Source organism: Neobacillus sp. 19 (assembly GCF_049463095.1).
In the GTDB taxonomy this organism is placed as follows: Bacteria; Bacillota; Bacilli; order Bacillales; family Cytobacillaceae; genus Neobacillus.
Genome location: NZ_JBMPZU010000070.1, coordinates 57,672 through 115,342 on the forward strand (window position 1 = coordinate 57,672; position 57,671 = coordinate 115,342).

The 57,671-nt window shown below is 41.1% G+C and carries 48 protein-coding genes and 3 pseudogenes (1 of these 51 only partly in view); 47 read left to right on the forward strand and 4 right to left on the reverse strand.

The window, feature by feature from the left end; genetic code table 11:
• From ACO1D1_RS22320 to ACO1D1_RS22445, 26 genes and pseudogenes are all read left to right on the forward strand, one after another.
• Nucleotides 1-296, forward strand: partial view of a CehA/McbA family metallohydrolase gene (locus ACO1D1_RS22320; RefSeq protein ID WP_423337160.1) — the end only. It extends 1,180 nt beyond the left edge of the window; only the last 296 of its 1,476 coding nucleotides appear in the window; its start codon lies beyond the left edge, outside the window; the stop codon is at nucleotides 294-296.
• Between the two features lie 17 nt (nucleotides 297-313).
• On the forward strand, nucleotides 314-1,306 hold the full coding sequence (locus ACO1D1_RS22325; protein WP_423337161.1) for an ABC transporter permease: 993 nt from the start codon (nucleotides 314-316) through the stop codon (nucleotides 1,304-1,306).
• Nucleotides 1,307-1,331: 25 nt separating this feature from the next.
• Nucleotides 1,332-3,029 (forward strand): extracellular solute-binding protein, encoded by a 1,698-nt coding sequence (locus ACO1D1_RS22330; protein ID WP_423337162.1) that lies wholly within the window; start codon nucleotides 1,332-1,334, stop codon nucleotides 3,027-3,029.
• A gap of 111 nt (nucleotides 3,030-3,140) precedes the next feature.
• Nucleotides 3,141-4,037 carry a carbohydrate ABC transporter permease gene (locus ACO1D1_RS22335; protein ID WP_149871828.1) on the forward strand — a complete coding sequence of 299 codons (897 nt, stop codon included), beginning with the start codon at nucleotides 3,141-3,143 and terminating at the stop codon, nucleotides 4,035-4,037.
• 21 nt (nucleotides 4,038-4,058) lie between these two features.
• Complete coding sequence (locus ACO1D1_RS22340; protein WP_423337163.1) at nucleotides 4,059-5,870, forward strand: LamG-like jellyroll fold domain-containing protein; 1,812 nt, start codon at nucleotides 4,059-4,061, stop codon at nucleotides 5,868-5,870.
• 21 nt (nucleotides 5,871-5,891) lie between these two features.
• Nucleotides 5,892-7,556: an S-layer protein gene (locus ACO1D1_RS22345; RefSeq protein ID WP_423337164.1), complete on the forward strand. Its 1,665-nt coding sequence runs from the start codon at nucleotides 5,892-5,894 to the stop codon at nucleotides 7,554-7,556.
• A gap of 291 nt (nucleotides 7,557-7,847) precedes the next feature.
• The gene (locus tag ACO1D1_RS22350; protein WP_423337165.1) at nucleotides 7,848-8,651 is read left to right on the forward strand and encodes a DeoR/GlpR family DNA-binding transcription regulator; all 804 of its coding nucleotides are present in this window, start codon (nucleotides 7,848-7,850) and stop codon (nucleotides 8,649-8,651) included.
• Nucleotides 8,641-9,666 (forward strand): histidinol phosphate phosphatase domain-containing protein, encoded by a 1,026-nt coding sequence (locus ACO1D1_RS22355; protein WP_423337166.1) that lies wholly within the window; start codon nucleotides 8,641-8,643, stop codon nucleotides 9,664-9,666. Before ACO1D1_RS22350 ends, ACO1D1_RS22355 begins: the two co-directional genes overlap by 11 nt.
• A gap of 66 nt (nucleotides 9,667-9,732) precedes the next feature.
• Entirely contained in the window at nucleotides 9,733-10,251 is a 519-nt protein-coding gene (locus tag ACO1D1_RS22360; RefSeq protein WP_423337167.1) for an MgtC/SapB family protein, read from the forward strand.
• A gap of 195 nt (nucleotides 10,252-10,446) precedes the next feature.
• Complete coding sequence (locus tag ACO1D1_RS22365; RefSeq protein WP_423337168.1) at nucleotides 10,447-11,211, forward strand: endonuclease/exonuclease/phosphatase family protein; 765 nt, start codon at nucleotides 10,447-10,449, stop codon at nucleotides 11,209-11,211.
• A 14-nt stretch (nucleotides 11,212-11,225) separates the two neighbouring features.
• Nucleotides 11,226-12,116: a metallophosphoesterase family protein gene (locus ACO1D1_RS22370; RefSeq protein ID WP_423337169.1), complete on the forward strand. Its 891-nt coding sequence runs from the start codon at nucleotides 11,226-11,228 to the stop codon at nucleotides 12,114-12,116.
• A 25-nt stretch (nucleotides 12,117-12,141) separates the two neighbouring features.
• Nucleotides 12,142-13,410 carry a glycoside hydrolase family 125 protein gene (locus ACO1D1_RS22375; protein WP_423337170.1) on the forward strand — a complete coding sequence of 423 codons (1,269 nt, stop codon included), beginning with the start codon at nucleotides 12,142-12,144 and terminating at the stop codon, nucleotides 13,408-13,410.
• Between the two features lie 188 nt (nucleotides 13,411-13,598).
• Complete coding sequence (locus tag ACO1D1_RS22380) at nucleotides 13,599-14,867, forward strand: ABC transporter substrate-binding protein (protein WP_423337171.1); 1,269 nt, start codon at nucleotides 13,599-13,601, stop codon at nucleotides 14,865-14,867.
• Between the two features lie 64 nt (nucleotides 14,868-14,931).
• The gene (locus ACO1D1_RS22385; RefSeq protein ID WP_423337172.1) at nucleotides 14,932-15,876 is read left to right on the forward strand and encodes a carbohydrate ABC transporter permease; all 945 of its coding nucleotides are present in this window, start codon (nucleotides 14,932-14,934) and stop codon (nucleotides 15,874-15,876) included.
• Nucleotides 15,876-16,703 (forward strand): carbohydrate ABC transporter permease, encoded by an 828-nt coding sequence (locus ACO1D1_RS22390; RefSeq protein ID WP_149871820.1) that lies wholly within the window; start codon nucleotides 15,876-15,878, stop codon nucleotides 16,701-16,703. Before ACO1D1_RS22385 ends, ACO1D1_RS22390 begins: the two co-directional genes overlap by 1 nt.
• A 19-nt stretch (nucleotides 16,704-16,722) precedes the next feature.
• Nucleotides 16,723-17,322, forward strand: a complete 600-nt coding sequence (locus tag ACO1D1_RS22395) for a DUF624 domain-containing protein (RefSeq protein ID WP_423337173.1) — start codon at nucleotides 16,723-16,725, stop codon at nucleotides 17,320-17,322.
• Between the two features lie 51 nt (nucleotides 17,323-17,373).
• Entirely contained in the window at nucleotides 17,374-20,487 is a 3,114-nt protein-coding gene (locus ACO1D1_RS22400) for an alpha-mannosidase (protein ID WP_423337174.1), read from the forward strand.
• A 102-nt stretch (nucleotides 20,488-20,589) separates the two neighbouring features.
• Entirely contained in the window at nucleotides 20,590-22,623 is a 2,034-nt protein-coding gene (locus ACO1D1_RS22405; RefSeq protein WP_423337175.1) for a BglG family transcription antiterminator, read from the forward strand.
• Nucleotides 22,624-22,635: 12 nt separating this feature from the next.
• Nucleotides 22,636-22,965: a PTS lactose/cellobiose transporter subunit IIA gene (locus tag ACO1D1_RS22410; RefSeq protein WP_149871816.1), complete on the forward strand. Its 330-nt coding sequence runs from the start codon at nucleotides 22,636-22,638 to the stop codon at nucleotides 22,963-22,965.
• Complete coding sequence (locus ACO1D1_RS22415; protein WP_423337176.1) at nucleotides 22,955-23,293, forward strand: PTS sugar transporter subunit IIB; 339 nt, start codon at nucleotides 22,955-22,957, stop codon at nucleotides 23,291-23,293. The genes ACO1D1_RS22410 and ACO1D1_RS22415 overlap by 11 nt, the downstream gene beginning before the upstream one ends.
• 16 nt (nucleotides 23,294-23,309) lie before the next feature.
• Nucleotides 23,310-24,617: a PTS sugar transporter subunit IIC gene (locus ACO1D1_RS22420; RefSeq protein ID WP_423337177.1), complete on the forward strand. Its 1,308-nt coding sequence runs from the start codon at nucleotides 23,310-23,312 to the stop codon at nucleotides 24,615-24,617.
• A gap of 21 nt (nucleotides 24,618-24,638) precedes the next feature.
• Nucleotides 24,639-25,604 (forward strand): aldo/keto reductase, encoded by a 966-nt coding sequence (locus tag ACO1D1_RS22425; RefSeq protein ID WP_423337178.1) that lies wholly within the window; start codon nucleotides 24,639-24,641, stop codon nucleotides 25,602-25,604.
• A gap of 29 nt (nucleotides 25,605-25,633) precedes the next feature.
• Entirely contained in the window at nucleotides 25,634-26,383 is a 750-nt protein-coding gene (locus ACO1D1_RS22430) for a sugar phosphate isomerase/epimerase family protein (protein ID WP_423337241.1), read from the forward strand.
• Nucleotides 26,384-26,395: 12 nt separating this feature from the next.
• Complete coding sequence (locus tag ACO1D1_RS22435; RefSeq protein ID WP_423337179.1) at nucleotides 26,396-28,051, forward strand: DUF4091 domain-containing protein; 1,656 nt, start codon at nucleotides 26,396-26,398, stop codon at nucleotides 28,049-28,051.
• Nucleotides 28,052-28,131: 80 nt separating this feature from the next.
• A pseudogene (locus ACO1D1_RS22440) lies at nucleotides 28,132-31,244 on the forward strand (glycoside hydrolase family 2 TIM barrel-domain containing protein).
• A gap of 202 nt (nucleotides 31,245-31,446) precedes the next feature.
• Nucleotides 31,447-32,301, forward strand: coding sequence for an ROK family protein (locus tag ACO1D1_RS22445; RefSeq protein ID WP_423337180.1), 855 nt, complete (start codon nucleotides 31,447-31,449; stop codon nucleotides 32,299-32,301).
• A gap of 24 nt (nucleotides 32,302-32,325) precedes the next feature.
• Here the strand turns inward: ACO1D1_RS22445 and ACO1D1_RS22450 are convergent, their stop codons facing one another.
• Together ACO1D1_RS22450 and ACO1D1_RS22455 are read right to left on the reverse strand one after the other, a co-directional pair.
• Nucleotides 32,326-33,108 (reverse strand): DeoR/GlpR family DNA-binding transcription regulator, encoded by a 783-nt coding sequence (locus ACO1D1_RS22450; RefSeq protein ID WP_423337181.1) that lies wholly within the window; start codon nucleotides 33,106-33,108, stop codon nucleotides 32,326-32,328.
• Nucleotides 33,109-33,310: 202 nt separating this feature from the next.
• Entirely contained in the window at nucleotides 33,311-34,471 is a 1,161-nt protein-coding gene (locus ACO1D1_RS22455) for a M20 metallopeptidase family protein (protein ID WP_423337182.1), read from the reverse strand.
• 220 nt (nucleotides 34,472-34,691) lie between these two features.
• On the opposite strand from ACO1D1_RS22455, the gene ACO1D1_RS22460 reads away from it, so the two are divergent.
• Nucleotides 34,692-35,552, forward strand: a complete 861-nt coding sequence (locus ACO1D1_RS22460; protein ID WP_423337183.1) for a GGDEF domain-containing protein — start codon at nucleotides 34,692-34,694, stop codon at nucleotides 35,550-35,552.
• A 143-nt stretch (nucleotides 35,553-35,695) separates the two neighbouring features.
• Here the strand turns inward: ACO1D1_RS22460 and ACO1D1_RS22465 are convergent, their stop codons facing one another.
• Entirely contained in the window at nucleotides 35,696-36,319 is a 624-nt protein-coding gene (locus ACO1D1_RS22465; RefSeq protein WP_149872812.1) for a GntR family transcriptional regulator, read from the reverse strand.
• A gap of 270 nt (nucleotides 36,320-36,589) precedes the next feature.
• Between ACO1D1_RS22465 and garR the strand changes: the two genes are divergently transcribed.
• From garR to ACO1D1_RS22480, 3 genes are all read left to right on the forward strand, one after another.
• Nucleotides 36,590-37,489, forward strand: coding sequence for a 2-hydroxy-3-oxopropionate reductase (gene garR / locus ACO1D1_RS22470; protein WP_423337184.1), 900 nt, complete (start codon nucleotides 36,590-36,592; stop codon nucleotides 37,487-37,489).
• A complete protein-coding gene (locus tag ACO1D1_RS22475) occupies nucleotides 37,486-38,928 on the forward strand; it encodes a four-carbon acid sugar kinase family protein (RefSeq protein WP_423337185.1) in 1,443 nt (480 codons plus the stop codon). Before garR ends, ACO1D1_RS22475 begins: the two co-directional genes overlap by 4 nt.
• A 157-nt stretch (nucleotides 38,929-39,085) precedes the next feature.
• Nucleotides 39,086-40,405 carry a gluconate:H+ symporter gene (locus ACO1D1_RS22480; protein ID WP_149871804.1) on the forward strand — a complete coding sequence of 440 codons (1,320 nt, stop codon included), beginning with the start codon at nucleotides 39,086-39,088 and terminating at the stop codon, nucleotides 40,403-40,405.
• 181 nt (nucleotides 40,406-40,586) lie between these two features.
• Here ACO1D1_RS22480 and ACO1D1_RS22485 read toward each other — a convergent pair whose 3' ends face one another.
• On the reverse strand, nucleotides 40,587-40,754 hold the full coding sequence (locus tag ACO1D1_RS22485; RefSeq protein WP_423337186.1) for a hypothetical protein: 168 nt from the start codon (nucleotides 40,752-40,754) through the stop codon (nucleotides 40,587-40,589).
• Between the two features lie 299 nt (nucleotides 40,755-41,053).
• Between ACO1D1_RS22485 and ACO1D1_RS22490 the strand changes: the two genes are divergently transcribed.
• From ACO1D1_RS22490 to mdh, 17 genes and pseudogenes are all read left to right on the forward strand, one after another.
• Complete coding sequence (locus tag ACO1D1_RS22490; protein WP_423337187.1) at nucleotides 41,054-42,487, forward strand: sensor histidine kinase; 1,434 nt, start codon at nucleotides 41,054-41,056, stop codon at nucleotides 42,485-42,487.
• On the forward strand, nucleotides 42,484-43,056 hold the full coding sequence (locus tag ACO1D1_RS22495) for an ANTAR domain-containing response regulator (protein WP_423337188.1): 573 nt from the start codon (nucleotides 42,484-42,486) through the stop codon (nucleotides 43,054-43,056). Before ACO1D1_RS22490 ends, ACO1D1_RS22495 begins: the two co-directional genes overlap by 4 nt.
• A 159-nt stretch (nucleotides 43,057-43,215) precedes the next feature.
• Nucleotides 43,216-44,475 (forward strand): ethanolamine utilization protein EutH, encoded by a 1,260-nt coding sequence (eutH, locus tag ACO1D1_RS22500; RefSeq protein ID WP_423337189.1) that lies wholly within the window; start codon nucleotides 43,216-43,218, stop codon nucleotides 44,473-44,475.
• A gap of 63 nt (nucleotides 44,476-44,538) precedes the next feature.
• Entirely contained in the window at nucleotides 44,539-45,897 is a 1,359-nt protein-coding gene (locus ACO1D1_RS22505; RefSeq protein WP_423337190.1) for an ethanolamine ammonia-lyase subunit EutB, read from the forward strand.
• An 18-nt stretch (nucleotides 45,898-45,915) separates the two neighbouring features.
• A complete protein-coding gene (gene eutC, locus ACO1D1_RS22510; protein ID WP_423337191.1) occupies nucleotides 45,916-46,779 on the forward strand; it encodes an ethanolamine ammonia-lyase subunit EutC in 864 nt (287 codons plus the stop codon).
• A 71-nt stretch (nucleotides 46,780-46,850) separates the two neighbouring features.
• Nucleotides 46,851-47,192, forward strand: a complete 342-nt coding sequence (eutS, locus tag ACO1D1_RS22515; RefSeq protein ID WP_149871798.1) for an ethanolamine utilization microcompartment protein EutS — start codon at nucleotides 46,851-46,853, stop codon at nucleotides 47,190-47,192.
• Between the two features lie 15 nt (nucleotides 47,193-47,207).
• Nucleotides 47,208-47,708 (forward strand): EutP/PduV family microcompartment system protein, encoded by a 501-nt coding sequence (locus tag ACO1D1_RS22520; protein WP_423337192.1) that lies wholly within the window; start codon nucleotides 47,208-47,210, stop codon nucleotides 47,706-47,708.
• 361 nt (nucleotides 47,709-48,069) lie between these two features.
• Entirely contained in the window at nucleotides 48,070-49,518 is a 1,449-nt protein-coding gene (locus ACO1D1_RS22525; protein ID WP_423337242.1) for an ethanolamine ammonia-lyase reactivating factor EutA, read from the forward strand.
• An 18-nt stretch (nucleotides 49,519-49,536) separates the two neighbouring features.
• The gene (locus tag ACO1D1_RS22530) at nucleotides 49,537-50,913 is read left to right on the forward strand and encodes an ethanolamine ammonia-lyase subunit EutB (protein WP_423337193.1); all 1,377 of its coding nucleotides are present in this window, start codon (nucleotides 49,537-49,539) and stop codon (nucleotides 50,911-50,913) included.
• Nucleotide 50,914: 1 nt separating this feature from the next.
• Nucleotides 50,915-51,943, forward strand: coding sequence for an ethanolamine ammonia-lyase subunit EutC (gene eutC / locus ACO1D1_RS22535; protein WP_423337194.1), 1,029 nt, complete (start codon nucleotides 50,915-50,917; stop codon nucleotides 51,941-51,943).
• A 12-nt stretch (nucleotides 51,944-51,955) separates the two neighbouring features.
• Nucleotides 51,956-52,609, forward strand: coding sequence for an ethanolamine utilization microcompartment protein EutL (gene eutL, locus ACO1D1_RS22540; RefSeq protein WP_149871794.1), 654 nt, complete (start codon nucleotides 51,956-51,958; stop codon nucleotides 52,607-52,609).
• Nucleotides 52,610-52,813: 204 nt separating this feature from the next.
• Nucleotides 52,814-54,334 (forward strand): acetaldehyde dehydrogenase (acetylating), encoded by a 1,521-nt coding sequence (locus tag ACO1D1_RS22545; RefSeq protein WP_423337195.1) that lies wholly within the window; start codon nucleotides 52,814-52,816, stop codon nucleotides 54,332-54,334.
• A 16-nt stretch (nucleotides 54,335-54,350) separates the two neighbouring features.
• Nucleotides 54,351-54,644, forward strand: coding sequence for a BMC domain-containing protein (locus ACO1D1_RS22550; RefSeq protein WP_149871792.1), 294 nt, complete (start codon nucleotides 54,351-54,353; stop codon nucleotides 54,642-54,644).
• Between the two features lie 32 nt (nucleotides 54,645-54,676).
• A pseudogene (locus ACO1D1_RS22555) lies at nucleotides 54,677-55,312 on the forward strand (phosphate propanoyltransferase); the annotation flags it as partial.
• A gap of 243 nt (nucleotides 55,313-55,555) precedes the next feature.
• On the forward strand, nucleotides 55,556-55,828 hold the full coding sequence (locus ACO1D1_RS22560; RefSeq protein WP_149871790.1) for a EutN/CcmL family microcompartment protein: 273 nt from the start codon (nucleotides 55,556-55,558) through the stop codon (nucleotides 55,826-55,828).
• Nucleotides 55,829-55,839: 11 nt separating this feature from the next.
• Nucleotides 55,840-56,233, forward strand: a pseudogene (locus tag ACO1D1_RS22565) (BMC domain-containing protein).
• A 48-nt stretch (nucleotides 56,234-56,281) separates the two neighbouring features.
• A complete protein-coding gene (gene mdh / locus ACO1D1_RS22570) occupies nucleotides 56,282-57,232 on the forward strand; it encodes a malate dehydrogenase (RefSeq protein ID WP_423337196.1) in 951 nt (316 codons plus the stop codon).
• The last annotated feature ends 439 nt before the right edge of the window (nucleotides 57,233-57,671 follow it).

Consider the following 57,671-nt stretch of genomic DNA (forward strand, 5'->3'; position numbering starts at 1 on the left):
ACATTTCGCTTTCACCGCAAATTGACCTGACGATTAATGGTCAGTGGACAATTGGCGACAGGATTCATTTTAACGAGTTTAATACTCTGATGATGAAGGTCCATCTAACAGATACAGAGGATGTACATGCAGTGAAAATCGAATCAAATTTAGGAGATTTATATGAAGGTCACCATAAAGTGATTCATCAACTAGAGAAAAGTGAAGTTAAAGATTTGATTTGGCTGCGAATATCTGTTTTTGATCAACATCTCAATCGAATTTTAATAACAAATCCTGTTTACTTTACCGATTAGAAAGGAGGAGGTACCACATGGAGATTACGACAAACAAAAATATAGGACCGGGTGCTGGGGTGAATAAAAGCAAAAGGAAAAAGAAGAACACTGTAAAGCCAATGAAGTTCACCTGGAAAAATATTTGGAAGCACCGGGCTATGTATATTATGCTTCTGCCTTGTATAACGTTTTTCATCATCTTTTCTTATATGCCGATGGCTGGGATGGTACTGGCATTTAAAGAGTTTCGTTTTGATACGGGAATCTTTGGTGGCCCTTGGGTTGGGTTTAAATATTTTGAACGTTTTTTCCAGGATCCCCAAAGTTGGAATTATGTTAAAAATACGCTCATTATCAGCGGAATGAAGTTAATACTAGCCATGCCATTTCCGATTATATTAGCTCTTTTATTTAATGAACTAAAAAGCAATAAACTTAGAAGTTTCTTTCAAAGTATTTCTTACTTGCCGCATTTTTTATCATGGGTGGTAGTTGTCGGGATTATCCAAAGTATATTAGCGCCAAATACAGGATTACTAAACGAATTAATTTCCTTTATGGGAGGTGATGGAAGTACCTATTTCTTAATGGAGGAAAAGAATTTTCACTCGATTATGTTTTGGAGTTATGTGTGGAAGGATATTGGCTGGAGTTCGATTATCTACTTTGCGGCCATTGCCGGTATTGATCCCGCTCTTTACGAAGCGGCGGCCATTGATGGAGCAAACAGGTTAAGACAAATTTGGCATATCACCCTAACTGGAATCAGGCCTACTATCTTAATTCTATTTATTCTATCGTTAGGGAATATTCTATCTGCAGGGTTTGATCAGATTTATTTATTGAAAACACCAGGAAATGCAGAGGTTGCTGAAATTATTGATACGTATGTTATACGTACTGGTCTTCAAAGCGGTCAATTTGGTTATGCGACAGCCGTTGGGATGATGCAGGGGATTGTTGGCTTGGTTGTGGTGCTTATTGTGAACCGATTTGCAAATAAAAAATTTAATACCTCATTATGGTAAAAAAATTATAGGGGGAGAAATTTATATGAAGAGAGTTTCATTTAAATTTTTGACGTTGATTTTGATAGGCATTTTAATGCTTACTGCATGTACAGATTCGAAGAAGAGCTCCAGCGAAAGCCGTGAAAAACCAAAGGAAGCTCCAAAAACATGGATCGCAGATCGCACGATTAAAGGACTGGTATTTATGAGTGATGGTGACGTTTCTGCTGGAATGAATCCGGAAATTGCTAAAGAGTTAAAGAAAAGAACCGGGATTACATTAGAATTGCAAGGGATTACTGTGGATGACTCAACAGAAGCCTTGACTGCAGGACTTGCGTCGGGCGATTTACCGGACTTTGTTGCCTTTTATTTGGATCACAGCGGACGTCCTGAAATGCAAATTTTATTAAAAGCTGCACGGGAAGGAATGTTCCATGATTTAACACCTATGTTGAAAGATTCAAAGGTTTATAGCAAGTATTTCGAAGAAGGGTACTTACCAGCTGACACGAAAAACAATATTATGTTTAGACCTGAATTTAAAGGTGCTTCTTATTTCGTTCATATGGCCATTGACCGTGAACCTGGCACAGTATCTCGTAAATATGTTGGCGGTCCATATATCTTAAAGGATATTGTTGACAAATTAGGTATTAATCCTGCAGAAATCGATACGCATGAAAAATTACGTGCGCTGGCAGAGCAGATTAAAGCAGCTAACTTTAAAGATGTTAACGGCAAACCAATCACCCCAATTGGTCCTACAGTATGGGGTGGAGCAGATAGAGACTTCATATTTAATGACCTTATCTGGACAGGTACAAAAGGTGAGAAATTCTTAAAAGATAAAGACGGACAGATTAAGCACGAATCGCAAACAGATTACGGTTTAGAACGTGTTAAGTTTGTGCAAGGATTATTAAAAGACGGTCTGCTTCATCCAGAGTTCTTTACAATGGCTGAAAACAAAGCCAAGGAAGGCGTTGTTAATAAATCCTTTGGGATTGTTTCCGATATGCATAACTTTGTAGTAGAAAACTCTGATATGAAATATGTCCCGCTTGGACCCATCGATACCGTCCAAGGAGACTATCAAATGGAATTACCTTATAAATCCGGATATGCGGGATGGTCCATTCCAACTACAACAGATCATCCGGAAGATATTGTGAAGCTGGCAGATTATTTAGCAAGCCGTGAAGGTAAATTGCTCGCTCAATATGGTCTTGAAGGAAGAGACTATACACTTGATGAAAAAGGTAATCCAGTTGTTAAAAAAGAAGTCCTTGAATTAAAAGAAAAAAATCCAGAAAAAGCTCAGAAGCTAGGCTTTAGAGGTGTTCGTTCTTACTGGGCTGAGCATCTTGGCTTTACAGATATCGACAATATGGCAGACTTTGGTGAATTCGAATATGGTGAAAGAGTTTCCGGTGAAGATACAGCAGCCGCGGATAAAATTATCAAGCTATGGAATTATGACGAGAAGTTAAAGAATGCAAAAATAGTTGACGGATCGACCCCAAAATCATTTATTTTTGAATTTGAAAACGGTGAGAATCTCAACATTGCTTTAGACACTTACAATGAAAATTTATTACGTGCTTACTATAGTAAATCAGAAAGTGAAGCAAAGAAAATTCTAAGCGATTCTAAGAAGCTTTTAGAAAAAGCAGGCTTAAACGATTATATCAAATTGATTGAGAAGAAAGAAAAAGAAGGTACCACCATTAGGTATTAATTGAAAAGCGCTGGCGTTCTGATGTAAGCGCCAGCGCTTGGCAGCATGAACAGGCTTCCTTTCTATTTAGAAAGAGAGGAGGCCTATTTTTCTAAATTGGGAGGGATATCCATGTATCGCAAGAGCCGAAAGTCATGGAGCATTTATCAGATTATTACCATTTTGCTGGTGGCATTACTTTGCTTATCTATTATTCTCCCTTTTATAAATATTTTGGCGCTATCATTCAATGAAGGAACAGATGCACAAAAAGGCGGAATCTATTTTTTTCCCAGAGAATTTAGCTTTGAGAATTATTTAGAGGTGATTAAACAATCAACTGTTTTAAATGCATTATGGATCAGTGTGTTTAGGACAGTAGTTGGTACGGCTATAAGTGTGTTGTTAACGGCGATGGCCGCCTATGCGCTCACTACAAGGACGTTACCAGGAAGAAAGGTTATTACCTTTTTTATTTTTTTCACGATGTTATTTAGCGGTGGTATTATTCCGTATTATTTGGTTCTAACAGAGCTGCATTTAACTAATAGTATATGGGTTTATATTATTCCGAGTCTTTATAGTGTGTGGAATATTTTGATCATGAGGACGTTTTTCAGTCAACTTCCGGAAAGTATCATGGAAGCAGCCCGCATTGATGGCTGTACTGAATTTCAAATATTTTTCCGAATTGTTCTTCCAATGAGTAGACCAGTTATCGCCACAATTGGACTATTTAATGCCGTGGGCCATTGGAATGATTGGTTTTCCGGCGCCTTCTATGTTCGGGATCCCCAATTAAAACCATTAGCTACACTTTTACAAGAAATGCTGACGAAGCAGCAAGCAATCGCCGATGCCCTATTAAGAAATTCAGGCGCCTATGCAGCGTTGGAAAAGATAACGGTAACAGGTGATTCATTGAAAATGGCTACTATTATTATTGTTGTAGCACCAATTATTATTATCTATCCGTTTATCCAAAAACATTTTACAAAAGGGGTCAATATTGGTTCGGTGAAAGAATAAGATTGGGAGGAGATTTAGAGTATGGCAATGAAAAAAGCACTAATAGGTTTATCTATTCTTTGTATGATGGTTCCAAGCATGACCACAAATGCAGAGGCTAAAGCTCATGGAGCTAAAAAAGAATCTAAAAGCAGTATTATGGCAGATTGGAAATTTTCAAAGGACTATGTGAAAAGCGGTGCAATCGAAACTGGTGATATCATTATTCAAGACGCTAGTAAAAATGGAAATGACCTAGAATTAGTGACAGTTGGGGACTTATCTTCACCTGAATTAGAAGGAATGATGAAATGGTCAGAAGATGATTATGATCATCTAGCAAATGTAGATAGCCTACAATTCTCTAATTCTAAAAAAGCTTCAGCAGGAAGATATTTCAAAACGATTAAAGATGCACCGATTAATTCTGAGGAATTTAAAGATGGATTTACCATCGAGGCTATTTTTAAATTACCAAGCAATTTTACTAGTAATTTACATAGCTGGATGGGGATTTTAACAAGGCAAGGGCAGGCTGCAGACATAAATAAACTGGATGGCGAGAAAGAAATCTTGTCTACCTTATCCGTATCCAATGATAAAGAAATTCAATGGACAAGCCATCCGACTAATTTGAACTATAATGAAACGAACTGGTCGCGGTCGTTAAATACAGATGAATGGTATCATTTGGCGGTCGTGAATGATGGGGAAACATCGACTTTAACTGTAAATGGTGTAAGTGATTACGGGAAGTCGATAAAGGTCAAAGGAATTGCCACTGTAGAAGGAAAGGGCTGGAATATAGGTGCTTCTGAGTGGGGAAATGAATTAGATGCCTTATTCGCAGGTAACATTCAAGAAATACGAGTAGCTAATAAGGCGTTGGACGAAAAAGATTGGCTTATTCCAGATGCTCGTGATGCTCAACCTGTTGAAGGAACAAATGATAATATCCCACTTTTAACAAATAAGAAGAATTATAATTTTCTTTTTGTTCCGGACACACAAAAATACTCGAATATGAATCCAGAGATTTTTGATAGCCAAATGAAATGGATTGCAAAAAACAACAAGAAAAACAATATTGCGATGAACGCATTTGTTGGGGACATTGTCGATAGTAATGCCGAGGAACAATGGAAAAATTCCCTTCAATCTATTTCCTATTTAGATAAGAGTAATATTCCTTATGTAATGACGGCGGGAAATCATGATTATGCAAGCGGAGATCCTTACCTGACCTATTATGGACCGCAGCGTTTTGCCGATAAAAACTACTATCAAGGTTCGTCTCCTTCAGGATACGGCTCTTATGCGCTAGTAAAGGCGGGCAGCTATGAATACCTGTTTTTAATGGTGGATATGAAGAATCTTCAAACAGATTTAGAATGGTCAAAATCAATTTTAAATCAACACAAAAATAATCCAACCATCATTGTCTCTCATGATGTGATTTATCCGGAGACGGTAGATAATAAAGCCGTTGCGGTGGAATCAAGCAGGGGGAAAATCATTTGGAATGAACTTGTCAATGAAAATAATCAAGTATTTATGACAGTAAACGGCCATTATTTTGGGATTACCCATCAGGTTAAACAAAATGCAGCCGGAAACGATGTCATACAAATGTTGGTCAACTATCAGTATGACTATCGAGGCGGAAATGGCTGGCTGAGACTTGTAGAATTTGATGAAGCGAAGAACAAACTGTTTTTCCGTACCTACTCACCATTTGTAGAGGAAATGTCAAAGAAAGAAAAAACGTATATTGACTTCAAATATTTAACAAATGAATATAACTTATTTGATTTAGATCTTAATTTTAAAAAGAGATTTAACATAAATAAATGATGAATAGGGGGATTAATAATCATGAGGAATAAACTAAAGACTTTTCTTTGTAGTTCGATTGCTGTGTTCACTCTGTCACAGGGAATAATGACCGTATCAGCAAAGTCAATAGATTCTCACAAGGAAGCCGGCAGATGGATGTCCGGGGATTACCATATCCATACCATTCAATCAAGTGATGCATCAGAGCCGTTTATGAAACTGGAAAATATATTGAATGCTGCCTTCCGTGAGGATATTAACCTAATGCCTGCTGAAACAGTGGTAAAGCTAAAATACGGCGAGTCTCTTGACTATATTATGCTGACTGACCATTTGCGTAATTCGCCGCGAGATCCCGATGGTAATGAAAAACCTACAGCACGCTTTGAAGCCATGCAAGATCAGCTGGCAAAAATCCGTTCATTGCAGGCGGCTGGAAAATACACTGGCAAGATAATTTATCCCGGTTTTGAGTGGGATATGATGGATTTGGATCATGGTTCAGTCGCTATTATTGATTCCAACAGTAATAACATACCATTTGATGCCATCCGCCAGTTTGAATGGCTATACAGCTATGATACAAGTACGGACAAGTTTACATCAAACGAAGCCGAGCTATGGGGAGAAAGACCGGATAAGAATAAGCTGAAATCGGATAAAAGCAAAACGTTTGAAGCGATTAAATGGTTAAAAGACAATTATCCTGAAAGCTTTGTATTGCCGAATCATCCGTCCCGTCACAATGGGGGCGGCGGAGAAGTTACTATAGAAGATCTCCGTAAGATGAATGATATTGCTCCAGATATTGTCTTTGGTATGGAGGGAATGCCGGGAAATCAGATGGCTGCAAGCTTTAACCGATCTGAGCTTTCTGATATATATGGTGGTGTGGATGTGATGGTCGCCAAGGTAGGGGGCGCATGGGATGCCATGCTTGGAGAAGGGCGCCATTTCTGGAATTTTACTAATTCGGACTTCCATTTCAAAGTCAGCAGCAACCGCAAATATTCAAGCGGCTATTGGCCAAGCGAATACCAAAGAAACTATACTTGGGTCGAGGGCAATCAGTTCAAGGATGTCGTAGAGGGCATGCGTTCGGGTAAAGCCTTCGGCGTATATGGCGACCTCATTAATGCACTGGAGTTCAATGTGGAAGGAAAGAAAAAGCAAGCGGAGATGGGCGAGGATTTACAAGTGTCTAAAGGTGATCAAACCACTATCACTATTCGCTTTAAGAGTCCGGAGTACAATAATTACGATCCAATTACTGCTCATAACACGTCTGTTACGAATAAGGTCAAGGTTGATCATATTGATTTAATTTCTGGCGAGGTAACCGGCAAGATTGACAAGAGCCAATATGCCAGCAATACGACGAATGATACGACTAAAGTCGTTAAGCGCTTTACCGAGAAAGACTGGGGTAAGCCAGATAAAGAGGGCTATTACACTATAAAATACAAAGTAAAGGCAGATACTAACCGTTATTATCGTCTGCGCGGTACCAACCTTGGCATGAATGTAAAGGGCTTTATGAAAGATGGGGAGCCGCTGATGGATCAATCCTTTGACTATGAAGGGACTCCTACACCACTGGAGAATGAGGAACGCTTCAACAATATTAATGACCGTAATTACACCAGTATGTGGTTTTATTCTAATCCGATCTTTGTTAATATTAAGGGGTCAAACCACCATTAAGGGGCGGGGGATTATGTCGCTTGCTTAAATAAGTGAAGTGGGAAGTTTTCCCTTCCAATACAAGCCTAGGGAGAAGGTCTTCGTCATATTGATGGAGACCTTTTTCATGATGTAACTTAGTAATGCTTGCCTTCCTGTAAGCGGTTGAAATTTGAATTTACAAATCATAATATGTTTGATATTATTTGTTTGTGGAAGTTTAATGGGATAAACAAACATAAACAAGTGAATTCCAAACATAAACAAGTGAATTCCAAACATAGATAAGAATGAAGGATGTGACTTTGAAACATGACTTTCTTGCTAAATGAGCGTCAGCAGTTAATTTTGGAAACATTAAATCAAGAGAAGAAAGTAGTGGTTGCTTCTCTTGCAAGAGAATTAGGGGTAGCGCCTGAGACCATCCGCCGTGATTTGGATACATTAGAAAAGGAAAAGAAGCTTAAAAGGGTTCATGGGGGTGCTGTTCTATACCTGCAAACCAATAATGAACCGATGTTGGTTCAAAAAATGAGTGTGAGAGCGGAGGAAAAAGCAGCCATCGGCAGAAAAGCAGCTGAATTTATTCAGGACGGAGATACTATTATGCTGGGGGCCGGGACAACGGTCTTACAGCTGGCAAAAGCAATTACGGGTATTAAATTATTAACGATCGTGACGAATTCCCTCGCTGCTGCTGAAGAACTAAATAATCGTTTGGAAAAACGGGAGTTTGATGGAAAAGTCATTGTTTTAGGCGGGATGACGAATCCGGAGCAAAAGTCGATTGTCGGGGCATTAACCTGTAAGATGCTGGAGTCCTTTCGCTTTGATAAATTATTTCTGCCATGCGGCGGTGTCACTTCCGGTCATGTCAGCGACTTTAACTTTGAGGACTGCATAGTTTCTACCGCTATGGTGGAAAGGGCGAATCAAGTCTATTTACTGGCGGATTCCTCGAAGATTGAGAATGAATCATTTTTCAAAATCTGCTCGTTATCAAAGGTTGATTATATTATTTCAGATGGGGACATGCCGTTATCCTGGCAGAAACAAGAGCTGGATACGATGCTCCAATGGATTAGGGCAACAGGAGGAGAAAACAATGAAGGTTGATTACCATTTACATCTTGAAGAAGGGCCGTATTCATTGCGCTGGCTCGATCGAACAAACATGGCATTAGATCATTTTTATCCTATTCCGTATGAGAGACATACCATGGAATGGCTTCATGAAAGTATGCAGCGTTTAAATAACCGAGTAGAAAAGGGTTCGTATGATGCCTCTTGGATTGACCTCTATTTACAGGAAGCGAAACGCAAGGGCCTGCGTGAGGTAGGAATTGTCGATCACTTATATCGCTTTAAAGAAACAAAGGCTTATTTCGAAAAATACGTAGATATTAGTGATACAGAGCTTGGGAATTTGCAAAGAAAATGGTTGAACCAGGTTATGACCGAATCGATGGGGGATTTTGTCCAAGCGATTACGGAGGCGAAACCACGCTGGGCTGCCGAAGGAATTACCCTTCGCATGGGCATCGAAGCCGATTATTTTCCGGGCGGCGAAGAGGAATTAAAGGAACTCCTCAGTGCCTATGAGTGGGACTATGTGAATGGATCGGTTCATTTTTTCAACGGCTGGGGCTTCGATAATCCTGAGACACAGCACCTTTTTGCCAATTATGAGTTGAACACGCTCTATAAGGACTTTTTTGAGGTTGTCGAAAAAGCCATCCGCAGTAACATCTTTAATTTTGTGTCTCATTTGGATAATTTAAAAGTGTTCAATTTCCGTCCAAATGAAAGCAGCCTGATTCCGCATTATGAAAAAATTGCTGAGGCCTTAGTGGAAACAGATACAGCTACGGAAATCAATGCGGGATTATATTATCGCTATCCGGTCAGGGAAATGTGTCCAAGTCCGAAATTTCTGGATATACTCGTGGGCAAAGGGGTTAGCTTTACTACCTCATCAGATTCTCATTTCCCAGACGATATTGGCGCCTATATTGACTTGAATACTGAAACACTGCTAAATAAGGGAATTACGAAAATAGCAACCTTTGAACAACGTGAAAGAATTATGAAACCATTGGGCGAGATGGTGAAACATACCGCAAAGGTTTAATCATACATCAAAGGCAGCCTCTCCTATAGATAGACAAATGGACTGTCTGTGAAGGAGGATAAGGAAATGGAACATTTGGGAATTCTATATGAAGGGCATATGATAAAAAATATCGAGCTCTATCTTCGGCTTGTTATCAGTGCTCTTTTCGGAATGTTTATTGGCTGGGACAGAAGTGCAAAAAACAAGCCAGCCGGGTTAAAAACATTTATGTATGTTTCAGTATCCTGTACATTAATTACCATTATCTCCATCTATAGCGTTGAGATTTTTGGTGATTCGAATGCGAATAATCGAATGGATCCGATGCGTCTGTCAGCTCAAATTGTGTCGGGCTTAGGTTTCCTAGGTGCCGGTTTGATTATTAAAGACGGTGTACGTGTAAAAGGGTTAACTACCGCAGCAATGGTGTTTTTTGCCGGCGGCGTGGGAATTGGAATTGGTGCTGGATTTTATGGAATTGTTTTTGCTGCTGTGTTCATTACGTTTATTTTAGCGAAAATCGGCCTCTTGATCGAGAAAAGACAAACACGATCTATGAGAAACAAAGAGCAGCAGGGAAGTCAGAAAAAAACAGGATCATGATAAGTTTCAGCTTTGAGAAATGTCCATCTCCAGCGCCCTAGCACTTTTCTAACAATCGAATCGCAGTTATCCACCATAATTTCGCCTCGTTCGTTACGTTTTTTGTCATAAAGCTGAATGAAATAGACGGGGAGGCGAATTATACTAATCTATGAATATGGTTTAGTCAAAAAGCTTAGGAAAGCAGGTGATAGATTGGATTTACTCATTATGACTTTTAATCTAAGATATGATAACCCAGAAGACGGTGAGAATAGCTGGTCTAATCGTAAAGCCAAAGCGGCAGAAATCATTAAACAGGAGCAGCCGGCGATCATTGGTACACAGGAGTTGCTTCCTGCGATGATCAAAGATTTAGATGAATTGCTAACAGAATATAATTGGTTTGGACAGCCACGACAAAGTAACGATGAGCATAGTGCGATTTTTTATAAAAAAGACAAGGTTGAGCTTGTGAAAAGTGGTACATTCTGGTTATCGGAGACTCCTACGGTAGAAGCAAGCATTAGTTGGGATTCGGCGCTGCCACGAATTTGTACATGGGGCGAATTTATCTGCCTATGCAGCGCTCAAAAATTTAGGGTTTTTAACACCCATCTGGATCACATCAGTGAAGAAGCACGGATAAAGGGTGTACGGGTTATTGAAGCCTCTATGGATGCCTTAAATGAAAGTGAACCTCTCCCTGCGATATTGACAGGTGATTTTAATGCAGAGCCAGCAAGTGATGAAGTGAAATTTTGGAAAGACAAACGGTTCACAAGTATTTATTCTGTTATGAAGATTCAAGGGGCCGGATTAACGTTTCATGATTTCGAAGGCGGTTTCGTCGGCGAGCCGATTGACTATATATTTGTTTCAAAAAACATAAAAATCGAGAGTGGCACGATTATCCATTCGAAGGTGGAGAACGGGTATCCGTCCGATCATTATCCGGTATCCGCAATTGTGAAAATTTAAGGGAGTGATTCATAGTGCAATTAAAAATGGGGAAAGACGGTTCGTTTAAAATATTACAATTAACAGATTTACACGTTGGCTCCATGCCATTCAATGAACAAGATTTACAAACATTTGAGCACATAAAGGATATGACGGAAAAAGCAAATCCCGATCTGATTGTCATTAGTGGTGATCTTGTCTGGTCGGAAGGAGTTCCAAATCCACAAGACAGCTTTACGGCCATAGTTTCCGTATTAAATGAGTTGGAAACACCAATCGCCATCACTTACGGCAATCATGATACAGAAGAGAGAATTACCCGTTCTGATTTACGCAATTTGGAAAGTCAGATCCATTTGTTAGCGGAAAAGAAATATTCCCATGTAGTGGAGGACAGGGAATCTTATTGTGTCGAGATCACTAAAGAGGATGGAACGGTGTCGAATGTATTGTATATACTCGACAGCGGGGCAGAGGACCCATTAAAAATCGGCCAGTATGAGTATGTTCACCCGGATCAAGTGACTTGGTTTAATGAAGTATCACGTAAATATCAAAATAGAATAAACGATTTTAAACCAGACGTGCTTTTCCTTCATATTCCACTACTTGAATATAAGGAAGCATTTTGCAATGGGCAAGTCAGCGGGACGAAATATGAGGATATTTCTTCACCAGTGATTAATACAGGTCTCTATACATCCTTATTGATTAACGGAAAGGTTGCAGGCGTATTTTGCGGCCATGATCACGATAATGACTTTGTTGCCGATTATCAAAGGATCAAATTAGGCTTTGGAAGAATCAGCGGCTTTAATTGCTATGGGGAGCTGACTCGCGGTGCTCGTGTGTTTACGCTTTATGCTGATAAAGAGTTTGAGACAAGCATCATCGAAACAGAAAAGTTTTTAACCGTTAAGTAAGAAAATGAGTGGAGGAGTGTGCTCTTTGTACCAAGAAATTATTGCCGAAGCCAATCAGATTGTAAGAGAGTCTATTGATGACCCAAAAGTGACAGCAATGTTTGAAAACTGTTTTGGTGATACATTGACCAAAACAACTAAGTATTTGGATGATGGAACGGTCTTTTTGGTGACGGGTGACATACCGGCCATGTGGTTAAGGGATTCTTCGCTTCAATTAAGACCTTATTTACCTTTCCTTGGCAAATACAAGGAATTGGACCAGCTGGTTAAAGGTGTGATCAATCGTCAAATCGATTTCATTATGAAAGATCCTTATGCGAATGCGTTTAATGAGACGGCGAATGGGAACAGATGGGATGATGATATCCCGCTGCAAGAGCCTTCTATCTGGGAACAGAAATATGAAATAGATTCCGTCTGTTTCCCGTTTCAATTAGCCTATCAATATTGGAAGTATACCGGGGACACTAGCATTTTTACAGAAACATTTAAAAAGGCGGCACAAACAGTTCTATCACTATGGAAGGTCGAGCAAAATCATACCGACTTTTCTACCTATTCGTTTCAAAGACCAGAAACCGAGGATCTTTGTAATGATGGGAAAGGGTCGCCGGTTGGCTATACAGGGATGACCTGGTCTGGTTTCCGGCCGAGTGATGATGCTTGTGTCTATCATTATTTAATTCCTAGTAATCTATTTGCGATAAGAATATTAGAAATTATGTCAGAAATTTTCGAAGATATTTATCAGGATGGGGCGTTACAATTAGCGGCCAAGAATTTGTCAGCAGAAATTTCTTATGGCATTCAACAATATGGGGAAATCAAGAATGATGCCGGCCAATCGATGTACGCATATGAAGTAGACGGATTAGGGAATCATCTGTTAATGGATGATAGCAATATGCCAAGTCTATTATCTTTGCCGATGCTGACAAACATGGAAAAGACAGATGAAAAATATCAAACGACACGGAATTTTGTCCTAAGTAAACAGAATCCCTATTACTTTGAAGGAACATGTGCGCGTGGCGTTGGCAGCCCGCATACTCCAGATGGCTATATTTGGCCGATCGCTCTAGCAGTAGAAGGGATTACGGGAAATTGTCAAAGGGAAAAGTGGGAAAAGATTCAATTAATTTGTCAGAATGATGCGAATACAAACCAAGCGCATGAATCTTTTGATTGTCATGATTCTACTCAGTTTACGAGAGAGTGGTTTTCTTGGGCGAATGCGATGTTTTGTGAATTAGTGCTAGATTATTGCGGCCGCCAAGTAAGGTACAAATAGGCACATAGAAAGGATGGACGACAAAAAAAGTAGAAAAATAGCGAATTTTATAACTTTTAAACGATTTGTCGGTGACGAAAAATGTCATTAGAGCCTTTGAAAGCGCAATCACAAGTTTGTATTATTAAGATGTAATCAATTTATTTGATAGATTGCAATTTATAAGTACATTAGGAGGGTAAAAGGCAATGGGTAACAGAAAAAGGAATAAGTTTTTATATCTTTTCAGTGGTTTACTAGTTTTAATGTTCGCTTTAGCTGGATGTGGTGCATCTGACAATGCAAGCAGCAAATCTTCAGATGGCAAAACGAATTTAACTATTCATTATTATGTGGGTGCCATCAGTAAAGGTTCGATTGATGCAGCTAAAAAGAACTTTCCAAAATACAATTTAGACTTTGTGGAACTACCGGCAGATAGTAACTATGATGTAAAGTTAAAAACAAGCCTGAATTCAAAATCAGCGCCGGATATTGCAACAGTTAACAGCAATATTCAAGACTTCCTTCCGTATGCTAATAAGTTTGTAAACTTATTAGATTATGGTGCAAATGATCTGGCTGACCAGTATGTTGAGTGGAAATGGGAATCAGCAAAAACGGGTGATAAGAAAAGCATGATTGCTATGCCTTTGGATATTGGTCCTACTGGATTATTCTATCGTGAGGATTTGTTTAAAGAAGCAGGATTACCGACAGATCCTAAAGAAGTTTCCGCTAAAATTGTTACCACAGATGATTATTTAGCTGCTGCAAAACAAATGAAAGAAAAGATTGATAAGCCAATGTTCCTTTCCGCTGTTGGAATTCTTGGGGAACGATACAGAGCACTTGATTCTGGTATGTATAATGAAGACGGAAAATTAATCTTAGCTGATGGAAAGTTGAAAACGGAATGGGATTTTGTTGTAAAAGCGATTAATGAAGGTTACACTTTGGGAACAAAATCAAATTCCATTGACAACGTAAATGCGATCAACGAAGGAATGTACGGTGCTTATATTGGTGCTTCTTGGGGTGTAATGGACGTTAAGGATGCTGATAAGTCAGCTGGTAAATGGCGTATTGCAAAAACCCCTGGCGGCTATTCAAACCAAGGCGGATCGTATTTAGCTGTATTAGGAAATACCAAACATCCTAAAGAGGCTGTTGAAGTAGTGAAATTCTTAACAAACGAAGCTAGTCAATTATCTAACTTAACTGAAAATAGCCTTTTCCCTTCATTGAAATCGATCTATGACAAACCAGAAATGGTGAATAAAGATGACTTCTTTGGCGGTCAAGAAATCAACGAGTACTTCATTGATGCTGCTAATAACATTACTTATGTGTATAGAGATCCTAGAGATACATCAGCATTCAGATATTTTGAAGATCAAATCACTTTAGTTGAAACACAAGGTAAGGATCCTGAAAAAGCTTGGAAAGATGCAGTGAAAAAAGCAGAAGGATTGTAAGGAAAGGGTGAGATTAAGCATATTTTATGCTTAATCTCTATTCTCTTTATATGAGGTGAAAAACATGGAGGCTATTACGAATAATATGCCAGATGACAAGAGCAATAAGAAGAAACGAACATTAAGAAGCTTTGCCGATAAAGTAACTCCTTATTTATTTATATCTCCTTTTTATATACTTTTCCTTATTTTTGGCCTATTTCCGATTGTATTCTCTGGAATACTAGCATTTAGTCAATGGGATGGTATCGGGGAGGTACAGTTTACTGGATTAGAAAACTTTCAGAAGTTAATGGCAGATACAGACTTTTGGCTATCGATTAAAAATACGTTGATTATTTGGGTCATTCAAACAGTTCCAATGCTAGTGCTCGCCTTAGTGCTCGCCTTCCTCATTAATCTTCAGTTTGTTAAGCGTAAGGAATTTTTTAAAACAACCTTTTTCTTGCCATATGTTACATCGGTTGTAGCTGTCACTATCCTATTTGGATTGATCTTCTCGAATCAAAGCGGATTGATCAATGCTGTGTTGGAAATGTTCGGGAAGGAGCCAATTGCTTTTATCGATAGTCCATTTTGGGTCCGAATCGTCATTGCTTTAGTTGGTATGTGGCAATACCTGGGGTACAACATGATTATTTACTATAGCGGCTTACAAAGGATTCCGGCTGATTATTATGAAGCAGCCATCATTGATGGGGCTTCTAAATATCAATTGTTTACTAAGATTACGATCCCATTGTTAAAACCAATTATTCTATTTACCGTGATTATGTCGACTATTGGCGGTTTACAAGTATTTGCGGAAGCGCAAGTATTAGTGCCAACCAATGCCACTGCAGAAGGTGGGTCATTAACGATTGTGTACTATATCTATCAAACCGCTTTCTTACAAAATAGATATGGTTATGGTTCTACCATTACGTGGGGATTAGTTGCCATCATACTAATCATTTCCTTAATCAACTGGTACTTAACATCATACAGAATCAAGGGGGAGGATGACTAATGAAGAAACTATCACTTTCCAATATTGTTATTAAAGTTATCTTAATCATTGGTGCCATTTTCTCATTATTCCCTTTTTACTGGATGATTGTAATGGCAAGTAGAACCAATAGTGAGATTTTCGCGATCCCGCCTCATATCACCCTTGGTACCCATTTAATGGAGAATATTAATATTGTTTTTACAGAAACAAACTTTTTTCAAGCCTTTTTAAATACATTATTTTATGCCGTGGTTGCCACGACATTGGTGCTTTTCTTTGATTCCCTAGCAGGTTATACGTTTGCCAAAATGAAGTTCAAAGGGAAAAAATTCTTGTTTGTCGCCTTATTGGCTACGATGATGATTCCTGGGCAAATCAACATTATCCCGCAATTTATCATGATGGATTTCTTTGGCTGGGTCGGTTCCTATAAGGCCTTGATTATTCCTGGAATGGCCAATGCATTCGGTATATTCTGGATTAAGCAATATTGTGAAAATGCAATTCCGGATAGTATTATTGAGGCCGCAACGATTGACGGGTGTGGTAAATTTGGAACTTATTGGAGAATTGGCGTTCCAATCTTAAAGCCTGCCATGTCCTTCTTAGCCATTTACACCTTTATTGGGGCTTGGAACGATTATACATGGCCATTAATTATCTTAAATGATGAAACAAAATATGTAATTTCGCTGGCGTTAACTAGATTACAAGGATTATATTTTACCAACTATCCACTTGTTATCACAGGTACATTAATCAGTGTGGTACCGGTATTAATTTTATTTGTCTTCTTTAGCAGACAGCTGATGGCTGGTATTACGGACGGTGCTGTTAAAGAGTAAGGAAAGGAGAGAGAGTAGGATGAAAGGGAAAATTTGGTTATGGCTGGATAAAGTAATGGACATCATACTATTGAGTTTAGTAATTCTCCTATTTTCTTTACCCGTGGTTACGATGCTGGCTTCTTTTTCTGCAGGGATACAAGTGTTTCGGAAAAAGCAGGCAGGTCAAGTGTCAGAAAATGTGTTTCGGCTGTTCTTTATCTCATTTAAGGCCATATTTTTCAAAGGCTTGATCGGTGAGCTCATGTTATGTTTATTCTATTTCATTGGGCTGGTCAATATCGAAATTGCCCGAACAGCTGCTCATTCGATGAGTATTTTCATCTATTCTATTACTGCCTTTTTCTTGCTGGTGATCACGTTAAGTGCGATCAATTATATGATTGTGATGCCCGATAAGGAACGTTCCATGAAAGAAATGCTAAAAAATAGCTTAATTATGACTTTTGTTAAATTTCCCTATTCATTCTCTATAGGAATCTGTTATGTGGTCTTAGTCCTATCGTGTATTATCTTTCCTCCGATCATGATCGTTATGATCGGTACAGTAAGTTTTATCCATCAAAGGTTTGGGAGGAAAATATGGAATGCAGCTGGCCAGGCCCTGCTTACTCCATAGATTCCCACAGCTAAAATAAGCTTCAAATAGTTACTGGAAGGTGTGTGCTAAATGTTTTACATGCTTGATAAAGTAAAAAGCAGGATTGAAGAATTAAATGACTATCGGTACCAAAATCGCGAAGGGATTAATGAATGGTTTTATAAAGAAGACGAAACAAAATCGGAAAAATATCCGCCTAAAGTAGATGAAACATGGAATGTGTTCCGCCGCGGCGAAACATGGTCAGGGAGAGACTATTACATTTGGCTTTCTAGCAAATTGTCTATTCCTGATTCAAAAGACGACGAATTCGTTTTACTGTTTAATTTCGGGAAAACTGATGGAGGAACCAACTCAGGTTTTGAATCTTTGCTGTTTATCAATGGCGTTCCCTATCAAGGAGTAGATGCGAATCATAAAGAAGTATTTATCGATAAACGATTCTATGGAACGACGATCGATTTGAGTTTGAAATTATGGTCAGGGTTAGAAGGCGGCGGTCCGCCAAGAACCATCAAGCATGACTTTAAATATAGCGATATTGCAAGCTTACAGCCGGATGTGGATGATTTATATTATACGGCCAAAATGGTTTTGGAAACGGCACAGATTCTTGATAAAAATGATCCAAATAAAGTGATTTTAGAAAAAGCATTGGCAAAGACCTTTACATGTATTGATTGGTCTGAACCTGGAAGTGAGTCCTTTTATCAATCCTGTATCGAGGCAAATGATACGATGCAGCGTGAGATTGAGAAACTGGACAAGCATACACCTGTAACGGTGACTGCGATTGGACACACGCATATCGATGTAGCCTGGTTATGGAGATTGAAACATACGAGAGAAAAGGCGGCAAGATCGTTTTCGACTGTGTTGCGTTTAATGGAACGTTATCCGGACTACTATTTCTTGCAGTCACAGCCGCAATTATATTCCTATATGAAAAAGGATTATCCGGAAATCTATGAGCAAATTAAGCAAAGAGTGGCCGATGGTTCTTGGGAAATTGACGGAGGAATGTGGCTAGAAGCGGATTGTAATATACCATCGGGCGAATCGATTGTCAGACAGTTATTGCACGGAACACAGTTCATGAAAAATGAATTTGATAAAGAACCGAACTTCTTATGGCTGCCAGATGTTTTCGGCTATTCATGGGCATTGCCGCAAATTTTGGTGAAGTCCAATCTAAAAGCCTTTATGACAACGAAGATCAGCTGGAATCAATTTAATCGGATGCCGCATGATACGTTTTGGTGGAAGGGTATTGATGGAAGCAAAATCTTAACCCATTTTATTACAACACCTGAACCTGAAGATTATGGGACCGATTCCTTCCATTATACGTATAACGGTGTATTAGAGCCAAAGACGGTAAAAGGCGTCTATGATAACTATATTGATAAGAATATTAATCAAGAAATGCTTGTCTGCTATGGCCACGGGGATGGCGGCGGCGGTGTGAATCGGGAAATGCTGGAACAGCGAAGACGTTTGGATAAAATCCCAGGACTGCCGCATGTGAAGACAGGTTCCGCTAAGCAATACTTTGAAAATCTGCGTGAGACGGTAGAAAATACGGATGAATATGTTCATACATGGGACGGGGAACTGTATCTGGAGTACCATCGCGGAACGTATACTTCTCAAGCGTTCGTTAAGAAATTTAACAGGAAGCTGGAGTTAGGGTACAGGGAAGCCGAGTTTTTAAGATTATGGGCATTAAAAGAGAATGGTCAGTATGAGTATCCAATGGACAAGCTGCATGACGGCTGGGAGATTATTCTCCGCAATCAGTTCCATGATATTATTCCAGGCTCCTCTATCCATGAGGTATATGAGGATGCGAGAATAGAGTACGGCGTGGCAACAGAAATTCTAGAGCGTATTAACGAGGAATTCCGTTGTAAAATAGTAAACAATCAATCAAACGAATGGAACATTTTTAATAGCAATGCGTGGGAGCGCAGCGACTTTGTGTTCATTCCTGAAACAACTGCAGGGTTACGTTTTGTCAATCATGCCAATCAGCCGTTAGAATCAGTTGAATTAGCGGATGGTTACCGTGTGTATGTGCCAAATATACCTTCTTTGGGCTATGAAACCATCAAAGGGTTTAGCACGAAGGAAGGTACTGCTGAAGCAGAGGTATTCATTGTAGAAGAGCGTAAAGTGGAAACGCCATTCTACGTGATTGAGTGGAATACCGACGGCCAATTAGTCGGACTCTTAGATAAAGAAACGGGAAGAGAAGTACTTGCAGGTAAAGGAAATGTATTCCAGCTTTTCGAAGATAAGCCAATGAACTTTGATGCATGGGATATCGATATTTACTATAGCGAAAAAATGAAAGAAATCACCGCAAGTGAAATTACTGTGAATAAAAAGAATCACTTGTTTGTTGAAATTGAATTTACCTATCAATTTGGCAAATCTGACATCACTCAAACGATGATCGTAAGTTCAAAATCAAAGAGAATTGATTTTAAAACAAAGGTAAATTGGAATGAACGCCAGCAATTATTGAAAGTAGCGTTCCCAGTCAACGTAAGAACAACAGAAGCAACCTATGATATCCAATTCGGGAATGTGAAGCGCCCGACACATTGGAACACAAGCTGGGATATGGCACGATTTGAATCAGTTGCCCATCAATGGGTCGACCTATCTGAATATCAATTTGGTGTGAGTCTATTGAATGACTCGAAATATGGTCATGACATTAAAGATAATGTCATCCGACTAACATTATTAAAGGGAGCTATTGATCCAGACCCGACTGCGGATGTGGGCGAGCATGAATTTACCTATAGCCTTTATCCACATAGCGGTGACTTTATTCAAGCAAATACGGTCCAAGAGGCTTGGGCGGTCAATTGCCCGCTAGAGGCAGTATCTGGAACGGTACCTTTTGTTCAACAACAGCTCATTACCTTTATGAATGAACCAAAAATCTTGATTGATGCGATTAAGAAGGCTGAAAATTCCGATGGAGTAATTGTCAGATTCCATGATTATACCGGCGGCACACAAAAAGTGACGTTCAAAGCTAATTTCCCATTCAGTTCTTGGACGGAAACCGATTTAATGGAAAATCCAATTGGTGATCTGGTATCCACAAACGAAGTGGATGTAACAGTGAAACCATTCGAAATTAAAACCTTACTGTTCACAGTATAATATTTTGTAATATTTTTCAGCCATTTAGCTGTCAAAAATGGTTATAAGTAAGATTGTTTTGGTGCTTTTCCATATTTATTATGTACCTAGGGGGTAGGCATCATGGTGAGATTAAAGCAAAGAGAGCTGCAAATATTGGAATTCTTACTTGTCCAAGAAGAATTTATGACCTATAAGAATATCTCTGAACATTTACATCTCACAGAAAGACAAGTAAGGTATGACATCAATAATATTGAAAAGTATTTAATGAAAAACCATTTGGATGTAATTAGGAAAAATCCAAAAAAGGGAATTATCATAGTGGAGAAGGCGGGCCTTAAGGAGAAGCTGCAAGCCTTCAACCAATACACGACGATACGTGAATATAAGTACTCAAAGAAAGAGATTCAAAGTTTTATCTTGCTTAAATTGTTAATAAGCGACGAAATTGTTCCGGTTGCGCAATTTGAGGATATTCTCTTTATTTCCCGGACGACCGTGTTAAACAATTTAAGTGAGATCGAAGAAATGCTCCTAAATGAGAATTTGTCATTGGAACATCATACGAGAAAAGGCTTCACCATTTCCGGTACACAAGTAAAAAAATACAATTTTTTTACAAGAGTGTTAATGGAGTTAATTAACATTCGGGAAATCTATAGCTTTTTACTCAATAATGATAATGTTTTCTCGAAGCAGGCAGAATTGGTGTTATTTAATCTGCTTGATCTGGATATTTTGCATCAGGCATTACTGGAATGCCGGAATATCGAAAAATATGCAGGGAAAGTCTTAGATGACCGCAATTATGTCTTATTATTAATTGTCGTGATGAAAATCCTCCAAGAAAATGCTGACTGGCATTTTAATGACTTTATTCATCAGCGCCAAGAGCAGTCCGAACATGGGGCGCTCCTATTAACGATTATTGAAAATATGAGAAGCCACTCCGATCATAGAGATGATCAAACGATTGCGAAATTTCTTGAAGAAATTATTGGCCATATAAGCAGGGCATATCACGTTGATTTCAATGCTAATCCTGCTTTTATCTCGCAATTAAAAGCACATATTGAGGCAATGGTGAAACGGGTGAAGCAATCAATCGTTGTCCAAAATCCGATTTTTCACGATTTTGTTTCGGACTATAAAGAGCTATTTTTAGCGACAAAAGCAGCCTGCAACAATGCGGAGAAATATTTGGGGATTAGCATAGGAGATCAAGAGATTTCCTTTATTGCGATCTACTTTGCATCAGAGATCCGCAGGCAGGAAGATCGCAAGGCGAAAATGGCCAGAATATTAATTGTCTGTGTGGAAGGCTTAGCGATTTCGCAAATGATCAGCACGCAGATTAAGAAAATATTTGAATATGAGGAAGTAAAAACCTTACCTGTACGGGAATTTAGCAAAGAGCATCTCAATCAATATGATTTTATTATTTCTACGGTTGATTTGCCGGATATTCAGTCTTCCAAAATATTAAAGGTTAATAATTACTTGCGGAAAAAGGATTTAGAAGTCCTGCAGCAGCATTTAAGCTTAAAACTCGTGATGAATGAGAAAAACGAGTTAGATAAATTTAATTTGATCATGCAAACAATCCGGGCAAATACCAACATTACAAATTTGAGTAAGCTGGAATTGGACTTAATTAACATCCTTTCGAAAGATGAGGCAAGGGCTCCTAAAAAAGAAATCCCGAAAATTTATTTTGACGAATCCTATATCACGAGGGAAAAAAGCATTCCAACCAACCGATGGGATTTGGCCATCAAAGTGGGGACACGTGCATTAATCGATAAAGGGTTAATTAGTGAAACCTATGAGCAAAAAATCATTACTAACTTGCGAAAGTTTGGTCCTTATATGGTTGTCGCACCGGGGGTTATGCTTGCCCATGCAGGTATGGAGGACGGGGTAATACAGGATTCCATCTCGATCACCATTTTACCAAATGGAATCGATATCAATGATCGATTTGAAAAGCCAATTAAATTAATTATTACGTTAGCTTTTAAATCGAAAGATACTCATATGCTCGTGGAAAATATCGCAAAGCTGGCAATGGATGATGAGAAAGTAGAAAGGTTAATTCAATTACAATCAAATAGAGAAATATATGATTTGGTTTCTGCAACACTATACAGCTAAGGGGTGGTTTTAATGGTGAATGAGCAAATCTCATTTGAAATGATTTCAAAAGCAGGAGAAGCCTTTTCAATTCTTGTAAAGGCGCTGGAACATGCCCGGAACGGGAAACTGGAACTGGCGGAAGAAAATATTAAAAACTCCGAAATATTAATGAATGAAGCCCATAACTTACAAACTAGTTTAATTGTCAATGAAGCAAATGGCGTTCCAAATGAGTTCTCTGTGTTATTAATTCATGCTCAGGATACGTTAATGAATACCATTTTAATGTCAACCATTGTGAAAGAAATGATTCTTATGTTCAACACTTTAAAGAAGGAGCTGGTCTGCAATGAACAATAAACTGCACATTCTATTGCTTTGTAATTTAGGAGCATCCACCGGCATTTTAGTGTCCAAGATGAAAGAGGTTGTCAACAACAGTGAAAAACTAAAAGACAAGGATATTAAAATAGAAGCTCATCCGGCAGGAGAATTAAACGAACATATTGCTCATTTCGATGTGATGCTTCTTGGTCCGCAAATTGGCCATCGTTTTGATGAACTAAAGGAATTGGCAGATGCTCATCAAAAACCAATCGAAATTATTAATAGCAAAGATTATGGAACGATGAATGCGGGGAATATTATTAAACAAGCAATTGTCATGAATTCACAAAGGATTAATTAATAGGGAGTTCGTTTCAATGAAATCACTCCTTAGCTTTATAGACAAACGAATCCCCACCATTCAAAAGGCAATTGCACCCTTCGCGGGGAGACTGGAGAAGCAAAAACATTTAGCTTCCATCAAAAATGGAATGCAGGACTTAACAGCAGTCTTACTCATTGGATCGTTTTTCTTTGTTATTTCGTTCATTTTACAATACTTGCAGAAGAACTTTGGGTTATTAGGTTCTCTGAAGCTAGATTTATTGAATATTCCGGTACAGCTGACCTTCGGGATGCTGTCGATCTATGCAGCCGTTTCTGTATCGTATCGCCATGCAAGAAGGATTGATGCCCCCATCATCCCGTCGATTTTTTCCAGCGTTTTTATTGTCGGGGTTGCTGTTGGCGGGATTACCCCAACCGGAATTGATTATGGGAATTTTGATACGGGCGGCTTCCTAATTGCTTTAATTGTGTCGTTATTGACGGTGGAAGTATTAAACAAATGTACGAAATATAATTTAACCGCTAAATTTAAACACATCCCAGAAGGCAGTGTTCATACATTCCAATTCGTCATGCCTGTTGTATTACTTTCAGCTGCCTTCTTGGCTATCAATCTATTGATTGAAACTACGACAAAGCAGACCAATGTGTCGGAATGGATTTTTCATTACCTGTTTTGGGGGATTGAATCGATTGATACACCAGTTATGGTCTTTATTCTCGTTTTCTTGGAAATGCTGTTTTGGTTTATTGGCATCAATGGGTATGCCGTTCTAGCCGGTTTTATTCTACCGTTCGCCACCTTCTATTTAGGAGAAGACCTATCGGCCGTGATGAACGGGGGGACACCGGAATATATTTTCACTCCAAACTTCTGGGATTACTTTGCTAGTTTATCAGGGGCAGGAATCGCTGGAGCACTTGTCCTCTTAGCATTAGGCAGTAAAGTGAACGAGATTAAAAGTGTTGGTAAAACATCCATTATTCCAAGTTTATTTTCGATTACGGAACCGATTCTCTACGGTCTGCCGATCGCATTTAATATCTATTTGTTTATTCCTTTTGTGATTGGTACGCCGATATTGGCTACCTTACAATGGTATATCTTTAAGTGGGGATTTGTGAACTTTCCCGTTGTTCATGTGGCCGATGCACCCATCCCCCTGGCACAGGTTTTGTCCACAATGGACTGGCGGGCGTTAATTATGATGATCGTTGTCTTCATACTCGCGGTCATCATGTATTACCCTTTCTTTAAGCTTTATGAAAAAAGCGTCATGGAAGAGCAAAATAATCAAGATAACGATCGGTATGCAGATCTTGATTTAGATTTTTAAACAGCATGGGAGGAAGAAAAAATGAAATCTATTACTGTCAATGGGACCAGAAATCATCAGCCCATTACCCTGACTTGCTCAAATATTGTTTTGGGATCTGGGGACTTCCTAAGACTTGATAATATGGAATTTGCCGCACCTGTTTTAGATGAATATATGGCTCGTGGCGGCAATACCTTTGATACGGCAAGACATTATCGTCATAGTGAAAAGGCATTGGGAATATGGATGGAAATGAGAGGCAATCGGGACAAGTTGAATATATTAACAAAAGGTTGCCATCCTGTAAGGGAAAATCCTCACCAGCCAAGAGTAACCCCCGAAGCAATTGAAGAAGATTTAATGACGAGTTTGGAATATTTAAAAACCGACCACGTTGAACTTTATGCATTGCATAGAGATGATCCAACAAAACCGGTTGGTCCGATTATGGAAGCTCTTCATAAACAAGTTGAAGCAGGAAGAATTTACGCCATCGGGTTATCCAATTGGGAAATAGATCGAATCATCGAGGCAGATAACTATGCAAAGGAAAATAGATTGACACGGCTTAGCTTCAACAGTCCTAATTTAAGCCTGGCTAAGCCATTAAAGCCACGCTGGGAAAATTGCGTGTCCGCGAACAGTGACATGGTGAAATGGCATGAAGAAACAGGCCTCCCGTTATTTTCTTGGTCCAGTCAAGCAGGCGGCTTCTTCTCAGGACGTTTTTCTCCAGAAATTCTAGAAGATCAAGAAATGGTGGAAGTTTATTATAGCGAGGAAAACTGGGAAAGATACAGCCGCGCTAAAGTATTGGCGGAGAAGAAACAGGCATCACCGATTCAAATTGCTTTATCCTATGTATTAAATCAATCATTTCCTACTGCCGCACTGATTGGTTCAGAAAATAAGAATGAATTAGTTTCTTCCATTTCAGGTGCATCTATTGAACTTTCTCCAGAAGAGATCCATTACTTGGATTTGAAAAGAGATGAGCTAGCGTGAAAAATTTAAGGTCAAAGATTGCCGCGCAAATGTACTCTGTCCGCAAGGAGTTTGCAGAGGATGCTGAAGGGACTTTAAGAAAACTGAAGGAAATTGGTTTTGAGGCTGTCCAGCTTGATGGGATGAGAGGAAATGATCCGATTCAAGTTGCCCGTTTACTTGAAAAATATCAATTACGAGTCGCAGGCATGCATATCAAGCATGATCGTTTTTTTAACGATTTAGATGGAATCATTGAAGAGGCCTATTTATTTGGCTGTAAAACGATTTACGACAAATATATTGATGATGAAGAACAGAACGAACAAGGCTACCGCAAGACAAAAGAAGTATTGCTGGCAGCGGCACAAAAATTGAGTCCGCTTGGTTTTAGAGTTGGTCTTCATAATCCGGAGTATGATTACAACAATGACGTCGATGGCCGGAAAGTCATGGATTATATTACAGACCCTGTCAATGGGATATGCATTTACCCAGAACCAGATACGTATTGGATGACGGTCGCTGGTGAAAACCCTGTGGAAACGATCAAGAAATACAGTGGAAGGGCTCCAATCCTCCATTTGAAAGATTATCGGTCCGGCTATGATGTGAACGATATGGAAAACAACTTAATGGAAGTTGGCAGCGGTGATATTGATATAAGATCCGTTGTTAAATGGGGAGAAGCAAACGGAGTTGAATATTATTGTGTGGAGCAAGATTATTCTAGAATCGGCATCTTCGAAAGTCTAAAAAGAGGATTTGATTATCTCGTAAGCTTGGAAGAAGAATTGTAGAGGGGGAGTTAGATGAACGGGAGCGGTATTACTTTTGAAACAAGATGTTTAAGTTCCCTTGAAAAAGTGTTTGCTGATGAGGAGCTAACACACCCTTCATTTAGCAGGGCAACTTCATTGCAAAATGAAGTTTTTTCTTTTCAAGTTGCTTATCGATTTATAGGGGAACCAATCAAAAATATCGGTGTGGAAGTAAAAGCAGATTTTCAAACTCCTGTACAAGTTCGAATGGTGGGACTTGTTCCATCGGAATACCCTAGCTTTCACGACCATGATGACCAGGTTCTGCGGACGGCGCCGGGATTATATCCAGACCCCCTGTATCCGATTGGTGAAGAGGGAATGATTGGCTATCCAAACCAATGGCGCTCTGTCTGGTTTACCGTTCCTATCGATAAAAAGGATCAACCGGGCATTCATGAAATTACCATCGTTTTTAACAATGAAAAAGGCGACAAATTGGCGGAGGAACAATTTCTACTGGAGGTGATTCCTGTTGAATTGCCCCAACAGCAATTGATTCATACGGAATGGTTTCATACGGATTGTTTAGCTGTCTACTACGATGTTGATGTGTTTAGTGAGGGGTATTGGGAACTTGTGGACCAGTATGTAAAAACAGCAGCTGACCATGGAATCAACATGATTCTTACTCCATTGTTTACCCCGCCGCTTGATACAGAGGTAGGCGGGGAACGGCCTACGGTCCAATTAATTGGGGTAGAAAAGCATGGAGATGAGTATTGTTTTTCTTTTGACAAATTGACACGCTGGATAGAGATTTGTTCAAATCGTGGCATTCAATACTTTGAGTTTTCCCATTTCTTTACCCAGTGGGGGGCGTATCATGCCCCGAAAATTGTCGCCATTATAGACGGGCAGGAGCAATCCATTTTCGGCTGGGATACGGATGCAACGGGTGAGGAGTATCAATTGTTTCTTTCCCAGTTCTTGCCGCAGTTCGTGAAATATATTAAAAGTCACCATCTAGAAAAGCAGGTTTACTTTCATATCTCTGATGAACCAAACACGGAGCATTTGGAATCTTATAGGCGTGCAAGTGAATTGATCTTTACCCATCTTGCGGAATTTCCTATTATTGACGCCTTATCGGATTATGAATTTTATAAAAAAGGATTGGTAAAACAACCGATTCCAGCGACTGACCATATCGAACCATTTCTAGATCAGGGTGTACCGAATCTTTGGACCTATTATTGCAATGCCCAATATAAAGAGGTTTCGAATCGATTTTTTAACTTCCCATCTGTCAGAACGCGGATCCTTGGATTACAGCTGTATAAACATGATATTAAGGGTTTCCTGCATTGGGGCTATAATTTTTGGTTTTCGCAGTATTCCCGTAAACCAATTGATCCGTTTAAGAATACGGATGCGGATATCAGCTTCCCTTCAGGTGATGCCTTTTTAGTGTATCCCGGCGAAAAGGGTCCGATTGAATCGCTCAGACTCGAAGTCTTTTTCGATGCCCTGCAGGATGTAAGAGCACTAAAATTATTGGAAGGTCTGATAGGAAGAGATGAAGTCATTTCCTTATTGGAAAATCAATTGGAACATCCAATTACGTTTAAACAATACCCATGTCAAAGTGAGTGGTTGTTGGGTATCCGAGAACAAATTAATAGAAAAATAGCTGAATCTATCTAGTTTATTCATATTGCCATCGTATCGATGGCTCTTTTTGTACTGGTTTGAACTTTTTTCAAAGGATAGGAGGGAACCTTTTCATGTTGAAAGCGAAAGAAAAGTATGTATATACACCGCCAGCAAACGGATATCCCGAGTGGAATAACAATCCGGAAATTTTTGAATTAAATCGTCTCCCGGCACATGCCACCAGCATGCCGTTTTTATCAGTTCAAGATGCCATGACAAAGGATCCAATGGAGTCCCCAAACTGTCAATTGTTAAATGGGGAATGGAAATTTGCTTTTTCTAAGAATCCTGCGGCAAGGACTAAGGATTTTTTTAAACAAGGATTTGATGAAAGTTCCATGAAGCCGATTCAAGTTCCGTCACATTGGCAGCTTCAAGGATATGATTATCCTCAGTATACAAATATCCGCTATCCATGGGAAGAACAGGAGGACCTCAAACCTCCATTTGCACCAACGAACTATAATCCTGTTGGTCAATATATTACCTATTTTGATATTCCAAAAGAGTGGGACAATCAGCCTGTTTATATCCATTTTGCTGGGGTAGAATCCGCCTTTTACGTTTGGGTGAATGGCGATTTGGTCGGGTATGGTGAAGACAGCTTCACGCCGAGTGAGTTTGATCTCACCCCCTTTTTAATAGAAGGGAAAAATAAATTGGCGGTTGAGGTCTATCGCTGGAGTGATGCCAGCTGGTTAGAGGATCAAGACTTTTGGCGGTTAAGCGGTATTTTTCGCGATGTCTATCTCTATACCACACCGCTTCTTCATGTCCGGGATTACTTTGTGAAAACCCATTTAGATCAGGCGTATACGAATGCGGAACTGTCTATTGATTTCAAGTTATCCAATTATGCCTGTTTGTCTGACGAGCAGGTAACGATGGAGGCGCAATTATATGATCCTGCTGGGAACATGGTTTTTCATGAAAAGGTAGCTGAACAGTACAGGCAATCCATAGAAGATGCAGAGATGCATTTTAGTAAAACGATTCTCTCACCGTCGCTTTGGAGTGCTGAAAAGCCGGCGCTTTATACCTTTGTCGTTATCATGAAAAATAGCGAAGGGACGATCATGGAAGCGCAAAGCTGTAAAGTGGGCTTCCGAAAAATTGAAATAAAAGATGGCCTGATGCAGATCAATGGCCAGCGCATCTTGTTTAACGGTGTGAATCGCCACGAATTTTCCCATTTGAGAGGTCGCGCAGTTACCAAGGAAGAGATGGTTCACGATATCTTGGCAATGAAACAGCATAATATCAATGCCGTCCGCACCTCCCACTATCCGAATCACCCTTTTTGGTATGAGTTGTGTGATCAATATGGGTTGTATGTCATCGATGAAACCAATTTAGAAACCCATGGTTCGTGGACGTATGGACAAGAGGAAATAGGCGACACCGTTCCCGGGGATCACGAAGAGTGGACAGCAAATGTCATCGACCGCTGCCATTCCATGCTTCACCGGGATAAAAACCATCCTTCAGTTGTCATTTGGTCGCTCGGAAATGAATCGTTTGGCGGAACGAACTTTATCAAAATGAAGGAACATATGAAAAACGAGGACCCAACCAGGCTTGTACACTACGAAGGGGTCACGATGTACCGTGCTTCGGATGATGCAACCGAAATCGAAAGCAGGATGTATGAGTCTCCATCTATGCTTGAGGAATATGCTTTACAGGCAGAAATGAGTCCAGTTCCGGTAAAGCCTTATATTGTCTGCGAATATGCTCATGCGATGGGAAATTCAGTCGGGAATCTCTATCAATATACAGACCTTTTTCAAAAATATCCGATTTTGCAAGGCGGTTTTATCTGGGATTTTAAAGATCAAGCCATACAAACGACCGCCGATACCGGTGAAACGTACCTCGCTTATGGCGGTGACTTTGGCGAATCACCGCACGACGGAAATTTCTGCGGCAACGGTCTGATATTTTCGGACGGGTCATTCACACCGAAAATTTTTGAAGTGAAAAAGTGCTATCAGCCGATTGATGTCCGCCTTGAGAACAAGGTTTTTACTGTAATCAATAAACAGTTATTCACTGATGTGGATGAATATGAAACAAGATGGACAATGCTGAGAGAGGGGAAGAAATAGCAAGTGATACTCTCAGGGTTGCTTGTCCGCCATTATCACAGACTGTTATTGACTTAACTGATGTTCTCGAAAAGTTTGTAAAAGGAGAACAGGAATACATTCTCACGATTAGTTTTCATACCGTGACGGATCAGCTATGGGCTAATAAGGGGCATGAAATGGCTTTTGATCAATTTGTTCTGTCAGAACGAAGCGTTGTTTCGCCGTTACAAGGGTGGCCATTAAAAAGTATCGAGGAAACCGAGGACCAGCTAATAATCGAAGGAGACACCTTCACTGTATTCATCAGCAAATCAACAGGGCTGATTACCTCATGGCTGTCTCGGGGTGCAGAAGTATTAGCTGATCCCATCACACCGAATTTCTGGCGGGCCATTACAGATAATGACCGTGGGAACAAGTTGGGTGAGCGTGCGGGGATTTGGGAACATGCCGGCAGGACGGCAAAGCTTGAGCGCTTAAAAATTGAAGAGATGGTTGGTAAAGTTGTGGTTCGTACGGTCCTTCAATTGCAAACGTCTCCTATATCACAATGTACGATTGATTACGAAATAGCCGGAGACGGGCAATTACGGGTTGTGTTTGAACTGTTGCCTGGTAAAGGCCTGCCGGAAATTCCGGAAATCGGGATGATTCTTCTATTAGAGAAGTCGTTTGAACATCTGGCATGGTACGGAAAGGGTCCACATGAAAATTACTGGGACCGCGAAAAGGGTGCCAAAATCGGCTGCCACGTTTCCACTATTTCAGATGAGTTTGTACCATATTTAAAGCCGCAGGAACATGGGAATAAGACCGCTGTTCGTTCCTTTGAAATTGCAAATGAGCAAGGAGTTAAACTGCGCATTACGGGTGAGTCATTACTAGAAATCAATGCTGGTGCTTACTCGGCGGCTGAGTTACAGGAAGCAGCTCATACGTATCAATTGCCGGAGCGGACGAAAACCTATGTACGCGTCAACCATAAGCAAATGGGTGTTGGCGGCGATGATTCATGGGAGGCAAAAACACATCCTGAATTCACACTATTTGCTGATCGGACGTATCGGTATGCTTTTCGGATTATGTGTCTGTAAATGGGCATCTGAAAATATTTGCGAAAGCTGTCGGGCAAAGTAATGGATGACTGGTGCAGAGAGCAGTTATGAGAGCGAAAATCAAAAAAATGAAGAGATAGATAGAAGCGGGGGCTATTTCTCTTGTTTCTTTATGTGCAAATAAGCATGGGGCGGTTTTTGGAGAAGAACGGTCCTTTGCACCTTAAGGAGGTACAAAAGTATGTTAGGAGCAATTGAAGCAGGCGGGACGAAGTTTGTTTGTGCTGTTGGGGATGAATACGGTCAAATCCATGAGCGGATTCAGATACCGACAACGGTGCCAGAAGAAACAATGGGTCAGGTGATAGAGTTTTTCCAGCAGTATTCGTTGGAGGCTATAGGGATTGGTTCTTTCGGACCGATTGATGTGAATCGGGAGAGTCCAACATATGGTTATATCACGTCGACCCCTAAAGTGGCTTGGAGGAATTACCCGTTTGTCCAAGCATTGAAGGACGAATTCGATGTGCCAGTTGGTTTTACGACGGATGTGAATGCGGCGGCATTGGGTGAAGCGACGCTTGGGGCGGCGAAAGGATTAGACAGCTGCTTGTACATAACGGTTGGGACCGGAATTGGGGCTGGTGCTGTTGTGCAAGGCAAGCTTTTAGAAGGGCTGTCCCATCCGGAAATGGGCCATATCCTCGTGAGGCGTCATGAGGACGACAGCTATAAAGGAAAATGCCCTTACCATCATGATTGCTTAGAAGGGCTTGCGGCAGGACCTGCTATCGAGGAACGCTGGGGTGATAAGGGCATGAACCTTGTGAACCGACTTGAGGTCTGGGATTTGGAAGGGTATTATCTCGCCCAAGCATTGATGCAGTACATTTTGATTCTTTCTCCAAAAAGTATTATTTTAGGCGGAGGAGTCGCGAAACAGGAGCAGGTATTTAGTGCGGTTTACAAGTACTTGCCTAAGTTACTTAACGATTATGTAGCGTTACCGAATTTGGCCCAATATATTATGAGCCCTGGGCTTGGAGACAACGCTGGAATTACTGGAGCGCTTATTCTCGCGAAGGAGGCTCTTTAAGGCAAAAAAAGGCCTTTTCTCATGTTAATGAGGAAAGGCTTTTTGACCAGAAATAATAAGTTGAATGTTATTCTTTTGCATGTAATTCTGGTAAACTTCATTAGGCATGGTATCTGTTATAAGGTAATCAATCTTATCTAATCCGCAATAGGTCATTAACCCGTATTTATCAAATTTATCATGATCAACTAATAAAAATACTTCAGAGCTTCTATTCACAATAGAAGCTTTTAATTCGCTTTCAAGTGGTGAAGAATTCGTGACACCATTCGATAAGGAGACTCCTGTTGAAGCCATAAATGCTTTATTAATATTATAGGCATTTAGAATATCCATATATTTTAAGATTCCAAATGAATTTGTCTTTCTTTCAAGTATTCCACCTGCTGTAATCACGTTTAAATTATCGAAAGGAAGTGCACGAACGATAAAATCAAGGCTATTGGTGATCACTGTGACCTGTTTCTTATTGATATATTCAATCATTTCAATAGTGGTTGTTCCTGAATCGATAAAAATGATATCTCCGTCCTGTACATAATTCGCTGCAACTTTCCCAATCATTTCCTTTTCTGTTTGATGACGAACTTGCCTGTCATGGAAAGATTCTAATTTAGCGCGCTTGTAATCATTTACAGCTACACCGCCATATACCTTTTTGAAATCCCCCTTTTCAACCAGTTCCTGAACATCCCGACGAATCGTGTTTTTTGACACCTGAAACACGTTCATCAATTCATCTAAAGATACAGATTTATGTTCGATAATATACTCTTCAATTTTATTGATCCGTTTATCTTTTATCATTTCCGTCCATCCTTTATTTCCTAATCAAACTTATCATTGATACCGTTTTCAGTGTTTGATATTAATTATATATTACCAACAATTTATCAAAAGTTCACTAAGAATATCAAGATTTTCTTAACTGAATTATTTATCAAAACAGAAAGAAATAAACAAAAAAGAAGCACGGGAATGGTACAACTCCCGTGCTTCACTCATTCATTTATGCATGTAAAGCCAATTGGATCATTAATTCGATGCCAGTTGGGATGGCAGCTTCGTCGATGTCGAATTTAGGATGGTGGTGCGGGTATTGGCTTTTTTCGCTTTGCATTCCGACATTAATGAAGGCGCCGGTTTTTTCTTTTACATAGTAGGAGAAATCTTCAGCACCCATAACAGGTTCTTTTTCCACAAAGACCCCTTCTCCAAAGGATTTTTCAATAATTCCCTTCGCAATTTTGCATGCCTCCGGGTGATTGTACAATGGCACCGTGCCCTGGATGAAGCGGTAGTGCCCTTTGGCGCCAAAGCTTGCACAAAGCGATTCAGTTAAATGAGCCGTTTTTTCGTGCATTAATTCTGCAGCCTCAAACGTCATCGCCCGAATCGTTCCTTGAATTGAAACCTTCTCCGGAATCACATTATAGGAATGGCCTGCCTGCATCCCGCCAATCGAGATGACCCCGGCATGAAGCGGGTTCAAGTTGCGGCTGACAATCGATTGAAATGCCTGAATCAGATGGGTTGCGATATAGATCGGGTCCACTGTTTGGTGTGGATAGCCGCCGTGCCCGCCTTTCCCTTCAATCGTGATCTCAAAATCGTCACACGATGCCATCGCATAGCCGGTGGCGAAGCCAATTTCCCCAAGCGGCATCCCGGAGATATAATGAATACCATAAATCGCTTCGACACCGTCGAGTACACCTTCGTTTACAAGCTGCTGGGCTCCGCTTGGCGAAGCTTCCTCAGAACTTTGAAAGATCAATACAATATTGTTTTTTATAAGCTTTGAGTTTTCGCTCATCCACTTAGCTGCTCCCAGCAGTGTAGCGGTATGGCCATCATGACCGCAGCCATGCATCACACCGGGTACGGTTGAGATATACGGCTTCTTGTCTCCTTCTTCTTGAAGCGGAAGGGCATCCATATCCGCTCTCAGGGCAATCGTCTTTTTCCCTTCTGTTCCTTTGAAAAAGGCAATGACATTCGGTGCGGAAAACCGCGAATCGATCGGAATACCAAATTCGGTTAATTTCTCCTTTACATAGGCTGCTGTTTTATATTCTTGTCCTGAAAGCTCAGGGTGCATATGAAAATGGCGGCGCTGCTGAATTGTCCATTCAGCAAGCTCTGAATCTACTAATTTGGTCTGGATCATGATCGTTCCTCCAAGTTGGATATTTTTCTAAAATAACATTGAATTTTTATGCAATAATTTTAATTTATATTCAGCTATAATGCAACAAAAAACTTCTGCCATATTGATGTTTCACTTTATTGATAATTGTAATTTATGTCATTTATTTGTTTATACTCCAATTTTCGACAACATGTGATAATATCAAAGATAATACAAGAATCGAAGGGGTAGGAACAGAATGTCGTTAAGTGTTAAGTGGGAATCGATTCAAAGAATGCCTAAAATGATCTTGGGGCTTTGCATCATATTAACAGTGATTCCTGGTTTTTTAGCTAGATTGGATATGTTTTATATTGATGATATGGTTTGGTTTTTACTGCTATTCCCTTGCTTTATTTTTTCCTATTATTTAGGATTTGCCGGCGGGGTCTTTGCGGCATTGACGGTTAATGTCTATCACCTGTTTTGGTTTATGTATGAAAAATATCTGCGAATGGCAGAATTAGTCAACCAAGAATTATCCCTCCATATAGGTGTGGCTATCGTCACTTTTTTATGCGCGATTGGTGTTGGACTATTGTCGGAAAAACTAACCGAAAAACAATTGCAGCTGCAAAGTTTGAATCAAAAATTAAAGCATTTAGCCTTGTATGATTCACTTACAAGTCTCCCAAACCGGCATTACTTTATGGAAAGATTATCAGAAACCTTACAGGGTGAACCATCCGTTACCCTATTGTTTGTTGATTTAGACGGATTTAAAAGGGTGAATGATACCTATGGCCACGAAGAAGGAGATCGCATATTAATAGAAGTGGCGAATCAGTTAAACCTCTGCTGTCATGATTCCATGTTTGTCGGCCGCCTTGGGGGCGATGAGTTTATTGTCATGTTAGTGGGGGCGGATCAAGAAAAATCAATCGAAGCAGCGCAGGGAATTTTGAAAAAGTTACAATTAAATGTACATGATTTGAGGATTTCCGCGAGCATTGGCATTGCCATATCTAAACATGGTGATACCCCTTCAGCCCTATTAAAAAGTGCTGATAGAGCTATGTATCATGTTAAATCAACAGGAAAAAATGCAGTCGGTGCCTGACCAAAACCAAATGGCCCATCTTTCTACGATTATGTCGGAAATGCAGGAAGCAATGGAACCGGTCATGACGAAATGTGTCCGTCTGCTAGCCAATCAATAATCTAAAAAGTGCCCTCGCTGTGAGGGCACTTTCGCTTTTTTTACTATTCATTCCCCATTAAATGAAGGTAAAAGTTCAAGTCTGTTTCCAGGTGTTTCTTCATTAGTAATTCAGCCGTTTCTCCATCTCTTGCCTTGATCGCTTCATAAATTTCTTCATGTTCGTCGATGAGCCGCGGGCGATTGTAGATGACAACGGTTTTTCTAAATAGGTAGATTATCGCCTGCATCCGATCGATGATCTCAATCATGAATGGATTATTGCTGGCTTGAACAATATCATTATGAAACCGTTCATTGGCAGACATGATTTCTTCTTTCGTTCCATTCCTGCCAATCTCAACATAGTTATAAAGTTGTTCAATTTCTTTTTCTTTAAGAAAGGTCGCGGCACATTTCGCTGAATAGCCTTCTAGCTGAATCCGGACTTGAAACATATTTCGTAAATCTTTCTCTGTCGGCTTTACCACTTTCTTTTTCACAATAAGTCCTTCATTTTCCAATTTTCGAATCGAATCTCTTATCGGTGTTCGACTAACACCTAATTCCGCAGCTAATTTTTCTTCGACCACTTTTGTTCCACCTGGAAGTTCCCCTGTTAAAATTTTATCACGAAGAATTTCATAACATTGATGGTATGCAGGGCGTGAGCTATTACTTTCAAGCACAAGTTTCACCTCAGTATATTTCTTATCTACATACATAGTACCAAATTGCTTTCGTAAATAATACTGGTGAATAAGAGGATAGGTTATACATAGAGTGAAAAAGTGTATACAAAATTAAATAAAAATGTATACAAAAAATAAAAAGTGGTATACAATCGAAGAGTAAATTATTTATGAAAGCGATTGCTAGTTGAAAATCCGTTCAAAAGCGGATGATTCATCAAGTAATCTTCTATATTTCTGACCATAGCGAACGGGGAGGCATACAACATGACTAGAAAGATTGGCTTTATCGGATTAGGTATTATGGGAAAACCAATGGCATTAAACCTTATTAAAGCAGGACATAGCGTAACGGTTAATGATCTTAATCAAGAGGCAGTGAAAGTGTTAACAGAAGCTGGAGCGGCTCAAGCGGGCTCAGCGAAAGAAGCAGCTGAAAACAGCGAAATTATTATCACGATGCTGCCGGCATCTAAGCATGTACAAGCTGTTGTTCTTGGTGAAAATGGAATTTTGGCAGGAGCAAAAGAAGGCTCCATTATTATTGACATGAGCTCGATTACACCTGCCGTTTCGAAAGAACTTGCAGCAGAAGCATCGAAAACGGGCGTTGGCTTTTTGGATGCACCAGTTAGCGGCGGAGAACCAAAAGCGATTGACGGAACTTTAGCGATCATGGTTGGCGGTAAGGAAGATGTATTCGAAGCAGCAAAACCGGTCCTATATGATATGGGGAAAGATGTGACATTAGTGGGCGACAGCGGCTGCGGTGTTACGGCAAAATTAGCGAACCAAATTATTGTTAACCTGAATATTGCGGCGATGTCTGAGGCACTTGTTCTAGCAGCAAAAGCCGGAATTGATATAGAAAAAATGTATCAAGCAATCAGAGGCGGACTGGCAGGCAGTGCGGTACTAGATGCGAAAGTACCTTTAATTCTGGAAAGAAACTTTGCTCCAGGAGGCACGATTGCCATCAATATGAAAGATATTACGAATGTGATGGATACAGCTCATGAAATTGATGTCCCGCTTCCATTATCAAGTCACCTGCTAGAAATTTTCCACGCTTTAAAAGTGGATGGTAAGTTAATGAACGACCACGGCGGCATTGTTCAATATTATGAAAAACTGGCTAATGTTGAAGTAAGGGGTTCTAATCAATGAGTTCAAATAAAAGACTAGTGACAGAAGTTTTTAGCAGGATACCATCTGTTGATTCAGACGTAGTAAATGAAATAATCGAAAAGGAACTGCAAAAGCTAAATAAAAAAATCATCGTTCTGGACGATGATCCAACAGGGGTTCAAACGGTTCATGGTGTTTCCGTTTATACTGACTGGACGCTGGACAGTATTGAAAAAGGGTTCGCAGAAGACAATTCCATGTTTTTCATTCTGACAAACTCACGTGGATTTACAGCTGCTGAGACGACAAAAGCGCATCAAGAAATCGCAGCGAATATTGTGTCCGCAGCGAAAAAGTTTAATCGTGATTTTATCATCATCAGCCGCGGTGATTCCACTTTAAGGGGACATTATCCCCTTGAAACAAAGGTGTTAAAGGAAACAGTCGAGTCCCATTCTGATTGTACATTTGATGGTGAAGTGATTGTGCCCTTCTTTAAAGAAGGCGGCCGCTTCACAATTGATAATACACACTATGTTCAATATGACGAATATTTAGTTCCTGCAGGGGAAACGGAATTTGCGAAGGATCGTACCTTCGGTTATACCAAATCCCATTTAGGCGAGTATGCAGAGGAAAAATCGCTAGGTGAATATAAAGCGGAGAATATGACGTATATTTCACTTGAAAGCTTGCGCTCCCTTGATATTGAAGCGATTGAACAGCAATTACTAGAAGTTGAACAGTTTAATAAAATCATTGTAAATGCTGTTGATTATGTCGACGTGAAAATTTTTACGATTGCTTTAGTTAGGGCAATCAATAAAGGGAAAAATTTCATGTTTAGAAGTGCAGCCGCTCTTACGAAGGTCATCGGAGGCGTAGGCGATAAATGCTTACTAACTCGGGCTGAACTGATCACAGAGGAAACCGAAAATGGCGGGATTGTCATTATTGGTTCACATGTGCAAAAGACAACCGAACAGCTTGCCGAATTGAAGAAATCCGATGCTGTCCAGTTTATTGAATTTGATGTTCATCTTGTGTTGGAACCTGAAAAATTCGAACAAGAACTTGATCGGGTTGTTGCAGCAAGTAATCAGATAATCCAAGCGGGAAAAAATGTGGCTGTTTATACAAGACGGGAACGACTGGATCTTGGTGAAGGCAAAAAAGAAGAGGAATTAATGCTTTCTGTAAAAATTTCTGATGCGGTCACGAGTATTGTGAAACGATTAGAAGTGAGACCTGCTTTTGTGATTGCCAAGGGCGGCATTACATCCAGTGATGTGGGTACAAAAGGTCTTGAAGTGCAAAGAGCAACCGTAGCTGGGCAAGTTAGACCGGGAATTCCCGTCTGGACAACAGGCAGTGAAAGCAAGTTCCCAGGCATTGCCTATGTCATCTTCCCAGGTAACGTTGGGACAAAGACCGATTTAAGAGAAGTGGTTGAAATGTTAAGCAACAAGTCATTATAAGGGGAAAAAATATTGGGCATTAGGCTTGCTTTTAGTAAGGCATGCACACACTTATTTCTTCATCAGCACTGATTTTACCATTCATCTTGAATAGATTAAGTGTGGCATCTTATTAGGCAAGCCTTTTATCATACAAAAAGAGGGGAAGAGGGAGAAAATGCCAATTATTTCAGTTATTATAGGGGTATTACTGTTATTAGTATTAATGATGGCGTTCAAATTAAACGCGTTTGTGTCCTTAATTATTGTGGCACTTGCTGTCGGGATTTTGGAAGGAATGTCACCGCTTGAGGCAATTAAGTCGATTGAAAGCGGTTTAGGTGGAACCCTTGGACATCTAACGATGATTATTATCTTTGGGGCCATACTCGGTAAGTTAATGACCGATTCAGGTGGTGCACAGCGGATTGCGACGACATTGATTCATGCATTCGGGGAAAAAAGGGTTCAATTAGCGGCAATTGTTACGGCGGCTGTAGTTGGAATCGCTTTATTCTTTGAAACAGGGGTAGTTGTATTAATTCCATTAGTGTTTACGATTGCTACTGCTGCAAGGGTTCCTGTTTTATATATCGGAATGCCGGTTATTGCCGCGCTTATTACGATGCATGGATTTGTTCCTCCGCATCCAGGACCGACAGCGGTGGCGGATGTATTTGGAGCAAATATCGGGAAGACCTTAATCTGGGGAATCATTATTGCCATTCCAGCTTTCATTCTGGCAGGTCCGGTCTATACAAAATTCTTTAAAAAAGAGTCATTGGAAATTGAAATTCCAAAGGGTTTATTTAATCCGAAAGAATTTAAAGAAGAAGAGATGCCTAAATTTGGAATCAGTATTATTACGGCACTTTTACCAGTTATCTTAATTGCTTTACAAGCCGTTGTAGAAATTTTTGCGCCGAACTCAGCGATTAAGCCAGTTACTGACTTTATCGGTAATGCGGATGTTGCACTTTTACTTTCCGTTCTTTTTGCCATCTTTACATTTGGTCTTAATTTAGGTAAAAAAATGCCGGAGATTATGAAATCGCTTAGCGATGCCGTTAGCGGAATTGCGATGATATTGTTAATCATTGCTGCGGGCGGTGCGTTCAAACAAGTACTCATTGACAGTCATATTGATAAATATATTTCCGACATCATGGCAGGATCGACTCTTTCCCCATTATTGTTAACATGGCTGATTGCAGCCATCCTAAGGGTGTCAGTAGGTTCTGCAACTGTTGCAGGTATGACAGCAGCGGGAATTGCCGCACCTCTTGTTGCCGCAACAGGTACAAGCCCTGAACTAATGGTGTTAGCCGCTGGTGCTGGAAGTGTCACCTTCTCGCATGTGAATGACGCAGGCTTCTGGATTTATAAAGAATACTTTAACCTATCCATTGGGAAGACGATCAAAACCTGGTCGGTCATGGTCACAATTATTTCTCTAGTCGGACTAGCTGGTGTGCTAATCCTCGATATGTTCTTATAAAGCTTTCAAATGGGGCAGATTCACCGCTTGCTGGTGGAACTGCCCTTTTTTCATTGTTTTGAGAGTATGGTATAGCAGCACCTAAATTAAAAAAAGCTAAGCTCTTCCTTAAATTCAGACCATATTATGAAAGAAGCCATATAGTCCCTTTAATAAAGCAGGTGGAACATGAACTTCAAAATCAGAAACAATATGTACCGATTTGTGCCATACCCTTTTTACGGCATCCATCCATACGGATATCCGCCTTTGGGTTTTGGATACGCTCCTTACTATCAACCTTATTTTCATCAGATGGATCATTACTTGATCCATGTGATGGATCACACGCTGAGTCAGAAGCCGACACCGACACCCCCCTATTTTGCCGTGCCCCTGGGAGGACCGGCCCTGTAACAAATAGCGAAATCCAAAACTTATGAAGGTAAAACCCAGCCTATCTTTTTAGAAGAGCGGGTTGATTGAACAAGAAAAAACTAAAAAAGAAGGCTCAGCCTTCTTTTTTTTAATATAATTGATAAGTTTCAACCCGCAGCTGTCCAGGGGGCTTTCGCTTTTCTTACGACTTAGATTGACATTAATCGTGCCCTGCTACTATAATATTTATTATATTCTGTCTCTTTATAAACAGAGGAGAAATCACATCATATGAATATCGAACTTGTAGAAGAATTATGTACATTGCATACGAGTCTCTTAGTGGAAGACGTTCAAAGAATAAAAGAGATTGTCGTGAACCTGCCATTAATTGCAGACTTAAATAGGGCAAATGTATTCGTTGATTGTCCGACAAAAGAGGGGAAACATGCAATTGTTGTGGCAGAAGCTGCACCCACTACGGTAGAATCGGTTTATAAAAAATCGGTTGCCGGAAAGTTTGTCTATGAGGCGTTCGAACCAGCTGTTTTCTTTTCATTAAGAACAGGTAAGCCCATGTTTCTTAATCGAGCATTAACTCAAGAAGGGAAGACAGTTGACCAAAGTGTGGTCCCTATTCATGGCGCGGGTAACCTTGTGATCGGTACATTAATCATGGAAAAGGATATCAGTGACCAATTGCAGCATCAGCAAAAAATGGAAGCGTTGTCAGAAACTACGAAAGCCTTAAGTGAAATTGTCATTGGTTTTACTGAGAATAGACCAATTATTCCTGAGGTGATCGAAGATTCCTTATTTTTTATTGATCGGGATAGTAAAATTCTCTATTACAATCCTGCAGCGAGAAATCTCCTTCAGGAAATCGGTGAGGAAGAAAGTAAGATAGGGAAGTTGCTAGTGCCCTTTTTTCCAAGCATTGAAGACATTCTTGAGGACCCAGAAGACCTAATTGTGGAAGAAGTAATGATGTTAAATAAAGTTTTTCAGGTGAAGAAAATCAGGTTAGGATCGCTGGATCAATCAATTGGAACCTTTTTGTTTTTTAAGAATATTACAGAGCTCCGGGAAAAGGAAAGAGAACTGATTGTCAAATCCGTTGCAATTCGCGAAATCCATCACCGCGTGAAAAATAATTTGCAAACGATTGCAAGTCTCTTGAGACTACAAATGCGCAGAGGCTTACCGGAGGAAAGCAAGGTCCACTTTGTGGAAAGTCTTAACCGGATTACTAGTATTGCGTCCGTCTACGAGATTATTCTTTCCAACTCTAGTGTTGACGATGTTGATATTTATAGTTTAATAGAGAAAATTGGCAGTACACTCGTCTTTGAAGCAGAGCATGAAAATAAAAAGATCAGCATTGCTTATTCAGGTCCAAAGCATCTTCACATTAAAACGAATAAGGCTGTTTCGGCGGCATTGGTGATCAATGAATTGATTCAAAATTGTGTCAAGCATGCCTTTAATCAAAGGAATACAGGTAAGATTAACGTTGTGTTTGAGCAAAAAGACAATGAAATCGAGATCCAGGTAATTGACAATGGCGAGGGGTATGCTCCGAATGCGAAGCCTTCATTAGGTTTAGATATCGTATCGATGATGATCGAGCACGATTTATCCGGTCATTTTTCGATTAACCGAGCAGAAACAGGGACCATCGCCACCGTTAGATTCCCAATCGATAGTGAGGTGGTTCTGGCATGAAGAAACGAATCATGGTTGTCGAGGATGAATCCCTTGTCCGGTTAGATGTAGCGATGATGCTGGAAGATGCCGGTTATGAGGTCGTCGCCCAAATTGGGGATGGAGAAAAGGCAATTGAACAGGCATTTTCACTGCAGCCTGATTTAATCATTATGGATATTAAAATGCCAAAAATGAATGGTCTAAAGGCAAGTGAAATCATTTCAAAACGAATGAATACGCCTATTTTGCTTTTGACGGCATACAGCCAGCGTGAGTATGTGGATAAAGCGAAACAAGCAAATATATTAGGCTATCTGGTAAAGCCAATTAATGAAGCCAATTTAATCCCTGCGGTGGAAATTGCCTTAAGGCAGGCTGAGAATGCTCAGGAATACCGAGAGCAAGTCGAAAACATGAACAAGCAGCTCATGGAAAGAAAAATCGTTGAAAAGGCAAAAGGAATCTTGATGCAGAAATTCAATCTGCCTGAAGATGCCGCCTTCAAAAAAATGAGAAAAATTAGCATGAACAAGCAGGTTACAATGGAAAATGTAGCAAAACAAATCATTCTGAAGTATAACGCGTAACCTTTACAAGTAAATAGACCGAGCAAAGGTGCTCTGTGGTTTTATTAAAAAACCGCACGGCACCTTTTTGTCTTTTTATGGTGAAAGGCGAAGCCGCAAAAGACGCTTACATTTTCTGTTTTATATAAATTTTTAATATGTATTAAGGGGGCGGACAAAATGGAAATGGTAGGAAAAATTGTGATTTATATTATCATGGCCTGTGCTGTGATGGGGGCTTTTGCTGCGATTCGAAACAGTGATGAAGGATTAGGAAAACAATTTATGGAAGGTTTGCATGCTGTGGGGCATATTTTCGTGCCTGCAGCAGGGATTATGGCTTCAATCCCTTATCTATCATGGTTTATTGATAAAGTCTGCGGACCATTTTTTGCGGCGATTGGTGCCGACCCGGCGCTTGCGGCTACAGCCATTTTAGCAACAGACATGGGTGGGTATCAATTAGCAGAAGTGCTAAAACAAACGCAAGAGGGCTGGATTATGGCAATGATCGTCGGCTTTATGGCAGGTGCAACGATCGTATTCTCAATTCCAATGGGGCTGGCCATGCTTGATAAGCGTGATCACAAATATATGGCACTTGGCGTGATGTCAGGGGTATTAACCATTCCGATTGGCGCGCTTATTTCCAGTACGATCATCACACTGACAAACTCTAAATTTCGTGATTTCATCTCGACTTCTGGGGAAGCAAAATACCAATTTGCTTTGGGCTATGGAAAAATCCTTTTAAACCTGAGCCCTCTCCTTCTTTTCGTTGTTGTCATTGCCGTTGGCTTATATTTCCTTCCAGACTTCATGATCAAAGCCTTTATGTGGTTTGGGCGAATTATGGATGCTGCAATCAAGCTTGTCCTTGTATTCTCTATCGTCGAAATTTTCACGGGGCTATTCACCAATGTGTTTGGCGCTTGGGGCTTTCACCCCATCATGGCTGATAAAGCGGACCAATTCCGCGCATTGGAAACAGCCGGGTATATCGGGATTATGTTAGCAGGTGCATTCCCAATGGTGTATTTACTCCAAAAATATGCTGGCGGCCCGCTTGAAGCAATGGGGCGAAAAGTGGGGTTAAGTAAAGAAGGAAGTGCGGGGATTGTTGCTACGATTGCCAACATCCTTGCCATGTTTAAGCTGGTCAAAACAATGCCTCCTAAAGATAAGGTGATCAACATTTCCTTTGCGGTTTGTTCCGCTTTTCTATTAGGTGATCATCTATCCTTTACAGCGAATTTCCAGCCAACATTAATATTTCCAATTATTGTTGGAAAAATCTCTGCCGGTATCATCGGGATTGGTTTAGCCTATTGGTTATCTGTCCCGAAGGCGTTGGAACTTGAGAAAAAGGATCGCGAGGCAGGAATTATTGGTAAGGATGAGTATTTGTCAAAACAAGGGAATGAAAAAAAAGTAGGATGAAAAGAACCCGACTGATCCGTCTGATAAACCGGGGAAACAGCAACATCTAATGGGGAGGAAACGATGTTTACATGTACGGTGAAAAATGAAAAGTTCCAGTTCCATTCAATTAAAGAGATTTTAGCAAAGGCAAGTGAAGAGAAGTCAGGGGATAAGATGGCAGGAATTGCAGCACAGTCCTATTTAGAGCGGATGGCTGCAAAAGTGGTTTTAAGTGAGCTGACGTTGAAAGAGATTTATGAGAATCCAGTTATTCCGTATGAGCAGGATGAAGTGACGAGGATTATTTATGATGATCTTAATCAATTTATTTATAAAGAAATAGCCAATTGGTCGATCGGTGAACTGAGAGATTATATCCTATCCCACAGAACGAATACATCCGACTTATTCCGTATAAGCAGAGGACTGACAAGTGAGATGATTTCGGGTGTGGCCAAACTTATGTCGAGTATCGACTTAGTAATGGCTGCGCAAAAGATTAGACCTACTGCCACTTGTAATACAACAATTGGGGAAAAGGGCCGTTTAGCATTCCGCTGCCAGCCTAACCATCCAATTGATAACCCAGAAGGTATTTTGGCTTCGATGAAAGAGGGCCTGTCATACGGTTCCGGCGATGCGGTGATTGGCGTTAATCCAAACAATGATAGTGTGGAGTCTGTGTCTAGAATTTTGCAAATGACCCATGATTTTATCCAAAAGTGGGAAATTCCCACACAAAACTGCGTGCTGGCACATATTACAACACAGATGCAGGCCTTAAGAAAAGGGGCGCCGATTGCCCTTATGTTCCAAAGTCTTGCAGGAACACAGGCTGCCAATAATGATTTTGGTGTTTCAAAACAAATATTAGACGAAGCGTTTGAGCTAATGGCCAAATATGGAACTTCTACAGGGCCCAATCAACTTTACTTTGAAACAGGTCAAGGATCAGAAGTATCACTTGATGCACACCTTGGTGTGGATATGCAAACGCTTGAAGCGAGAACGTATGGTTATGCGCGCCACTGGAAGCCGTTTATGGTAAATAATGTTTCCGGATTCATTGGACCTGAAACCATTTATGATGGTAAACAGGTCATTCGTGCAGACCTCGAGGATCTCTTTATGGGTAAACTGCACGGAATTCCAATGGGGATTGCTCCTACCTATACGAACCATATGCAAGCGGACCAAAACGATCAAGAAATTGCCGGTATGCTGACGGCCCTTGCTGGTGCAAATTTTTACATGGGCGTACCAGGCGGAGATGATGTGATGCTTAGCTATCAAGATACAAGTTATCATGATGATGCCAGTTTAAGAGAGATGCTGGGTCTTCGTCCATTGCGCGAATTCGAAACCTGGTTAGAGAAAATGGGCATTATGGAAAATGGACGTTTAACGGAACGGGCAGGAGATTTATCCATTTTTAAATAAGAGAGGGGGGTCAGCAAATTGGATATACAAGCTATAGTCAAACAAGTAATGGAGGAACTGGAAAAGACGCAGCAAACGAACCCCGTTAACTCAACTGTGAGTAAAGAAAAAGTGGGAGAGATTACCCGGGATCTAGTTTTTGAAAAAAAGAATGTTGTAGGAGTAGACAACCCGATCGACCGTGAAACGATTGAAAAGGTTCAATCCATTACATCAGCAAGAATCGGCATCGGACGCACGGGGACACGGATGAAGACAAGGGAGTACCTTGATTTCCGGATCGACCATGCCGCTGCACAGGATGCTGTTTTCAGAGGAGTCTCGGAGGAATTTTTAGCAGAATTGAAGATTCCTGTCCTTAGTTCTATATCGAAATCAATGGATGAATATTTAATGAATTTAGATAGTGGCCGAAAGCTTGATGACGCATCCAGGAAATGGGCCGAAGCCAATATTCCTAAAAACAAACAAGTCCAAATCATTGTGTCAGATGGGTTGAGTTCCACTGGAATTGAAGCGAATGTTCCGGACTTACTTCCAGCGCTGATTCAGGGCTTAACAGTTAAAAATATTTCTACCGGAGATCCTGTTTTTATAAAAAGAAGCCGTGTATGGATCCAAGATGAGTTGGCTTCCATCGTTAATTGTGATGTTGTCATTTCCCTTATCGGGGAGCGTCCGGGTCTTGCTACATCAAAGAGTATTAGTGCCTATCTTATATATCGTCCAAATGAAGATACCGTTGAAGCAGACAGGACCGTCATTTCTAACATTCATGATGGCGGTATTCCACCGGTTGAAGCAGGAGCCTATCTTGCTGACCTAATCGCGGATGTTTTAAAACATAAAGCCAGTGGGGTAAAGTTTGCCCAATTAAAGTAGATTGTAGATTTGAAAGTTGTCAGGTGATAACTATGTGGAAGTTTAAGGTGATCACCTAAGGAGGTGCAGTTATGAGTGAAGAGAAAAAACGATTTATTCAGGAATTCGTGCCGGGAAAGCAAGTGACATTAAGTCATCTAATCGCCAATCCTAATCCTGATATGTTTGAAAAATTAGGCATTCAGGAAGCAGGTGCGATGGGGATATTAACGTTGACACCAAGTGAAACGGTGATCATTGCTGGTGATTTAGCTACAAAAGCAGCCGATGTGCAAATAGGTTTCTTAGACCGTTTTACAGGAAGTCTTGTCATTATCGGCAGTGTTTCTTCTGTCCAAATGGCGATGGAAGAAATTAACCGATTCTTATCTGAAGTATTACAGTACTCTCCATCAAACATTACAAAATCGTAATGGAGGCAGCGGATTATGATGAAAAAAAATAGGGCGATGCTGATTGGTTCAATTGGTGCAGGGAAATCAACGTTAACCAATGCCCTTCTTGAAAGAAAGGTGGAAGCGGTGAAGACGCAAGCCCTCACGTTTCATGACTGGATTGTCGATACACCGGGCGAATACACGGAAAATCCTTTTTTCTATAAAAATATTATGGCGACATCACTTGAAGTGACGCATGTCCTATATTTGCAGGATGGCACGAAGCAAAGGACGATTTTTCCACCTGGCTTTAGTACCGGTATCAATAAGCTGCCGATTGGGGTTGTCACGAAATGCGACTCCGAACAAGCCGATATTCACTCAGCTATTCACTTATTGAAAAAGGTGATTCCAAAAGGACCGATTGTTCTTACCTCTTCTATTACAGGGCAAGGAATACAGGAAATTCGAAATCTAGTAAAATGTAATTCTATGCAAGAGATGAAAGCGTATGTGGAGTCGATTTCAGATGAGACCGCTATTTTTGTTTGAATCCAGCGACAGGTTTTTAAACTGAAACCCTTTACAAAATTGAATAATTAGACTATATTTTTAGTATACAAATGAATTTATCAGGCAAAGGCGCCTTGTATGATCTGTCATGAAAATGATGGCTCATATGAGGTGCCTTTTTTATTTTTGGCAGCTTTACTTGGCTGTTGATTTCCGCTTCAGGATGCTCGCTTTCCGCGGGGCGGGCGGTGAGCCTCCTCGGCGCTAAAGCGCCTGTGGGGTTTCACCTGTCCCGCTGCTCCCGCAGGAGTCTCGCACCTTACGCTCCAATCAACAGGGGTGTAAAATCATTCACACCTTTAACATAGCATAATTTTTTAATCGAATTGAGGTGGTCGTCATTAAGCGTTACGAACCTCAACATGAGGAAATTCTTAGTGCAGGTATTGATATTGGTACGAGTACGACAAAGCTTGTTATCAGTAAATTCTCATTGATGAATATGGCGGGCGGGATGCATCTGCCACGAATCGAGATTGTCAACAAGGAAGTATTATATCGCAGCCCCATCTACCGTACTCCATTACGATCCACTACGGCCATTGATATGGAAGCAGTGGAAACGATTGTAAAGGGGGAATATGCCAAGGCTGGTATTGAGCCCAGTGATATTCAAACGGGTGCTGTCATCATAACAGGAGAGACGGCAACGAAACAAAATGCTGCAGAAATGGTCCATTCGTTATCCAATCATGCCGGTGAATTTCTGGTGGCAACAGCGGGGCCGGATTTAGAAGGAATCATCGCGGCAAAAGGATCGGGTGCCTATGAATATTCGAAGAAAACGGGGAAGACAATAGCCAATATTGATATCGGCGGCGGGACTGCCAATGTAGCTGTGTATAAAGCTGGGAGACTTTGCGGGACTTGTACCTTACATATTGGCGGCAGGTTGGTCGAGTTTTCCGGGAATCAAATTCGACATATTTCACCACCGATCAAAAAATTGTTTCTTCAGTGGAATGCTTTAGCTGTCATGGAAGGAAGCAGCCGTGAGCAGACCGTGTTCCAAAAGTTAACGGACTTTATGGCTGCGGTGATTGCAAGAATGCTGAGGAGGGAACTCGTGGAAGCAGACCGGCTATTGCTTTTAGGCCACGAGCCGAATTGGCAGGAGGATATCGACGCCATCATGTTTTCTGGCGGGATCAGTGAATGTCTCTACAAATATGAGAACGTACCCACTGCTGGAGCAGATTATGACGACCTCGGGGAAATGCTGGCTGATTCCCTTAGAAAAAATCAAGCCTTATCCTCATGGATATGGGTAAAGCCTGTTGAAACGGTTCGTGCAACTGTTCTTGGAGCGGGGACACAGACGACCGAAATAAGCGGGGCGACGATTCATGTCGAAAGTAATGAACTGCCGTTAAAAAATCTCCCAGTCTACCAAATTCGATTTGGATATGATTTGAATGAAGGGTTAAAGAGAATCCCAGAAGCGGTCCATCACGCGATCGAAATGTATGATCCTCAGCTTGAAGGGCAAAATTTTGCTTTGTATATGACAGAGATTCCTTATTTAGGATTTCGTCAGATTCAGGAAATGGCCGCTTGTATTCTCGAATCGGTTCAAGCAAAACCCAATCCAGAACAGCCGCTCGTGATTGTTTTAGAAAGCGATCATGCAAAGTCTCTAGGGCAAACCTTGAAGGTCCGGCATCCGGCTCAAAGTGTCATTTGCATTGATCAAATACGGGTTGAACACGGTGATTATATGGATATTGGACATTTGCTTCAAACAAGTGTGGTCCCGGTGGTGATTAAGACATTGACGTTTCATCAATGAAGAAAGGAAGATTTTTCAATGAAGCTGCATACAAATTATATCGGAGCGACCTTTCAATTCACTTCTTTGAAAGAATTATTTGCGAAAGCGAATGAAGAAAAATCCGGGGACCGCTTGGCGGGAATAGCGGCTGAAACCGTTCAAGAACGAATTGCTGCGAAAGAAGTGCTGAGTCAGCTGACACTTTCAGATATTCGCGAAAACCCGCTGCTTTCACCGGAGGAGGATGAGGTTTCCCGTATTATTGAAAGCCAGCTAAACAGACCCGTCTACGAATCTATTAAAAATTGGTCTGTTGCTGAGCTTCGTGAGTATATCCTTAGCGATACGACGACAGGGGAAGATTTAAAGAGGATTAGCCGGGGATTAAATAGTGAAATGATTGCTGCGGCGGCAAAGATCATGTCCAATCTCGATCTTGTCCATGCGGCCAACAAGATTGAAATTTTAACAAAATGCAATATCACAATCGGTTATAAAGGGACTCTCTCTTCAAGGCTTCAGCCAAACCATCCGACAGATAATGTAGAAGGAATGATTGCATCACTTAAGGAAGGCTTGTCCTATGGGATCGGGGATGCCGTGATTGGCATTAATCCAGTTGATGATTCGGTTGAAAGTGTGAAACGCCTGCTCCATGCAACCCATAATTTTATTACAGAATGGGACATTCCGACACAAAACTGTGTCCTTGCCCATGTGACGGCACAAATGAAGGCGATAGAACAAGGCGCGCCTGCGGACATGATATTCCAAAGTATCGCGGGCACGGAGGCGGCGAACCGCTCCTTTGGAATATCCGCATCTTTACTTGAGGAAGCAAATGACATGGCGAGAACCTTAGGAACGGGAACAGGTCCGCAGCGCCTATACTTTGAAACGGGTCAAGGGTCGGAGCTGTCAGCAGAAGCGCATTTCGGAATGGATCAAATGACACTTGAATCAAGAAATTACGGGTTTGCCCGCTATTATGATCCCTATATTGTCAATACCGTCGTGGGCTTTATCGGTCCTGAGTATTTGTATAACAATAAGCAAGTCATTCGTGCCGGTCTAGAGGATCATTTTATGGGGAAAATGCATGGTATCCCAATGGGCGTAGATATCTGTTACACAAACCATATTAAAGCGGACCAAAATGATATTGAAGACCTTAGTGTCCTGCTCACAGCTGCCGGCGTGAATTTTGTCATTGCTGCCCCAATGGGGGATGACTGCATGTTAAATTATCAATCGCTGAGCTACCATGATGTCGCCACACTCAGACAAACGATGAACAAACAGCCATCGCCTCTATTCGCTGAATGGCTTGAAAAAATGGGGATTTTTGAAAATGGAAGGCTGAGTAAGATTGCGGGGGATCCGACCATTTTTTCTAAGGGGGGAGTGAACTAAATTGAATCCTGAACTAATAGAAAAGGTCACTAAAATGATTGTGGAAAAATTACAAACGCAAACGATTTCAGAAAGTCAAAAGCCATCAGGAATGATATCCCCATCTGCGAAAGTGAAATTCTGGGACCATACGGAAAACAGCGAAGCTAAACGTAACTTTGTCCGGGCCTCGGATGACTCTAGGGAAAAAGTGGAAGAGCAGCAGGAACAAGGACGTATCGAATTTAAGAAGTACGCTGATTCCCGGTCACCTGAACAGCTGGATTCCCCTGTTAGGAGGGAAGAACCGACTTCTCAAGTATCAGGGATTCCTCATCCCTTTAATCCCGAGGAACTGAAAGAACTCATGAGTAAAACACCGGCTCGAATTGGCGTGGGACGAGCGGGGTTACGGCCCAAAACAGATACATGGCTAAAATTCCGTTTTGATCATGCTGCTGCTGTGGACGCTGTTTATGGCGAAGTAAATGAGGAACTGTTAAAACGGCTCGATCTTTTCAAGGTTAGCACAAAGGTCAGTGATAAAGAGGTTTACATTCGTCGTCCTGATTTAGGGCGGAAGCTTTCAGATGAGGCCAAGCAGAGCATCAGCCAAAGATGCCGAAAAGCGCCAACTGTTCAAATTATTATTTCCGATGGACTCAGCTCGAGTGCGGTGGAAGAAAACGTTGAGGATGTCTACCTATCATTGCAGCAATCATTAGGAAGTTTGGGGCTTGATACTGGTACCCCTTTTTATATTGAAAAGGGCCGAGTTGCCGTGATGGATGATGTAGGTGAATTGCTTCAGCCGAAGGTCGTTATTCTGTTAATTGGTGAGCGTCCGGGTCTTGTAAGTGCAGAATCCATGAGTGCTTATTTATGCTTCAAGCCGAGGATCGGAACAATTGAGGCCGACCGCATGGTTATTTCAAATATCCACAAAGGCGGAATTCCCCCTGTTGAGGCGGGAGCCTACCTCGGAACGGTTATTCAGAAAATATTAAAATATGAAGCAAGCGGTGTGTCGCTTGTTCAAAAAGAAAACTAGGGGGGAAGCAGTTTGGCTTTAGAACGTATTCATGCTGATATAGTAGCAGTTCGAGTGATTCCAAATGTTGACCCTGATTTGGCGAAGCAATTTCATCTTGAACCGCATCATCGCAGCTTGGCGATTTTTACATCGACAGTTGATGATGTTGGCTATACGGCTCTTGATGAAGCGACGAAAAGAGCAGATGTTGAAGTGGTTTATGCCCGCTCCTTTTACGCTGGTTCCGGCCATGCATCCGGACCCTTGTCAGGAGAGATGATTGGCATCATCGCCGGAGCGTCCCCAGATGAAGTGAAAAGCGGCATGGAAGCGGTACTCCAAACAGCGAAGTATGATGCCTTTTTTGAAGCACTTAATGCTGATAAAACACATGCCATTTACGCGCATGTTGTTTCGAGAACTGGTTCCTATCTTTCGAAAGAAGCTGGTATTACCGCGGGTGAGCCTTTAGCCTATTTAATTGCACCTCCACTAGAAGCGGTGTATGGCCTGGATGCTGCAATGAAGGCAGCTGATGTCAAACTGGTTAAGTTTTTTGGACCGCCGTCTGAAACCAACTTTGGCGGCGGATTACTGACAGGCACTCAATCGGCTTGCCAGGCGGCAGCAGACGCTTTCAGAGAGGCGATTTTGGATATCGCTGAAAATCCGATTAGGTATTAAGAAAGCGCAAGCGCCCTGGTCAGCGGCGTATGGCCTGGAGCACTCCAACTGAGATAAAGGAAACACGGTGAGCGGAGCGAGCCGATGTTGACTTATCGTAGGGCGGAGAGCGAAGGACACTAGCCGCTAGGGCGCTGGAGCTGGACATTTCTCAAGGTCAAAATTTATACTTTCTTATTTCTTAAACAAAGGGAGTGTGTGATAGTGCAATTTGATCAGGATCTCCAATCGATACAAGAAATGCGGGATGCCGTTAAGCGTGCAAAAGAGGCGCAGCAAAAATACCTGTCCTATTCACAGGAACAAGTCGATGCAATTGTGAAGCGCGTGGCGGGAGCCGCATATGCCAAATCCCTTGAACTCGCGCAAATGGCGGTTGAAGAAACGGGCATGGGTATCGTGGAGCATAAACAGCTTAAAAATGAAGTGGGTTCCAAGGCTGTCTATGAATCGATTAAAGATGAAAAGACAGTTGGGATCATCCGTGAAGACCACGTTCACAAAATGACGGAGGTCGCGTATCCTTACGGTGTGGTTGCAGGAATTATTCCAACAACCAACCCAACGTCAACCGCCATTTTTAAAGCAATGATTTCATTAAAGACAAGAAATGCGATTGTCGTCAGCCCCCATCCGCGTGCCGTTAATTGTACGGTTGAAGCGTTGAAAATTTGTCAGGAAGCCGCCGTAAAAGCGGGTGCGCCAGATGGGCTGATTGGCTGGATTTCCAAGCCGTCCATGGCGGCAACAAATGAATTAATGAAGCATCGTGATATCAATGTCATTTTAGCAACAGGAGGCGGTGCCTTAGTCCGGGCCGCTTACAGCTCGGGGAAACCTGCCTATGGGGTCGGACCGGGCAATGTCCCTTGTTATATTGAAAAAAGTGCGAATGTTTCCAAGGCAGTATTGATGATTGTCGATAGTAAATCATTTGATAATGGAACCATTTGTGCAACGGAGCAATCCTTAGTGGTCGACCGGAATATCGTGCAAATGGTGATTCGTGAATTGAAGAATTATGGCGGCTACATTTTGAATGCGGAAGAAAAGGCATTAGTAGAAAAAGTTATTACGCTCACACCTGGACATTTAAATCCAGCAATAGTTGGACAATCGGCGATAAAGATTGCTGAAATGGCGGGAGTCAATGTACCGGCTGATACAAGGGTTTTAATTGCCGAAGAGACACGAGTGGGAAAAGATGTGCCGTTTTCAATTGAAAAATTGTCGCCCATCTTTGCCCTTTATACCGCGGATCACTATGAAGAAGCAAAAGAATGGTGCTTAAGGCTTTTGAATCTTGGCGGAAGGGGGCACAGCTTATCGCTTCATACGAATGATGATGCTGTTGCAAAAGAATTCGCCCTTGAAATGCCTGTCTCAAGATTAATGGTTAATACCCTTTCATCTATCGGTGCAGTGGGGGCGACCACAGGTTTAATGCCTTCGTTAACACTTGGCTGCGGTTCATTTGGCGGGAATATTACCTCAGATAATGTGACTGCACGCCATTTGATTAACATTAAGCGAATGGCTTACGGAATAAAGGAAGTTTCTATCCTAAAACCAGCTGCTTTAGCTAAGAAAGAAGCCGCAGGTAAACAGGATGTTGAACAAATCGTCGATCAGGTTCTGAAGCAAGTATCCCCTAATGGTGAGGTCGACGCAAAGATGATTGCAGAAATGGTCAATCAAGTTATTCAAAACTATCAAATGAATTAATTAGGAGGAATGGAACATGGCAAGAGAATTAACCGCACTAGGAATGATTGAAACAAAAGGATTAGTCGCATCTGTAGAAGCAGCAGACGCAATGGTAAAGGCTGCAAATGTTCATTTAATTGGTAAGGTGCATGTCGGCGGGGGAATCGTTACGGTTCTTGTTCGCGGAGATGTTGGTGCTGTAAAAGCTGCGACTGAAGCAGGAGCTGCTGCTGCTGAACGTGTGGGTGAACTTAAGAGTGTTCACGTCATTCCACGCCCGCACAATGAATTAGAAAGCATTTTACCAAAATTAGAAATCGAACTTTAATATAGTAGATTACTAGGTTAGGAGCATGAAACATGGATCAGCATTCCATTCAATCGATTGTGGAGGAAGTTGTAACCCGGTTAATGGGAGCTTCCGCAAGTAATGTACCCATGGCTGTTTCTGCCCGGCACTGTCATTTAAGTAAAAGCGACCTAGAAGCCCTTTTCGGTGGGGGCTATGAATTAACGAAAAAAGCGGATTTATCCCAGCCGGGTCAATTCGCTGCAAACGAATCTATTACCATTGTCGGACCAAGAGGGAGCATTGAAAACGTGCGCATTCTTGGTCCTGCGCGTACGATGACCCAAGTAGAAGTCAGTCAAACCGATTCGGTCAAGCTTGGTGTAAAACCTCCTTTGCGGGAATCAGGTGATATTAGCGGATCGGCGCCGATCACGCTTGTCGGACCTAAGGGCAGCCTCTACAAAAAAGAAGGCCTTATCATTGCACAGGCCCATATTCACATGTCTCCGGATGATGCTCATATGTTTGGTGTAGAGAATGGAGAGTATGTCAAAGTGGAAGTTGAAGGCGCCCGGCCAGTCACACTTGGGAAAGTCTTGATTCGTGTTTCCCCTAGGTACAAGCTTGAAATGCATGTCGATACAGATGAAGCCAATGCCGGCTTTATTACTGGAAAATCATTCGGTCGTCTTGTTAAATATGAGGGATGTCAATTTGGTATGAATATAAATGTTTTCAACCGGCAAAATGAGCCGATTCCCATTGCTGCAGCGAAGGCTCCAATGATTTTTAAGAAAAAGCTGTTAACGCAAAGAGATGTAAAAGATTGTACAAAAGATGAAATAGTAGTCGAGCGATCTACTATTATTACCCCTTTAGCACGTGATACGGCACGGGAAATGGGGAAAAGCATCAAGGTAAATGACGCAAAAGGGGCGAAACAATAAATGCAATTGGGGACAGTAATTGGTAATGTCTGGGCTACAAAGAAAGAGGATGAACTAAGGGGGTTGAAGTTTTTATTTGTTCAACCTGAGTTACCAAATCGAATCCCTTCAGGAGATCCGTTTATTGCCGTGGATCGAATTGGTGCCGGTTTTGGCGATCAAGTCCTCGTTACTCGAGGTAGTGCAGCTGCTAATATGTCCGGTGGAACAAATTTACCGATAGATGCCCTTATCATTGGGATTATTGATTCCGTCGATGTTGAAATGAAATGAGGTGAGGAATGATGGGTAGAGCATTAGGAATGATCGAAACAAGAGGACTCATTGGTTCCATCGAAGCGGCTGATGCCATGTTGAAAGCGGCTGATGTCACATTAGTGAGGCAGGAAAAAGTAGATGCCGCACTTGTTACCGTTTTGGTGCAAGGGGATGTCAGTGCCGTCCAAGCGGCTGTTGAAGTTGGCAAAATGGCAGCAGCAAGAGTCGGGGAGCTGAGTTTCCGCTCATGTCATCCCCCATCCAGATGAATCCATCAAGGATGTTTTATTAAAGAAGGATCAAGTAACAGAGCCTGCTAATAAAAAGGATATTCCTTCTGAAAATAAGAGAGCCGCTAAGAAGAAAGCCGAACCGTCTCAAGCAGGGAAAACTGAAAAACAACCTGATGAAGAAAAATAGTCAACACGCTGCCTATAAAGGTTCGATGAATGGAACGGAGGAGGAAATATGGCTTTTACTCGCAGAAAGATCGCTGTCATCGGGGCAGGATTTACCGGTGCAACCGCTGCGCTGATGCTGGCACAAAAAGAACTGGGCGATGTCGTATTAGTTGACATTCCTTCACAAGCAAACCCAACTAAAGGGAAGGCACTGGATATGCTGGAGGCAAGTCCTGTTCAAGGCTTTAATACCAACATAACCGGCACTTCCAATTATGAGGATATTCTGGACGCTGACTTAGTCTTAATCACTGCAGGCCTGCCAAGAAAGCCAGGCATGAGCCGGGACGACTTAGTGGCAACCAATGCCAAGATTATCAAAGAAGTTTCAGAGAATGTGAAAACATATGCCCCAAACAGTTACATTATTGTTTTAAGTAATCCGGTTGATGCGATGACATATGTCTGTTATAAAACAACCGGTTTTCCGAAACACCGCGTCATCGGCCAATCTGGTGTGTTGGATACAGCGCGTTTTAATACCTTTGTTGCCCAGGAACTAAATGTATCGGTAGAAGACATCTCTGGGTTTGTCCTTGGCGGCCACGGAGATGATATGGTCCCATTAGTGCGCTATTCCTATGCAGGCGGAATTCCGCTTGAAAAAATCCTTTCACCGGAAAGGATCGAAGCCATTGTGGAAAGAACCCGTAAAGGCGGCGGTGAAATTGTTAACTTGCTTGGCCAGGGAAGCGCCTATTACGCTCCTGCCGCTTCAATGGTCCAAATGGCAGAAGCAATCTTAAGGGATAAGAAACGTATTTTACCATCAGTCGCCTATCTTGAGGGTGAATACGGTTATAGCGATCTTTACTTAGGTGTACCAACAATCTTAGGCGGTAACGGTATCGAAAGTGTCATCGAAATTCCCTTGACGGATGAAGAAAAGGCCGCACTAGATCAATCTGCACAATCAGTACAAAATGTAATGTCCGTCCTGTTATCAGCTAAAGCTTAAACAATGTAGGATCAGAAATATGATTAATGAATTTCAAACATAGAAGTAGAGGGTTTCTACATCGATGTTTGGGAGAATTTTTAGCCTCAGCCTCTATGTGGTATTGGTCTACATAGTGGTTGAGGGAAATTTCAAGTTTAATCATCGAAGTAGCCCTCACCTACGTCGTTTTTTTGGCCGATTGCGACTTACTATGTGTATAGTTTTCTGGATCCTGATTCATAAAACAATAGATTTCATCAAAAAAGGAATCAACTTCCTTTATCGGATGTATTTTGCTTAGGAAATTTACCGAAAATGAATCCGATAGCCCTTATTGGATGCATTTCGTTCAGAACTTTTATCAAAAATGAATCCAATAGCCCTTATTGGATGCATTTCGTTCAGGACTTTTATCAAAAATGAATCCAATAGCCCTTATTGGATGCATTTTGTTCAG

Coding starts and splice junctions, on each gene's coding strand:
- ACO1D1_RS22505 (WP_423337190.1), top strand. CDS start 44,539: ATGTTTACATGTACGGTGAAAAATGAAAAGTTCCAGTTCCATTCAATT.
- ACO1D1_RS22360 (WP_423337167.1), top strand. CDS start 9,733: ATGGAACATTTGGGAATTCTATATGAAGGGCATATGATAAAAAATATC.
- ACO1D1_RS22405 (WP_423337175.1), top strand. CDS start 20,590: ATGGTGAGATTAAAGCAAAGAGAGCTGCAAATATTGGAATTCTTACTT.
- ACO1D1_RS22395 (WP_423337173.1), top strand. CDS start 16,723: ATGAAAGGGAAAATTTGGTTATGGCTGGATAAAGTAATGGACATCATA.
- ACO1D1_RS22355 (WP_423337166.1), top strand. CDS start 8,641: ATGAAGGTTGATTACCATTTACATCTTGAAGAAGGGCCGTATTCATTG.
- ACO1D1_RS22475 (WP_423337185.1), top strand. CDS start 37,486: ATGAGTTCAAATAAAAGACTAGTGACAGAAGTTTTTAGCAGGATACCA.
- ACO1D1_RS22380 (WP_423337171.1), top strand. CDS start 13,599: ATGGGTAACAGAAAAAGGAATAAGTTTTTATATCTTTTCAGTGGTTTA.
- ACO1D1_RS22420 (WP_423337177.1), top strand. CDS start 23,310: ATGAAATCACTCCTTAGCTTTATAGACAAACGAATCCCCACCATTCAA.
- ACO1D1_RS22455 (WP_423337182.1), bottom strand. CDS start 34,471: ATGATCCAGACCAAATTAGTAGATTCAGAGCTTGCTGAATGGACAATT.
- ACO1D1_RS22560 (WP_149871790.1), top strand. CDS start 55,556: ATGCAATTGGGGACAGTAATTGGTAATGTCTGGGCTACAAAGAAAGAG.
- ACO1D1_RS22390 (WP_149871820.1), top strand. CDS start 15,876: ATGAAGAAACTATCACTTTCCAATATTGTTATTAAAGTTATCTTAATC.
- ACO1D1_RS22335 (WP_149871828.1), top strand. CDS start 3,141: ATGTATCGCAAGAGCCGAAAGTCATGGAGCATTTATCAGATTATTACC.
- ACO1D1_RS22385 (WP_423337172.1), top strand. CDS start 14,932: ATGGAGGCTATTACGAATAATATGCCAGATGACAAGAGCAATAAGAAG.
- ACO1D1_RS22490 (WP_423337187.1), top strand. CDS start 41,054: ATGAATATCGAACTTGTAGAAGAATTATGTACATTGCATACGAGTCTC.
- ACO1D1_RS22415 (WP_423337176.1), top strand. CDS start 22,955: ATGAACAATAAACTGCACATTCTATTGCTTTGTAATTTAGGAGCATCC.
- eutH (WP_423337189.1), top strand. CDS start 43,216: ATGGAAATGGTAGGAAAAATTGTGATTTATATTATCATGGCCTGTGCT.
- ACO1D1_RS22495 (WP_423337188.1), top strand. CDS start 42,484: ATGAAGAAACGAATCATGGTTGTCGAGGATGAATCCCTTGTCCGGTTA.
- ACO1D1_RS22435 (WP_423337179.1), top strand. CDS start 26,396: ATGAACGGGAGCGGTATTACTTTTGAAACAAGATGTTTAAGTTCCCTT.
- ACO1D1_RS22430 (WP_423337241.1), top strand. CDS start 25,634: ATGTACTCTGTCCGCAAGGAGTTTGCAGAGGATGCTGAAGGGACTTTA.
- ACO1D1_RS22450 (WP_423337181.1), bottom strand. CDS start 33,108: ATGATAAAAGATAAACGGATCAATAAAATTGAAGAGTATATTATCGAA.
- ACO1D1_RS22425 (WP_423337178.1), top strand. CDS start 24,639: ATGAAATCTATTACTGTCAATGGGACCAGAAATCATCAGCCCATTACC.
- ACO1D1_RS22410 (WP_149871816.1), top strand. CDS start 22,636: ATGGTGAATGAGCAAATCTCATTTGAAATGATTTCAAAAGCAGGAGAA.
- ACO1D1_RS22400 (WP_423337174.1), top strand. CDS start 17,374: ATGTTTTACATGCTTGATAAAGTAAAAAGCAGGATTGAAGAATTAAAT.
- ACO1D1_RS22340 (WP_423337163.1), top strand. CDS start 4,059: ATGGCAATGAAAAAAGCACTAATAGGTTTATCTATTCTTTGTATGATG.
- ACO1D1_RS22350 (WP_423337165.1), top strand. CDS start 7,848: ATGACTTTCTTGCTAAATGAGCGTCAGCAGTTAATTTTGGAAACATTA.
- ACO1D1_RS22480 (WP_149871804.1), top strand. CDS start 39,086: ATGCCAATTATTTCAGTTATTATAGGGGTATTACTGTTATTAGTATTA.
- ACO1D1_RS22550 (WP_149871792.1), top strand. CDS start 54,351: ATGGCAAGAGAATTAACCGCACTAGGAATGATTGAAACAAAAGGATTA.
- ACO1D1_RS22345 (WP_423337164.1), top strand. CDS start 5,892: ATGAGGAATAAACTAAAGACTTTTCTTTGTAGTTCGATTGCTGTGTTC.
- ACO1D1_RS22460 (WP_423337183.1), top strand. CDS start 34,692: ATGTCGTTAAGTGTTAAGTGGGAATCGATTCAAAGAATGCCTAAAATG.
- eutS (WP_149871798.1), top strand. CDS start 46,851: ATGAGTGAAGAGAAAAAACGATTTATTCAGGAATTCGTGCCGGGAAAG.
- mdh (WP_423337196.1), top strand. CDS start 56,282: ATGGCTTTTACTCGCAGAAAGATCGCTGTCATCGGGGCAGGATTTACC.
- ACO1D1_RS22445 (WP_423337180.1), top strand. CDS start 31,447: ATGTTAGGAGCAATTGAAGCAGGCGGGACGAAGTTTGTTTGTGCTGTT.
- garR (WP_423337184.1), top strand. CDS start 36,590: ATGACTAGAAAGATTGGCTTTATCGGATTAGGTATTATGGGAAAACCA.
- ACO1D1_RS22520 (WP_423337192.1), top strand. CDS start 47,208: ATGATGAAAAAAAATAGGGCGATGCTGATTGGTTCAATTGGTGCAGGG.
- ACO1D1_RS22325 (WP_423337161.1), top strand. CDS start 314: ATGGAGATTACGACAAACAAAAATATAGGACCGGGTGCTGGGGTGAAT.
- ACO1D1_RS22330 (WP_423337162.1), top strand. CDS start 1,332: ATGAAGAGAGTTTCATTTAAATTTTTGACGTTGATTTTGATAGGCATT.
- ACO1D1_RS22530 (WP_423337193.1), top strand. CDS start 49,537: ATGAAGCTGCATACAAATTATATCGGAGCGACCTTTCAATTCACTTCT.